55 protein-coding genes and 4 pseudogenes (1 of these 59 running past the window's edge) are annotated in these 55,237 nt (G+C 64.1%); 19 read left to right on the top strand and 40 right to left on the bottom strand.

Annotated elements, in window-relative coordinates:
* The 4 genes and pseudogenes from BIO17B3_RS08450 to BIO17B3_RS19455 all read left to right on the top strand — a co-directional run.
* Nucleotides 1-378, top strand: a 378-nt coding sequence (locus tag BIO17B3_RS08450) for a type II toxin-antitoxin system VapC family toxin (RefSeq protein WP_232054228.1), incomplete at its 5' end; no start/stop codon positions are given.
* A 219-nt stretch (nucleotides 379-597) separates the two neighbouring features.
* On the top strand, nucleotides 598-834 hold the full coding sequence (locus tag BIO17B3_RS08455; RefSeq protein ID WP_232054222.1) for an addiction module antitoxin: 237 nt from the start codon (nucleotides 598-600) through the stop codon (nucleotides 832-834).
* Nucleotides 835-838: 4 nt separating this feature from the next.
* Complete coding sequence (locus tag BIO17B3_RS08460; protein WP_156053697.1) at nucleotides 839-1,153, top strand: type II toxin-antitoxin system RelE/ParE family toxin; 315 nt, start codon at nucleotides 839-841, stop codon at nucleotides 1,151-1,153.
* 33 nt (nucleotides 1,154-1,186) lie between these two features.
* Nucleotides 1,187-1,600, top strand: a pseudogene (locus BIO17B3_RS19455) (hypothetical protein); the annotation flags it as partial.
* Between the two features lie 28 nt (nucleotides 1,601-1,628).
* On the opposite strand, the gene BIO17B3_RS08465 reads toward BIO17B3_RS19455, so the two are convergent.
* Genes BIO17B3_RS08465 through ureE form a run of 4 tightly spaced genes read right to left on the bottom strand, consistent with a single transcriptional unit; the run spans nucleotide 1,629 to nucleotide 4,556 of the window.
* Complete coding sequence (locus BIO17B3_RS08465) at nucleotides 1,629-2,645, bottom strand: HoxN/HupN/NixA family nickel/cobalt transporter (RefSeq protein WP_156053742.1); 1,017 nt, start codon at nucleotides 2,643-2,645, stop codon at nucleotides 1,629-1,631.
* A gap of 18 nt (nucleotides 2,646-2,663) precedes the next feature.
* Nucleotides 2,664-3,341 carry an urease accessory protein UreG gene (ureG, locus tag BIO17B3_RS08470; RefSeq protein ID WP_156053743.1) on the bottom strand — a complete coding sequence of 226 codons (678 nt, stop codon included), beginning with the start codon at nucleotides 3,339-3,341 and terminating at the stop codon, nucleotides 2,664-2,666.
* Nucleotides 3,338-4,042 carry an urease accessory protein UreF gene (locus BIO17B3_RS08475; protein ID WP_156055253.1) on the bottom strand — a complete coding sequence of 235 codons (705 nt, stop codon included), beginning with the start codon at nucleotides 4,040-4,042 and terminating at the stop codon, nucleotides 3,338-3,340. Before BIO17B3_RS08475 ends, ureG begins: the two co-directional genes overlap by 4 nt.
* Nucleotides 4,032-4,556 carry an urease accessory protein UreE gene (gene ureE / locus BIO17B3_RS08480; RefSeq protein WP_156053744.1) on the bottom strand — a complete coding sequence of 175 codons (525 nt, stop codon included), beginning with the start codon at nucleotides 4,554-4,556 and terminating at the stop codon, nucleotides 4,032-4,034. The genes BIO17B3_RS08475 and ureE overlap by 11 nt, the downstream gene beginning before the upstream one ends.
* 101 nt (nucleotides 4,557-4,657) lie before the next feature.
* Here ureE and BIO17B3_RS08485 point away from each other — a divergent pair, with 101 nt between their 5' ends.
* The gene (locus tag BIO17B3_RS08485; protein ID WP_156053745.1) at nucleotides 4,658-4,882 is read left to right on the top strand and encodes an AbrB/MazE/SpoVT family DNA-binding domain-containing protein; all 225 of its coding nucleotides are present in this window, start codon (nucleotides 4,658-4,660) and stop codon (nucleotides 4,880-4,882) included.
* Complete coding sequence (locus BIO17B3_RS08490; protein WP_156053746.1) at nucleotides 4,879-5,262, top strand: type II toxin-antitoxin system death-on-curing family toxin; 384 nt, start codon at nucleotides 4,879-4,881, stop codon at nucleotides 5,260-5,262. Before BIO17B3_RS08485 ends, BIO17B3_RS08490 begins: the two co-directional genes overlap by 4 nt.
* Nucleotides 5,263-5,356: 94 nt before the next feature.
* Here BIO17B3_RS08490 and BIO17B3_RS08495 read toward each other — a convergent pair whose 3' ends face one another.
* From BIO17B3_RS08495 to ureA, 4 genes are read right to left on the bottom strand one after another with little or no spacing between them, the layout of a single operon-like run.
* On the bottom strand, nucleotides 5,357-5,989 hold the full coding sequence (locus BIO17B3_RS08495) for a LysE family translocator (RefSeq protein ID WP_156053747.1): 633 nt from the start codon (nucleotides 5,987-5,989) through the stop codon (nucleotides 5,357-5,359).
* Nucleotides 5,990-6,012: 23 nt separating this feature from the next.
* Nucleotides 6,013-7,752 (bottom strand): urease subunit alpha, encoded by a 1,740-nt coding sequence (gene ureC / locus BIO17B3_RS08500; RefSeq protein ID WP_156053748.1) that lies wholly within the window; start codon nucleotides 7,750-7,752, stop codon nucleotides 6,013-6,015.
* Entirely contained in the window at nucleotides 7,752-8,057 is a 306-nt protein-coding gene (locus tag BIO17B3_RS08505) for an urease subunit beta (protein WP_013107406.1), read from the bottom strand. The genes ureC and BIO17B3_RS08505 overlap by 1 nt, the downstream gene beginning before the upstream one ends.
* A gap of 23 nt (nucleotides 8,058-8,080) precedes the next feature.
* Nucleotides 8,081-8,383: an urease subunit gamma gene (gene ureA / locus BIO17B3_RS08510; protein ID WP_013107407.1), complete on the bottom strand. Its 303-nt coding sequence runs from the start codon at nucleotides 8,381-8,383 to the stop codon at nucleotides 8,081-8,083.
* Nucleotides 8,384-8,727: 344 nt separating this feature from the next.
* Here ureA and urtA point away from each other — a divergent pair, with 344 nt between their 5' ends.
* The 8 genes from urtA (at nucleotide 8,728) to BIO17B3_RS08550 (ending at nucleotide 16,409) form a co-directional block, all read left to right on the top strand.
* Entirely contained in the window at nucleotides 8,728-9,969 is a 1,242-nt protein-coding gene (urtA, locus tag BIO17B3_RS08515; protein ID WP_156053749.1) for an urea ABC transporter substrate-binding protein, read from the top strand.
* Nucleotides 9,970-10,110: 141 nt separating this feature from the next.
* Nucleotides 10,111-11,751: an urea ABC transporter permease subunit UrtB gene (urtB, locus tag BIO17B3_RS08520; protein WP_232054229.1), complete on the top strand. Its 1,641-nt coding sequence runs from the start codon at nucleotides 10,111-10,113 to the stop codon at nucleotides 11,749-11,751.
* A gap of 6 nt (nucleotides 11,752-11,757) precedes the next feature.
* Complete coding sequence (gene urtC, locus BIO17B3_RS08525; protein ID WP_013107411.1) at nucleotides 11,758-12,891, top strand: urea ABC transporter permease subunit UrtC; 1,134 nt, start codon at nucleotides 11,758-11,760, stop codon at nucleotides 12,889-12,891.
* Nucleotides 12,884-13,732 (top strand): urea ABC transporter ATP-binding protein UrtD, encoded by an 849-nt coding sequence (gene urtD, locus BIO17B3_RS08530; RefSeq protein WP_156053750.1) that lies wholly within the window; start codon nucleotides 12,884-12,886, stop codon nucleotides 13,730-13,732. Before urtC ends, urtD begins: the two co-directional genes overlap by 8 nt.
* A 27-nt stretch (nucleotides 13,733-13,759) precedes the next feature.
* The gene (gene urtE / locus BIO17B3_RS08535; protein ID WP_156053751.1) at nucleotides 13,760-14,452 is read left to right on the top strand and encodes an urea ABC transporter ATP-binding subunit UrtE; all 693 of its coding nucleotides are present in this window, start codon (nucleotides 13,760-13,762) and stop codon (nucleotides 14,450-14,452) included.
* 306 nt (nucleotides 14,453-14,758) lie between these two features.
* A complete protein-coding gene (locus tag BIO17B3_RS08540) occupies nucleotides 14,759-15,595 on the top strand; it encodes an urease accessory protein UreD (protein ID WP_013107414.1) in 837 nt (278 codons plus the stop codon).
* A gap of 197 nt (nucleotides 15,596-15,792) precedes the next feature.
* Nucleotides 15,793-16,062, top strand: a complete 270-nt coding sequence (locus tag BIO17B3_RS08545) for a type II toxin-antitoxin system Phd/YefM family antitoxin (protein ID WP_013107415.1) — start codon at nucleotides 15,793-15,795, stop codon at nucleotides 16,060-16,062.
* A 5-nt stretch (nucleotides 16,063-16,067) separates the two neighbouring features.
* Entirely contained in the window at nucleotides 16,068-16,409 is a 342-nt protein-coding gene (locus BIO17B3_RS08550) for a type II toxin-antitoxin system RelE/ParE family toxin (RefSeq protein ID WP_156053752.1), read from the top strand.
* 72 nt (nucleotides 16,410-16,481) lie between these two features.
* On the opposite strand, the pseudogene BIO17B3_RS19460 reads toward BIO17B3_RS08550, so the two are convergent.
* From BIO17B3_RS19460 to BIO17B3_RS08625, 16 genes and pseudogenes are all read right to left on the bottom strand, one after another.
* Nucleotides 16,482-16,629, bottom strand: a pseudogene (locus BIO17B3_RS19460) (IS5/IS1182 family transposase); the annotation flags it as partial.
* Nucleotides 16,630-16,787: 158 nt separating this feature from the next.
* A complete protein-coding gene (locus BIO17B3_RS08555) occupies nucleotides 16,788-16,964 on the bottom strand; it encodes a hypothetical protein (RefSeq protein ID WP_156053753.1) in 177 nt (58 codons plus the stop codon).
* Nucleotides 16,961-18,064: a hypothetical protein gene (locus BIO17B3_RS08560; RefSeq protein ID WP_156053754.1), complete on the bottom strand. Its 1,104-nt coding sequence runs from the start codon at nucleotides 18,062-18,064 to the stop codon at nucleotides 16,961-16,963. Before BIO17B3_RS08560 ends, BIO17B3_RS08555 begins: the two co-directional genes overlap by 4 nt.
* 233 nt (nucleotides 18,065-18,297) lie before the next feature.
* On the bottom strand, nucleotides 18,298-18,642 hold the full coding sequence (locus BIO17B3_RS08565) for a hypothetical protein (protein WP_013107418.1): 345 nt from the start codon (nucleotides 18,640-18,642) through the stop codon (nucleotides 18,298-18,300).
* Nucleotides 18,643-18,716: 74 nt separating this feature from the next.
* Nucleotides 18,717-19,578 (bottom strand): annotated as a pseudogene (locus tag BIO17B3_RS08570) (IS5-like element ISThsp21 family transposase).
* 131 nt (nucleotides 19,579-19,709) lie between these two features.
* Nucleotides 19,710-20,534 carry a uroporphyrinogen-III C-methyltransferase gene (gene cobA, locus BIO17B3_RS08575; protein WP_156053755.1) on the bottom strand — a complete coding sequence of 275 codons (825 nt, stop codon included), beginning with the start codon at nucleotides 20,532-20,534 and terminating at the stop codon, nucleotides 19,710-19,712.
* Nucleotides 20,518-21,588 (bottom strand): DNA-binding protein YbiB, encoded by a 1,071-nt coding sequence (gene ybiB / locus BIO17B3_RS08580; protein ID WP_156053756.1) that lies wholly within the window; start codon nucleotides 21,586-21,588, stop codon nucleotides 20,518-20,520. Before ybiB ends, cobA begins: the two co-directional genes overlap by 17 nt.
* Nucleotides 21,589-21,621: 33 nt before the next feature.
* Nucleotides 21,622-24,477 carry a nitrate reductase gene (locus tag BIO17B3_RS08585; RefSeq protein WP_232054230.1) on the bottom strand — a complete coding sequence of 952 codons (2,856 nt, stop codon included), beginning with the start codon at nucleotides 24,475-24,477 and terminating at the stop codon, nucleotides 21,622-21,624.
* Nucleotides 24,477-24,866 carry a nitrite reductase small subunit NirD gene (gene nirD, locus BIO17B3_RS08590; protein WP_156053757.1) on the bottom strand — a complete coding sequence of 130 codons (390 nt, stop codon included), beginning with the start codon at nucleotides 24,864-24,866 and terminating at the stop codon, nucleotides 24,477-24,479. The genes BIO17B3_RS08585 and nirD overlap by 1 nt, the downstream gene beginning before the upstream one ends.
* Complete coding sequence (nirB, locus tag BIO17B3_RS08595; RefSeq protein WP_156053758.1) at nucleotides 24,863-27,322, bottom strand: nitrite reductase large subunit NirB; 2,460 nt, start codon at nucleotides 27,320-27,322, stop codon at nucleotides 24,863-24,865. The genes nirD and nirB overlap by 4 nt, the downstream gene beginning before the upstream one ends.
* Nucleotides 27,323-27,354: 32 nt before the next feature.
* Nucleotides 27,355-28,155 (bottom strand): ABC transporter ATP-binding protein, encoded by an 801-nt coding sequence (locus BIO17B3_RS08600; protein WP_013107426.1) that lies wholly within the window; start codon nucleotides 28,153-28,155, stop codon nucleotides 27,355-27,357.
* A gap of 35 nt (nucleotides 28,156-28,190) precedes the next feature.
* Nucleotides 28,191-29,105, bottom strand: coding sequence for a nitrate ABC transporter permease (ntrB, locus tag BIO17B3_RS08605; RefSeq protein WP_156053759.1), 915 nt, complete (start codon nucleotides 29,103-29,105; stop codon nucleotides 28,191-28,193).
* Between the two features lie 31 nt (nucleotides 29,106-29,136).
* The gene (locus BIO17B3_RS08610) at nucleotides 29,137-30,417 is read right to left on the bottom strand and encodes a CmpA/NrtA family ABC transporter substrate-binding protein (protein ID WP_013107428.1); all 1,281 of its coding nucleotides are present in this window, start codon (nucleotides 30,415-30,417) and stop codon (nucleotides 29,137-29,139) included.
* A 295-nt stretch (nucleotides 30,418-30,712) separates the two neighbouring features.
* Entirely contained in the window at nucleotides 30,713-31,348 is a 636-nt protein-coding gene (locus tag BIO17B3_RS08615) for an ANTAR domain-containing response regulator (RefSeq protein ID WP_013107429.1), read from the bottom strand.
* Nucleotides 31,349-31,424: 76 nt separating this feature from the next.
* Complete coding sequence (locus tag BIO17B3_RS08620) at nucleotides 31,425-31,835, bottom strand: sirohydrochlorin chelatase (RefSeq protein WP_013107430.1); 411 nt, start codon at nucleotides 31,833-31,835, stop codon at nucleotides 31,425-31,427.
* A 261-nt stretch (nucleotides 31,836-32,096) separates the two neighbouring features.
* Nucleotides 32,097-33,137, bottom strand: coding sequence for an IS630 family transposase (locus BIO17B3_RS08625; protein ID WP_156053760.1), 1,041 nt, complete (start codon nucleotides 33,135-33,137; stop codon nucleotides 32,097-32,099).
* Here BIO17B3_RS08625 and BIO17B3_RS08630 point away from each other — a divergent pair.
* Nucleotides 33,128-33,523: a type II toxin-antitoxin system VapC family toxin gene (locus BIO17B3_RS08630; protein ID WP_156053761.1), complete on the top strand. Its 396-nt coding sequence runs from the start codon at nucleotides 33,128-33,130 to the stop codon at nucleotides 33,521-33,523. The two genes, BIO17B3_RS08625 and BIO17B3_RS08630, sit on opposite strands and share 10 nt — an antisense overlap.
* Before the next feature lie 312 nt (nucleotides 33,524-33,835).
* Here the strand turns inward: BIO17B3_RS08630 and BIO17B3_RS08635 are convergent, their stop codons facing one another.
* From BIO17B3_RS08635 to BIO17B3_RS08655, 5 genes are all read right to left on the bottom strand, one after another.
* Nucleotides 33,836-34,702 carry a Nucleoside-binding outer membrane protein gene (locus BIO17B3_RS08635; RefSeq protein WP_013107433.1) on the bottom strand — a complete coding sequence of 289 codons (867 nt, stop codon included), beginning with the start codon at nucleotides 34,700-34,702 and terminating at the stop codon, nucleotides 33,836-33,838.
* Nucleotides 34,703-34,831: 129 nt separating this feature from the next.
* Nucleotides 34,832-35,737 (bottom strand): isopenicillin N synthase family oxygenase, encoded by a 906-nt coding sequence (locus BIO17B3_RS08640; RefSeq protein WP_156053762.1) that lies wholly within the window; start codon nucleotides 35,735-35,737, stop codon nucleotides 34,832-34,834.
* Between the two features lie 6 nt (nucleotides 35,738-35,743).
* Nucleotides 35,744-36,544 (bottom strand): ABC transporter permease, encoded by an 801-nt coding sequence (locus BIO17B3_RS08645; RefSeq protein WP_156053763.1) that lies wholly within the window; start codon nucleotides 36,542-36,544, stop codon nucleotides 35,744-35,746.
* Between the two features lie 48 nt (nucleotides 36,545-36,592).
* Entirely contained in the window at nucleotides 36,593-37,597 is a 1,005-nt protein-coding gene (locus tag BIO17B3_RS08650) for an ABC transporter substrate-binding protein (protein WP_156053764.1), read from the bottom strand.
* Nucleotides 37,598-37,630: 33 nt separating this feature from the next.
* Entirely contained in the window at nucleotides 37,631-38,638 is a 1,008-nt protein-coding gene (locus BIO17B3_RS08655) for an ABC transporter substrate-binding protein (protein ID WP_156053765.1), read from the bottom strand.
* 355 nt (nucleotides 38,639-38,993) lie between these two features.
* Between BIO17B3_RS08655 and BIO17B3_RS08660 the strand changes: the two genes are divergently transcribed.
* From BIO17B3_RS08660 to BIO17B3_RS08675, 4 genes are read left to right on the top strand one after another with little or no spacing between them, the layout of a single operon-like run.
* On the top strand, nucleotides 38,994-40,055 hold the full coding sequence (locus tag BIO17B3_RS08660; protein WP_156053766.1) for an aromatic ring-hydroxylating dioxygenase subunit alpha: 1,062 nt from the start codon (nucleotides 38,994-38,996) through the stop codon (nucleotides 40,053-40,055).
* A 14-nt stretch (nucleotides 40,056-40,069) separates the two neighbouring features.
* Nucleotides 40,070-40,909, top strand: a complete 840-nt coding sequence (locus BIO17B3_RS08665; protein WP_156053767.1) for an ABC transporter ATP-binding protein — start codon at nucleotides 40,070-40,072, stop codon at nucleotides 40,907-40,909.
* Between the two features lie 24 nt (nucleotides 40,910-40,933).
* Nucleotides 40,934-42,367: an amidohydrolase family protein gene (locus tag BIO17B3_RS08670; RefSeq protein ID WP_156053768.1), complete on the top strand. Its 1,434-nt coding sequence runs from the start codon at nucleotides 40,934-40,936 to the stop codon at nucleotides 42,365-42,367.
* A 6-nt stretch (nucleotides 42,368-42,373) separates the two neighbouring features.
* The gene (locus BIO17B3_RS08675) at nucleotides 42,374-42,901 is read left to right on the top strand and encodes an NAD(P)H-dependent oxidoreductase (protein WP_013107441.1); all 528 of its coding nucleotides are present in this window, start codon (nucleotides 42,374-42,376) and stop codon (nucleotides 42,899-42,901) included.
* A 126-nt stretch (nucleotides 42,902-43,027) separates the two neighbouring features.
* On the opposite strand, the pseudogene BIO17B3_RS08680 reads toward BIO17B3_RS08675, so the two are convergent.
* From BIO17B3_RS08680 to BIO17B3_RS08730, 11 genes and pseudogenes are all read right to left on the bottom strand, one after another.
* A pseudogene (locus BIO17B3_RS08680) lies at nucleotides 43,028-44,283 on the bottom strand (amidohydrolase family protein).
* A gap of 58 nt (nucleotides 44,284-44,341) precedes the next feature.
* Complete coding sequence (locus BIO17B3_RS08685; RefSeq protein WP_013107442.1) at nucleotides 44,342-45,037, bottom strand: TetR family transcriptional regulator C-terminal domain-containing protein; 696 nt, start codon at nucleotides 45,035-45,037, stop codon at nucleotides 44,342-44,344.
* 19 nt (nucleotides 45,038-45,056) lie between these two features.
* The gene (locus BIO17B3_RS08690; protein ID WP_013107443.1) at nucleotides 45,057-46,091 is read right to left on the bottom strand and encodes an ABC transporter substrate-binding protein; all 1,035 of its coding nucleotides are present in this window, start codon (nucleotides 46,089-46,091) and stop codon (nucleotides 45,057-45,059) included.
* Nucleotides 46,092-46,123: 32 nt separating this feature from the next.
* Complete coding sequence (locus BIO17B3_RS08695; RefSeq protein ID WP_231836254.1) at nucleotides 46,124-47,317, bottom strand: ABC transporter permease; 1,194 nt, start codon at nucleotides 47,315-47,317, stop codon at nucleotides 46,124-46,126.
* On the bottom strand, nucleotides 47,314-48,249 hold the full coding sequence (locus BIO17B3_RS08700) for an ABC transporter permease (protein WP_013107445.1): 936 nt from the start codon (nucleotides 48,247-48,249) through the stop codon (nucleotides 47,314-47,316). Before BIO17B3_RS08700 ends, BIO17B3_RS08695 begins: the two co-directional genes overlap by 4 nt.
* Before the next feature lie 7 nt (nucleotides 48,250-48,256).
* Nucleotides 48,257-49,075 (bottom strand): ABC transporter ATP-binding protein, encoded by an 819-nt coding sequence (locus tag BIO17B3_RS08705; RefSeq protein WP_013107446.1) that lies wholly within the window; start codon nucleotides 49,073-49,075, stop codon nucleotides 48,257-48,259.
* A 69-nt stretch (nucleotides 49,076-49,144) separates the two neighbouring features.
* Nucleotides 49,145-50,419, bottom strand: coding sequence for a Zn-dependent hydrolase (locus BIO17B3_RS08710; protein WP_013107447.1), 1,275 nt, complete (start codon nucleotides 50,417-50,419; stop codon nucleotides 49,145-49,147).
* A gap of 28 nt (nucleotides 50,420-50,447) precedes the next feature.
* Nucleotides 50,448-51,893, bottom strand: coding sequence for a dihydropyrimidinase (gene hydA / locus BIO17B3_RS08715; protein WP_156053769.1), 1,446 nt, complete (start codon nucleotides 51,891-51,893; stop codon nucleotides 50,448-50,450).
* 46 nt (nucleotides 51,894-51,939) lie between these two features.
* Nucleotides 51,940-53,256, bottom strand: coding sequence for an NAD-dependent dihydropyrimidine dehydrogenase subunit PreA (gene preA, locus BIO17B3_RS08720; protein ID WP_156053770.1), 1,317 nt, complete (start codon nucleotides 53,254-53,256; stop codon nucleotides 51,940-51,942).
* Nucleotides 53,249-54,619, bottom strand: a complete 1,371-nt coding sequence (locus tag BIO17B3_RS08725) for an NAD(P)-dependent oxidoreductase (protein WP_013107450.1) — start codon at nucleotides 54,617-54,619, stop codon at nucleotides 53,249-53,251. The genes preA and BIO17B3_RS08725 overlap by 8 nt, the downstream gene beginning before the upstream one ends.
* Nucleotides 54,620-55,004: 385 nt before the next feature.
* Nucleotides 55,005-55,237, bottom strand: the final stretch of a protein-coding gene (locus BIO17B3_RS08730) for an amidohydrolase family protein (protein ID WP_232054231.1). It continues 1,291 nt past the right edge of the window; only the last 233 of its 1,524 coding nucleotides appear in the window; its start codon lies beyond the right edge, outside the window; it ends in the stop codon at nucleotides 55,005-55,007.

Below are 55,237 nucleotides of genomic sequence, written 5' to 3' on the forward strand. Positions count from 1 at the left end.
GACACCAATATATGTATTTATCTGATGAAGGAACAGCCCGAGCCGGTCATTCGACGGTTTTCGGCTTGCAAGCCCGGCGAGGTTGGGGTCAGCTCGATTACTTGGGCTGAGTTGTGTTGCGGTTTGGAGGTGCATAACAGCCCGCCCGAGTTGACCGCGCTGTCTAACAGCTTGGTCATCAATGATTTCGACGTGCAAGCGGCGGCTTTTTTTGGAAATCTCTCCCGGCAGTTTCCAGCCAGAAAAAACAGCCTCAACCGGATGATCGCTGCTCATGCCATCTCCTTGGGGATCACGTTAGTGACCAACAACGTCGCCGATTTTGCGCTTTACGCCGATGCCGGGCTGGTCGTCGAGAACTGGACGACTTCCGCCTGACGCAGAAGACTTGTGTTGTCGTTCCACTGCAGGGCACCGAACCTCGGCTGGGTCTGCTGTTGCTTTCTTCGGCGGATCGTTGATAACCAGACGCTTCCAACCGACCGGCGCGGGGCCAGGAGTGGCTTGCGGCATTCTTGCCGCCGTATTCATATTCATTTATATTGAATACACCAAAAATGACAGGAGCCAAGCATGTCCCGAACAACGACCACGACCATGACGGTGCGTCTCAGCGGGCCACTCAGTGAATTCGTCGCCACCAATGTGGGCGAGCAAGGTGATTATGAGAACATCAGCGAATACATGCGCGACCTGATCCGCCGTGACAAAGCGCGAAAAGAGCAGGAGGCTTTTGACCGGCTGAAGGCCGAGCTGGCCCATGCCTTCGCCGCCCCGGAGAACTCTTACCGCCCCCTATCTGCCGCCGAGGTGATCGCGCGCAACCGGGGCTGACGGCGTGGCCCAAATACGGCTTCAGGAAGCGGCGTCCTGGAGGCTCGACGAGATCTACCGCTACACGCGCGATCGCTGGGGTACGGAACAAGCCGACCGCTACATCAACGGGCTGTTCGAGGCTTTCGACGGCATCGATTCCCACCAGACCCATTCCAAGCCTATTCCCGCCGACTTTGGCATTGAAGGTTATTTTTTCCGCTACGAACGGCATTTTGTCTATTGGCGCCGCCTCTCGAATGGGGACATTGGCATCGTGACCCTCCTGCATGAGCGGATGCACCAGATCGACCGGTTCCGAGACGATTTCGGCTTGTAGTTGGACTGGGCGACAGAAATCAGCATCACCACAATGTGCCGAAATTCAAACTTGACGCTGCGTGCATCTCGTTTGCCACGGCTTAGTTGCCTATCGGTATGTGGCTTAAATCAGCATCGGCGCCAAGACGCTGGTCTCTGCCGGGCTCCTCACCGTGATCGGGCTGGTGAATCTGGCCCTGTCCCCCGTCTGCTGCGACTACTGCTGCCCGCGCGTCGCGGCGGGATGAGCCGCCTGTTTCACGCGGTTTATGCCCGCATCCGTGCGAGCTGGCAGATGCTACCGCTGGGTTTTCTGTTCGACCTGGGCTTCGACACCGCGACCGAAGTAGCGGTGCTCGGGCTGTCTGCCGCGTTTGCCCAGCACAGCCATTTTCCGGTGTGGGGCGTGCTGGTGTTTCCCCTGCTGTTTGCCGCAGGTATGAGTCTGATGGATACCCTGGACGGTCTGGCCATGCGTTCGTCCTGGCGCCTTTTTAGCGCGTGCGATAGTGCCGCCAGGCGAACGCCCAGATCGCCAACAGCAGTGCCGCCACGGCCAGTCCGAGCGTGGAGAAGTCAAGCGACCCCACAGTGGCCCACACGCCGCCGGAGGCGCCCGCATGCTCGCCGAACCATTGCAGCCACTCCACCCCGCCGATGACCAACGCGACCAATACCGACAGCCCGGTGATGACCACGTTGAAGCCCAGTTTGCGAGCGGCGTCCTGCATGGCCCAGTCGTAAACCTTGAGCATGGCCAGGCCGTCCAAGGTGTCCATCAGGCTCATACCTGCGGCAAACAGCAGGGGAAACACCAGTACGCCCCACACCGGAAAGTGGCTGTGCTGGGCGAATGCGGCAGAGAGCCCGAGCACCGCTACTTCGGTCGCGGTGTCGAAGCCCAGGCCGAACAGAAAACCCAGCGGCAGCATCTGCCAACTCGCGCGGATGCGGGCATAAACCGCGTGAAACAGGCGGCTCATTCCGCCGCGCTGCGCGAGCAAACCCTCCACGGCGGCTTGACTCACGACTTCGCCGCGACGCGCGGCCAGCAGCAGTCGCAGCAGACGGCGGAACAGGGCCAGATTCACCAGTCCGATCAGGGTGAGGAACCCGGCGGAGACCAGCGTGCCGATCACCCCCCCGGCCACCCCTGCAGACTGGATCAGCGTATGGGCATCGCGCGCCAGCAGCGCCACGACGACTGACAGCAGCACGACCACGCCGCTATGTCCGAGCGAGAAAAACAGCCCCACCGCCACCGGGCGCTGGCCGTCCTGGCGCAGCTTGCGGGTGACGTTGTCGATGGCGGCGATGTGGTCTGCATCGAAGGCGTGGCGCAGACCGAGAAAGTAGGCCAGCGCACCGATGCCCAGCAGCGCCGGATGGCCGGGCAGCAGCGCCAGCAGCCAACCCCACGCCGCGACATGCAGCGCCAGCAGGGTGAGGCCCGTGGCGGTGAGGGCGCGTCGGTCGAGTCGGCCCAAGCCCGGTCGGTTGGAGGTCTGCATGGCTGGAAGATGCAAGAGTCAGCCTGCCCGCAGCAAGCCCTTGTTTTCGATGAACTGCACCACGACGTCCAGCCCGTCCAAGGTCTTGAGGTTGGTCATGGCGTAGGGTTTGTTCGGGCGCATGCGATCGGTGTCGGCGCGCATCACGTCGAGGTTGGCGCCCACATGCGGAGCGAGGTCGGTTTTGTTGATGACAAACAGGTCGCTCTTGGTGATGCCGGGGCCGCCTTTGCGCGGAATTTTTTCGCCGCCGGCCACGTCGATGACGTAGATCGTCAGGTCGCTGAGTTCCGGGCTGAAGGTGGCGGCCAGGTTGTCACCGCCGCTTTCGATGAACACGATGTCGGCATTCGGAAATTGCTCCAGCATGCGGTCGACCGCTTCGAGATTGATCGAGGCATCTTCGCGGATGGCGGTGTGCGGGCAGCCGCCGGTCTCCACGCCCAGAATGCGCTCAGGTTCGAGCGCCCCCGCCACGGTGAGCAGGCGCTGGTCTTCCTTGGTGTAGATGTCGTTGGTCACCACGACGAGGTCGTAGCGGGCGCGCATCGCCTTGCACAGCATTTCAAGCAGAGTGGTCTTGCCCGATCCCACCGGGCCGCCGATGCCCACGCGCAGCGGCGGCAAGCGCTTGGTGCGATGGGGAATGTGATGCAGCGGCGAGGCGTTGGCCGCGGTGGAGGGGTGTGCGTTCATGATCGGAACAGTCGGGAATATTGTGTTTCGTGACGGCTGCTGAGAATGGCCAGCAGCGGAGAAAAACTCTGCCAGTCCTCCATGCGGTCTTGCAGGTTTCGTGCCTGCTCGACCGAAGCGGGAATGTCGGGCAGGAGCGCGGCCAGCAGGCGCTGCCCGCTGCTCTGCCCCAGCGGCACCACGCGCATCGCCGCCTGCACCTGGTTCTCCAGCCAGGAGAAGGCCAGGGCGTGCGCCATTTGTTCGGCTTCCAGCCCCAGCGCCAAGCCGCCCAAGGCAAAGGCCAGCGGCCAAGCGGGCGCGGGTTCGAGTTGGGCGGCAATCGGCAGCGCGGGATGGTCTGGGCGCAGATTGCGCAGCCACTCCAGCATGGAGCGGCCCATCTGCTGGCTTTGCTGGCGCAGCTCAAAGGTTTCGCGCGTGGCCAGCACCCAGGTCTGCACGGCGCGCAGCGCTGCGAGGTCTGCTGCAGACCAGGCCGCATGCGCGGCGCAGGCAGCCGGCAGTTCGCTGCGCGCAAGCGTGAGCTGCAACTGACCGCGCAGCCAGGCGAGCGTTTGCGCTTCGTCGGTGACGAAGCCCGCGTCCACAGCCGCTTCCAGCCCTTCGGAATAGCTGAACCCGCCCACCGGCAAGGCGGGGGAGGACAGCCACATCATTGCGAGTTGTGGGGCGGGGATGGCTTGCGGCTCAATGCCCATGGGAATGATCGTGATCGTGGCCGTGTCCGTGATCGTGCCCATGTTGTCCATGCCCGCCGCCCTCGCCATACGCCCCGGCCTCGGGCTCGAACGGGGCGAGCACTTCGGTGACGATCAGGTGCATGCGGCGCAGCATGTCGGCCAGCACCGGGTCGGGCTCGAATTGCAGACAGTCGGCCTGCACTTCGAGCTGCACATGCCGGTTGCCCAGGTGATACGCAGCACGCGGCAGATCGGTGGCCGTGCCATGCGCCGGGCAGGCGCGCACTTGCAGCACGGTTTGCGGCGCGGCTTGCACACGGATCATTGAGCCGTCTTCAGCCACCAGCATGTCGCCGCCGCGCAGCACCGTGCCGCGCGGCAGGAACACGGCGAGGTGACGACCGGCGCTGTCGTGCGCGTCAAAGCGGCTTTTGCTGCGCGTGTCCCAGTCCAGGCTGACCGTGACTGCGCGCTGTACCAGCGCAGCGGCCAAGCCGCGCGCGGCGGGAAGATGTTTGTTAACGGTGAGCATGAGGATTCGGAAGGAGAGGTTTGCAGAAATTCGGGCTGCCGCCTAATATAACAACCGTTATAACTTCATTGTCCGGCTGCACCAGTCGTCAGGAGAACAGCATGTCCGCCCTCAAACTCACCCAGATCGGCAATTCCGTTGGCGTCATTCTGCCCAAGGAACTCCTCGCCCGCCTCAAACTGGAAAAGGGCGACACGGTGTTCGTCACCGAAGCGGCGAATGGCGTCACCCTCACCCCTTACGACCCCGCGCTGGATGAGCAACTGCAACTGGGCCGCGAATTCATGCGCGAGTACCGCGACACTTTCCACCAACTCGCTAAATGAGCTGGCGTTTCATCGACCGGCGTGCGCTGCTGCTGTTGCACGACGAAAGCCTGGCCGAACACGGCGGCGCACCCGGCCTGCGCGATGAAGGCCTGCTCGAATCGGCGCTGGCTCGGCCCTTGAATCTGGTGGCCTACGGCGAGCCGGATGTGGCCGCGCTTGCCGCCGCATATGGGGTGGGCCTGGCGAAAAATCATGCTTTTGTCGACGGCAACAAGCGCGCGGCTTTTCTCGCAGTGGGCTTGTTTCTCGCCTTGAATGGTCAGCGCCTCGCCACGACACAAGCCGACGCCACGCTCACCATGCTCGCCGTCGCTTCTGGCGAGATGAGCGAAGACGCGTTTGCCGCGTGGATACGTGCACATTTGCAACCGCGCTAGGCGAAGGGATTGAGCACATCCATGTGGATGTCGGCAGCTGGAGATGACGCACCAATGGGATCAGGATCAGTGGACGCAGCGTTCGCAAACAAGCCTACCGGCGCGCCTCAGTGGCCACGCGCACGGCCAATGCGGCCAGCACCGTCCCCATCAGCCATCGTTGCACGGCGATCCACATTGGCCGCTGCGCCAGAAAACTGGCAATCGAACCGGCCGTGAGAACAATCAGCGCGTTCACCGCAAGGCTGATCACGATTTGTGTCATGCCCAGCGCCAACGACTGGCCGAGCACGGAGCCGTGCGCGGGGTCGATGAACTGCGGCAGGAGCGACAGATACAAGACGGCAATCTTGGGGTTCAGCAGATTGGTGACAAAGCCCATCGCGAACAGTTTGCGCGGTCGGTCCAGGGGCAGATCGCGAACCTGAAACGGCGACTGGCCGCCAGGCTTGACCGCCTGCCAGGCGAGATAAAGCAAATACAGCGCACCGCCGAAACGCAGCGCGTCATACGCATAGGGCACAGCCAGCACGAGCGCCGTAATGCCGAATGCTGCGCACAGCATGTAGAACACGAAACCAAGAGCCACTCCGCCCAGTGAGACGAGTCCGGCGCTGCGGCCCTGGGAGATCGAACGCGACAGCAGATAAATCATGTTCGGCCCTGGGGTGAGAACCATACCGAGCGATACCACAGCAAATGTGGCGAGGTGCGTCAAGGTTGGCATTCCTGTCTCCGTGGTTTTGGCAGTCAAAACAAATAATAGCGCTGAGCCATCGGCAACACGGTCGCCGGTTCGCAGGTGAGCAGTTGCCCGTCGGCGCGGACCTCGTAGGTCTGTGCGTCCACGTCCATCTTCGGTGTGTAGGCGTTGTGCACCATGTGGGCCTTTTTCACGCTGCGGCAGCCGCGCACGGCGGCGAGCGACTTGTGCAAGCCCAGACGCTGGCGGATGTCGTTGTCCAGCGCGGCCTGGGACACAAAGGTCAGCGAGGTGGCGGTGCGCGCGCCGCCGAAGGCGCCGAACATGGGGCGGGTGTGCACCGGCTGCGGCGTGGGAATGGAGGCGTTGGCGTCGCCCATGAGTGCGGCGGCGATGAAGCCACCTTTGAGAATCACGCTGGGCTTCACACCGAACCACGCCGGGCGCCATAGCACCAGATCGGCCCATTTGCCCGCTTCCACCGAGCCCACTTCGTGCGCGATGCCGTGCGCCAAAGCGGGGTTGAGGGTGTATTTGGCGATATAGCGCTTGGCGCGGAAGTTATCGTTGCGGTCATTGCCCTGGGCGCCACCCGAAGCCGGAGGCGCCAGCCAGCCGCGCTGCGCCTTCATCTTGTGCGCGGTCTGCCAAGTGCGCAGCGCCACTTCGCCCACGCGGCCCATGGCCTGGCTGTCGCTGGACATGATGCTGATGGCGCCCAGATCGTGCAGCACGTCTTCGGCGGCGATGGTCTCGCGGCGGATGCGGCTCTCGGCGAACGCCAGGTCTTCGGCGATGCCCGCGTCGAGGTGGTGGCACACCATGAGCATGTCGAGGTGCTCGTCGATGGTGTTGACGGTAAAGGGCCGGGTCGGATTGGTGGAGGACGGCAGCACATTGGCTTCGCCCAGCACGCGCAGGATGTCGGGCGCATGGCCACCGCCCGCGCCTTCGGTATGAAAGGTATGGATGGTGCGGCCTTTGAACGCGGCAATGGTGTCTTCGACGAAACCGCTCTCGTTAAGCGTGTCGGTGTGGATGGCTACCTGCACATCGGTCTCTTCTGCCACCGAAAGGCAACAGTCGATCGCCGACGGCGTGGTGCCCCAGTCTTCGTGCAGCTTCAGGCCGATGGCGCCGGCCTCGATCTGCTCGCGCAGCGCCGCGGGCTGGCTGGCGTTGCCCTTGCCGAGAAAGCCGAGGTTCATCGGGAACGCATCGGCCGCCTGCAACATGCGGGCGATGTTTTCCGGCCCCGGCGTGCAGGTGGTGGCGTTGGTGCCAGTGGCCGGGCCGGTGCCGCCGCCCAGCATGGTGGTGACGCCGCTCATCAGCGCCTCTTCGATCTGCTGCGGGCAGATGAAGTGGATATGGCTGTCGATGCCGCCTGCGGTGAGGATCATGCCTTCGCCCGCGAGGATTTCGGTGCCCGGGCCGATGATGATGTCCACGCCCGGCTGCACGTCCGGATTGCCCGCCTTGCCGATGGCGGCGATGCGCTGGCCATGAATGCCGACGTCCGCCTTGACGATGCCCCAGTGGTCGAGGATGAGCGCATTGGTGATGACCAGATCCATCGCCCCTTCGGCGCGGGTGCGCTGGCTCTGGCCCATGCCGTCGCGGATGGTTTTGCCGCCGCCGAACTTCACTTCTTCGCCATAGCCTCCGGCGCGCAGGGTGTAGTCGTCTTCCACTTCGATGAGCAGGTCGGTGTCGGCCAGGCGCACGCGGTCGCCGGTGGTGGGGCCAAACATCTCGGCATAGGCGCGGCGTGAGATCGTGGCCATCACAGCGCTCCCATCACGTCTTGCCGGAAACCGATGACCACGCGCTCGCCCGCGAAGGCCACCAGCTCCACCGTGCGTTGCTGCCCCGGCTCGAAGCGCACCGCGGTACCGCTGGCGATGTGCAGCCGCATGCCGCGCGCGGCTGCGCGGTCAAAGCGCAGCGCCGGATTGGTTTCCGCAAAGTGATAGTGCGAGCCGACCTGAATGGGCCGGTCGCCCGCGTTTTCCACCACCACGCTCAAGGTGGCGCGGCCGGGGTTGAGAGCGAGGTCGCCCTCGGCACAAAGGATTTCTCCAGGAATCATTGAAACGCTCCAGATTGGGGGATTCACGCAATGGGCTGGTGCACGGTCACGAGCTTGGTGCCGTCGGGGAAGGTGGCTTCCACCTGAATGTCGGGGATGAGTTCGGCCACGCCGTCCATCACCTCGTCGCGGCTGAGCAGGGTGCGGCCAAAGCTCATCAGCTCGGCCACGGTGCGGCCGTCGCGCGCGCCTTCCATCACCGCGGCGGTGATGTAGGCAATGGCCTCGGGCACGTTGAGCTTGAGTCCGCGCGCCTTGCGGCGCTCGGCCAGCAGCGCGGCGGTGAAGATCAGCAGCTTGTCTTTTTCGCGGGGGGTGAGGTCCATGGGGCGGCGGATGGAATGGGAATCGTGAGGTGAGCTTAACGCGAGGCCACATCGAAAGCGCAGGCCGGTGCTGCAGCAAAAAGCAGACCTGCCGCCCCTGCTGGAACGGTGTGGGTCTCCGTTTGCCCCGGTTTGGTGCGAACGCACCAAAGACGATCGAGCTGATGCGCGCGGTGGTGCCTCAAAACAGATTGTGGGGCGCGTTCAGGCCCGCGCGGCGCAAGTTCGGGCCAAGTGTCATCGAACTGTCACCCCGTGCTGAGGGGGGCAGACAAAACCGTGGCACGCGACTTGCACAACACAGCGTGTCGCACCCCACCACAACCTCTGGAGGAATTTCCAACATGGATCGTCGTACCGCACTCAAGACCGTTGGCGGCGCAGTTGCCGCAGCGGCGGCCAGCACGCTGTCTTTCCCCGCCATTGCTGCGAGCAAGGCGCCGATCAAGGTCGGCATCCTGCATTCGCTCTCGGGCACCATGGCCATTTCCGAAACCGCGTTGAAGGACGTGGACCTGATGACCATTGCCGAGATCAATGCCGCAGGCGGCGTGGACGGCCACATGATCGAGCCCGTGGTGGTCGACCCCGCTTCGAACTGGCCGCTGTTCGCCGAGAAGGCGCGCCAGCTCATCAGCCAGGACAAGGTGGCGGCCATCTTCGGCTGCTGGACCTCGGTGTCGCGCAAGTCGGTGCTGCCGGTGCTCGACGAGCTCAACGGCCTGCTGTTCTACCCGGTGCAGTTTGAAGGCCAGGAGCAAAACAAGCATGTGGTCTACACGGGTGCTGCGCCCAACCAGCAAGCCATTCCAGCCACTGAATACCTCATGAGCAAGGACGGCGGCGGCGCCAAGCGCTTCTTCCTACTGGGCACCGACTATGTGTACCCCCGCACGACCAACGCCATCCTGCGCGGCTTCCTGCATTCCAAGGGCGTGAAGGATGTGGACATCGCCGAGGTCTATACGCCGTTTGGCTTCAGCAACTATCAGAACATCGTGGCCGACATCAAGAAGTTCGCCTCGGCCGGTCCGACCTGCGTGATCTCCACCGTGAATGGCGACTCCAACGTGCCGTTCTACAAGGAGCTGGGCAACCAGGGCATCAAGGCCACCGACATTCCGGTGGTCGGCTTCTCCATCGCTGAGCAGGAAATTGCGGGCATGGACATCAAGCCCCTGGTCGGCCAGCTCACCGCGTGGAACTACTTCGAGAGTCTGAAAAATCCGCGCAATGCCAAGTTCGTCAAGTCGTGGCAAGACTGGGTGAAAAAGGAAAAGCTGAAAGACTATCCGGTCACCGACGACCCGATGGAAGCCTCCTACATCGGCATCCATCTGTGGAAGCAGGCCGTCGAGAAGGCCAAGTCCACCAAGACCGATGAAGTGCGCAAGGCGCTGATCGGTCAGAAGTTCGCCGCCCCTGATGGCTATACCGTAGAAGTGCTGGAGAACCAGTATCTGAGCAAGCCGGTGTTCATCGGCCAGATTAACGACAAGGCGCAGTTCGACGTGGTGTGGAAGTCCAAGGGTCTGGTTCCGGGCGAGTCCTGGAGTCCCTACATCCCCAAACCGAAAAACGCCTGATCGTTCGGCAACGCAAACACTCCCCCTCCCAACCTCCCCCACGCCGTGGGGAAGGGGCGATCACTCCCTCTCCGCTCGCGGGGAGGGTTGGGGTGGGGAGTCTTTTGAACGCATCGATCCTTCTCTGTCAACTTCACGACCATGACCTCTACGCGCTCTTTGTGGGACCGACCCGGCGCATGGCTGCGCATGGCGCTCGGCCTGGTGTTGTTCGGTTTACTGCTCGGCCTGACGCCACCAGCCCATGCCCTGACCCCGCAGGAAGCGCTGGCCATTTCCAGCGGCGACACCGACGCCCGCATCGCCGCCCTGCACAAGGCCGTGGCCAAGCCCGATCCGCAACTCGCCGACTTCCTGCGCAAACTGCTCAACGGCGACGTGCAGATCGATGGCGACATGGTGCAGGTGCAAAAAGGCAATGAATGGATCGACCTGGCCACCGGCAAAGCCGTCACCCCCAGCGACAACGCGCAGGGCGTGGTCAACAACAACTATGTGCGCAAGGAGCTGCAGTCGGCCCGCGCCGCGCTCGATCTGTTTTCGCCGCAGCGCGCACAGCGGCTCAAGGCCGTGCAGCAACTGCAGGACGATCCCACCTCGGTCGATCGCGGCCTGGTGGACCAGGCGCTGAAAACCGAGAAAGACCCGGAGATCGTGCAGCGGCTGCAACTGCTGCACGCCGCCATTCTGCTCACCAGCGCCAGCGCCGCCGACCGTCTGGCCGCGGCCAAACAACTGGCGGCCAGCAACTACCCCGCGGTGCGCGCCCTGCTGCTCTCGCGGTTAGACAAGAAAGACGGCGCCTACATTGAATCGTCTCCGCTGGTTCGCTCGCAAATCGAAAAAAGCCTCTCCGAGATCGACAGCCGCCTGGCCTGGGGCGAGCGGCTGGGCACGCTGTTCTCGGGCATCAGCCTGGGCAGCATCCTGCTGCTGGCCGCGCTGGGCCTGGCCGTCACCTACGGCCTGATGGGCGTGATCAATATGGCGCAGGGCGAGTTCATCATGATCGGCGCCTACGCCACTTATGTGATGCAGAGCCTGTTCCAGCACTATTTGCCGGGCTATGTGCATTACGCGCTGATCGCTGCGGTGCCGTTCTCCTTCGTCGTGGCGGGGGGCATTGGCATGCTCATCGAGCGCACCATCATCCGCCGCCTGTACGGGCGGCCGCTCGAAACCCTGCTGGCCACCTGGGGCATCAGCCTAGTGCTGATCCAGGCGGTGCGCAGCCTGTTCGGGCCGCAGAACGTGCAGGTGGACAACCCGCCGTGGATGTCGGGCGGCTTCAACATCATGGCCAATCTCATCCTGCCCTACAACCGCATGGTGATCATCGCTTTCACCGTGGTGGTGCTGCTGGGCATGTGGCTGCTCATCAGCCGCACGCGCCTGGGCTTGTTCGTGCGCGCGGTCACGCAGAACCGGCCCATGGCCTCCTGCGTGGGGGTGCGCATCGCGCGGGTGGACATGCTGGCCTTCGGCCTCGGCACCGGCATCGCGGGTCTGGCGGGCTGCGCGCTCAGCCAGATCGGCAACGTCAGCCCGGAGATGGGCACGGGCTATATCGTCGACTGCTTCATGGTGGTGGTGCTGGGCGGCGTGGGCCAGCTCACCGGCACAGTGGCTGCGGCCATGAGCCTGGGCGTGGCCAACACCTTGCTCGAAGGCGTGGCCGGTGCGGTGCTGGCGAAGATCGCGGTGCTGGTCGCCATCATCCTGTTCATTCAGAAGCGCCCGCAGGGCATGTTCGCCCTCAAGGGCCGCAGCGTGGAAAGCTGATATCCAATGGCCGCCATCCTCAACGAATCCGGCACGCTGGTGCCGCCGCCGCGGGTGCAACTGCAGTCGCCCACGGCCTTTCTGCCGCTGTGGGGCTGGGCTGCGCTGATCGGCTTTCTGCTGATCGCCGCCGTGCTGGTGCCGCTGCTGGCGCTGGCTCTGCCGCAGGGCAGCAGCCTGCATCTATCGCAATACTGGGTCGGGCTGTCGGGCAAGATTCTTTGCTACGCCATGGTGGCGCTGGCGATGGATCTGGTCTGGGGCTACGCCGGCATTCTGTCGCTGGGCCACGGCCTGTTCTTCGCTCTGGGCGGCTATGCCATGGGCATGTACCTTAACCGGGCGATGAATGCGGCCAGCGGCAATCTGCCCGACTTCATGCAGTTCATGCAGTGGACGCATTTCCCCTGGTACTGGGTGGGCACCGAACATTTCGCCTGGGCGCTGTTTCTCGCGGTGGCAGCTCCTGGCCTGCTGGCCTTCATATTCGGCTTCTTCGCCTTCCGCTCGCGCATCAAGGGGGTGTATTTCTCCATCATCACCCAGGCGCTCACCTATGCGGCCATGCTGCTGTTCTTCCGCAACGAAACCGGCTTCGGCGGCAATAACGGCCTCACCGACTTCAAGGTGCTGCTGGGCTTTCCCATGGGCACGGCGGGCATGACGGTGTCGCTGTTCGTCGCCAGCAGCCTCACCCTGGTGTTGATGTTTCTCTTTTCGCGCTGGCTGGTGCGCAGCAAGTTCGGCCGCGTGCTCACCGCCGTGCGCGATGCGGAGAGTCGCGTGATGTTCTGCGGCTACAACCCGCTGTGGTTCAAGCTCGGAGTGTGGACGATTTCGGCCATGATGTGCGGCATTGCGGGCGCGCTGTATGCGCCGCAGGTGGGCATCATCAACCCCAGCGAAATGTCCACCTCCAACTCGATCGAGATCGCCATCTGGACGGCCATCGGCGGGCGCGGCACGCTCATCGGCCCCATCGTCGGCGCAGTGCTCGTGAACGTTGCCAAGAGCTGGCTGACCGTGGCCATGCCGCAAGTCTGGCTGTATGTGCTGGGCGGGCTGTTCATCGTGGTCACGCTGTATGCGCCATATGGCATCGTCGGCCTGCTCAAGCAGTGGAGGGCGCGCCGTGGCTAATCTTGACTGGCGGGAGATCGTGTACCAGGAGCCGCAGCCCGAACTCAGCGGTGATGCCACCGCGGGCTACGGCCACGTCATGCAGCCCGGCGTGGATCTGAGCCACGGCGTAGCCCTTTATCTCGACGACATCAGCGTGAGCTTCGACGGCTTTCGCGCCCTCAACAAACTCAGCCTCTCGCTCGACGTGGGCGAGCTGCGCTGCATCATCGGACCCAATGGCGCGGGCAAGACCACCATGATGGACGTCATCACCGGCAAGACGCGGCCCGACTCGGGCACCGCCTTTTTCGGCCAGACCATCGACCTGCTCAAGCTGCGCGAGGCCGAGGTGGTGGCCGCCGGGGTAGGCCGCAAGTTCCAGAAGCCCACCGTGTTTGAAGACCTCAGCGTGCAGGACAACCTGGAGCTGGCCCTCAAGTCGGACAAGCGCGCGCGCAACACCCTGTTCTTCCGCCTGAGCGCGGCGCAGCGCCAGCGGGTGGAAGAAGTGCTGGAACAAATTCGCCTGCACGACCAGGCTGCACGCCGCGCCGGTGACCTGTCGCACGGCCAAAAGCAATGGCTGGAAATCGGCATGCTGCTGATGCTTGAACCGCAACTGCTGCTGCTTGACGAGCCCGTGGCCGGCATGACCGACTTCGAGACCGACCGCACCGCCGAACTGTTCATCTCACTGGCGGGTAAGCACACCCTCATGGTGGTGGAGCACGACATGGAGTTCGTGCGCAAGATCGCCCACAAAGTCACCGTGCTGCACGAAGGCAGCGTGCTCGCCGAAGGCAGCCTGGAGCAGGTGCAGGCCGATGAGCGCGTGGTCGAGGTCTATCTTGGACGCTGAATCTGGACGCTGAACCAGCCACACACCATGCTCAACATCGACACGGTCAACCAGTACTACGGCGGCAGCCACATCCTGCGCAACGTCAGCCTGCGCCTTGAAAAAGGCCAGGTGCTCACCCTGCTCGGCCGCAATGGTGTGGGCAAGACCACGCTGCTCAAATCTCTCATGGGGTTGGTGCCGATCAAGAGCGGCAGCATCACCCTCGATGGCGCGCGCATCGACCCCCTGCGCCCGGACGCCCGCGCCCGGCTGGGTATCGGCTATGTGCCGCAGGGCCGAGAAATTTTCCCCCGCCTCAGCGTCGAAGAAAACCTGCACATGGGCCTGGCCTACAAGCCCGGTGCCGCCACCGTGCCGCAAGAACTGTTCGAACTGTTCCCCGTGCTCAAGCAGATGCTGCACCGCCGTGGCGGCGACCTTTCCGGCGGCCAGCAACAACAGCTCGCCATCGCCCGGGCGCTGGCCGCAGGCCCCAAGCTTCTCATCCTCGACGAACCCACCGAAGGCATCCAGCCCTCGATCATCAAGGACATCGAGCGCGTCATCCGCATGCTTGCCCAGCGCGGTGACATGGCCATTCTGCTCGTCGAGCAGTACTACGACTTCGCCAAATCACTGGCCGACACCTATTGCGTCATGTCGCGCGGCGAAATCATCAAGTCCGGCCAGGGCGCCGATATGGACGTTGACGGTGTCCGTGATCTGATCGCGGTTTGAGGGTGTGCGACAGCCCACCGCACTACACGCGCATCGACCGAGCTGTGGGCTGGCCTGTCCAGCTCGCGTCCACTTTCAGCACAAGGGTGTGGATTACCGTGGTGCAGACGTCCACATAGCTCACTCGGTCTGACCGAGACCATCCTGAACGCGGCCTACTCTCTCCAGCCCTCAACGAGTGGGCGAAGGAGAAATGGTCTTTGAATTTTGCAGGGCCGACCAAGACATATCGGGTCTCTGTTACAAAGCCAATCTGCATTGTGTGATGCTGCTAGACGATATTGTTCGACTTTCTCCTGTTCATACATGACGCCTTGGCACTCCCGCTTGCAATTGCGGTTCTCCGCCGAACCGGCGCGCACGGTGCTGCGCCACCAACACGAGGGCGGCCTGCGCGCGCTGGCCAGCCACTATCCCGAAGACCCTCAAATCTGCCATCAGGTGCTGGTGCACCCGCCGGGCGGGTTGGTGGGCGGCGACATTCTGGACATCGACCTGTCGGTGCAAGAAGGCGCGCATGCGTTGGTCACCACGCCGGGGGCAGGACGTTTCTATCGCAGCACCGGCGCGCCTGCGCGGCAGACCCTGGAAGCCCGGCTGGCGCCGGGCGCAAGGCTGGAATGGCTGCCGCTTGAGACCCTGGCCTACAACGACTGCCTGGGCGAGAACCGCAGCCGCTTTCACCTCGCGCCGGGCGCCGAGCTGATGGCCTGGGATCTGCTCGCGCTTGGTCTGCCTGCGGCAGACGCCGCGTTCCGCTCCGGCCGCTTCACCCAGCACATCGAGCTGCCCGGCATCTGGTTGGAGCGCGGTTGCATCGCGGGTGACGACGACGCGCTGCTGCATGGGCCGGGCGGTTTGCGCGGCCATACCGCGCTGGCCACCCTGTTCTTCGCCGCGGGCAGCCCGCTGGCCTCGCCACGCCGTGAGGCGCTGCTCGATGTGGCGCGGCAGGCGGCCGATGACGCGCAGCAGGCCAGCGTACTTTTTGGCGCTACCGCACCGCATGCGCAGATCGTTGCCTTGCGGGTGCTCGGGCATCGCATCGAGCCGGTGGCGGCGCTGTGCCGCGCGGTGTGGGCTGCTTGGCGGCAGACGGGGTGGGGTGTGGAAGACTGCGCGCCGCGCGTTTGGTCGACTTGACAACCCGTTCAAGGTTGGCGCCGCGCGCAGGTCGTTTGCCATGGATGGGACGTAGGGAAAGAGAAATGCCCCGCCCCCCGGCCTAGGATCACCACAGCGGAAAAGGACACCGGGATCGTTTGTCGCTTAACGCATCCACATCTCCATGGAACCATAAAAAGACTATATTAAGTCTTTTCCAAGTCTGGAGCATAGCCATGCGCTACTCGTCACAAATCAAGCCCATCAGCTATCTCAAAGCCAACGCGGCTGAGGTTTTAACGCGCCTCGCGCAGCAGCGTGAACCGATGGTCATCACCCAAAACGGCGAGGCCAAGGCGGTTCTGCAGGACGTCGCATCGTTCGAAGAAACGCAAGAAACGCTGGCCCTGTTAAAAATCCTGGCGCTTGGCAATCAGGATGTCGTTGCTGGCAAGGTCACACCTGTAGCTGACGTCGTTTCCCGCCTTCGCGCCAAACGCGCCTGAGTCTGATGGCCGACACGCCGACCCAGTTTGAAGTCCTGCTCACTGAGGGCGCGGAACAGGATTTGGAGGCCATCCTCGATTACATCTCCGTACTGGATTGCGTCGCCAACGCCAATCAGGTGTTGGATGACTTGATGGGTGTTGTGCAGAGCCTGTCGAGATTCCCCGAACGCGGCAGCTATCCGAAAGAGCTACTCGGTCTTGGAATCAAGGAATACCGTCAGACCTTTCTCAAGCCGTACCGCGTGGTCTATCGTGTCACAGGCCGCCAAGTCATCATTTACTTGATAGCGGACGGACGCCGTGACCTGCAAACCGTGCTTGCTCGCCGCCTGTTGGGCGCTTGACCCGAAGATAGCAAACCGAGCCGACGCCCGTAAGCTCGACAGGCCAGTCCAAGCGGATTTCCGCTAATTTTGGCGTTGAAGTGAGGGCTGCCGCCTTAAGCTGCTCGCACCTGCTTGGGCGGGCAAGCGCATGCCGTCGTGGTTCACCCGGTCATGCTGACCAAAGACCCTGCGACAACAACGCCGCCACGGTGCGGGTGAGTTGATCGTCCGCCAACTGGCCTGTTAGCCGCTTTGGAGGCGGCAGCCAATGTCATGACCGTGTCCATTCTGGTGAAGAGTGGGCCAAAGACGGCAATGACGCTGTGAGTCGCCGGGGATTTGGACGGTCGCCTCCGCTGTCGCGCTCTCGTGGACTGCCTGCCGTCCGCGCCCCGGTCAACGGCTGCCCACCAGATCCACAGCGCCCATGATCGAAGCGGACTTCCTGTTCGTTGATGCCTGTTTCACCGCCGTCTCACGACGATGGCAGTATCTTCCTCTGCGCAGCTCGCCGTAAAAGGTGAAGCGTTCAAAGGCCCCAGGCACCCGTTCAGCTTGCGCAGGGGTGTTCATCGACGTCGGCGGCGGGGACTCAGCTCCTGGGCGAGGAAGTCTTCGAGCGCAGCCAATGCCTCATCCCAGCTCTCCTCGGCCAGTGCTTGGCTGGAACGCTCTTGCTCACGCAGCCAGGATTTCATGAAGCGCACCTCGGCTTTGCGCGAAAGCACCGATTTCAGTTCGCCCTCGACCATCTCCAGGGCGTCGAGTTCCTGTTCGATCAGAGTGTCGATCGCGCGGGGATCAAGCTTTCCAGCGGATGCGGCGAAGGGCATGTTGATCCGCAGATCCTGCTCGATCAGGGTGATCTCATCCTCCAGGTCGGCAAGCTGGGCTTTGAGCGCCCGGACATAGTCCTTGACCTGCGCGTCGGCCAGAGACGAAAGGTGGGCGGCGTCGACCATGGCGATTTCAAGTTGCAGGCCGAGCAAGGCAAGGAGATCGCCGTTTTTGTAGGACTGATTGGCGCGCTGCAGCAGGGCGGTCTTGCGCGCACGCTCTTCGGGGTCAGACTCGCGGTCAGGATGCAGCGCGCTGGCGAGTTTTCGGTAGATGATGCGCAGGGACGGGGTTTGGGCGTCTCGCGGCCGCTTCTCCACGTCGATCTGATGCCGTCGGTGAAATCCGGCGCTGTCGTCAGCCTCCGCATCGAAGCCATCGACCTCAGGCGCGTCGGCATCCTGAGCTTCAGCTTGACTGAACTCGTCGAAGCCAAACAGGTCACCCATCCCAGATTCGCGTTCCTCACGCGCCGGTGCACGCTGCCGGTTCAGGATCGCCTCGATATCCGCGTCGTGCTGAATGCTCAGGCAGGCATGCGCAAGTACCTCGATCATGGCGCGCAGGCGCTTGTGGTCAGTTTTGTTGTACCAGGGATCAGCTTGCATGACGTCCAGGGCCAGCAAGAGTTCTTTGCGCATCGCGTTGAGATTGCGCATCTTGGGGTCGATCTGCGCAGCCTGTGCCTGGGCCGCACGCTGCATCGCATCGTGCCATTGCTGAAGACGATTGCGGGCGCGGTGAATCTTGCCGACCAGGGTGTTGAAAGCCTTTTGCTGTTTGCTCAGCGGCTTGCCAGAAACAAGGGGCTGCAGGGTGATCGCGGGGACGGACATGGGAACAATCGATTATGGCTGGGTGGCGTCGGCGGTCGTTCAAGGCGGTGGGCGACTTATCCAGAGCGTTGTCGACGCTTGCGGCGAACCGAGCAAGGCGGCGGACAAAGCGGCCTGATACTACCCGATGGCCTGCATGAACCGATGCGCATGGGTCGAACGATGGAATGGCCAGAGCCGCCAACCCCGCATAACTTTCAGAAGTGGGGCAATTTTCCTTCGGCACGAACACTTCAAACCGCTCCGGCTTCGGCCTGAATAGGTTGCGGCGGCTGTGCGGAGTCGTCGTCTGCCCGCAGGAAAGTGAGTAGCCCGAATGACGCCAAGGCCAGACCCGGCAGCACCAGAACCAGCAGTGCTTCTCGCAAGGCAAGCCGTTCGGCCAGCCACCCTGCACCCAGCGCCAGGGTGGACTGCACGAGCAGCACCAACTGCGCGCCCCTCACACTGATCGCCGCGGTCTCCTCGGGGCTGAATCGGCGAAGCCGCGCGGTGTAAGCGATGTTGAACACCATGCTCGAACAGGTGTGCGCTAGTGCAACCGCCGCAAGCACTAGCGCGAAGCTGTGCGTGGACATGACAAGCACGTAGTGTGAACAGACGCACATCAACCCGCGTTTCGCAGTGGGTTGTGCAGATCTTTCCTAAGAATCTATCCGTAAATAATATTGACCTGGAGCGGCACCTTCCGGAACGCAATGATCGCTGCGGCGAGGTGGTTGAGCGCGACGAAACTGCGCTCGAGCTTCTCGTAACGCACCAGCAGCTTGCGCAACCGGTTGAACCAGCTATGGCAGACCTCGACGACCCAACGTCGCGCCTTCTTCGTCGGGTCACGCCGCTTGATGTCTGCCTCTTTGCGGCGGCTGACGACGTGGGCGATGTTGTCATGCTTTTCGATGGTGCGAGCGTTGTCGGCACCGCGATAGCCGGCGTCTGCGCACAGGTGCATGTGGCGCCGCGACGGTGGGCTCTCGCGCTTGACCATGATCGCGCTCAGCACCTCGTCCAGGCGCTTGCAGTCATTGACGTTCGCCCCGGTCACGATGAGCAACAACGGGACGCCACGGCCGTCCACCAGCAGGTGACGCTTGCTCCCATTTTTTCCCCCGATCCGTCGGGTTTGGCCCGACGGATTGCTGTGCCAGCGGCGCACGCGTCATCGCGCCGTCCACGCTCTGCCATCGCCACGCAATGCCTTGCATGTCGTCGTACTCGGCCAAGCCGGCCTTCCACAGCGCCTCGAAGAAACCTGCCTTTTCCCACTCCAGGAAGCGCTTGTGCACGGCGCTGGCACTGCCAAATCGCTCCTTGGGCAACGCCTTCCACTGACAGCCCGTGCGCAGCACGTACACAATCGCCTCAAACACCTGCCGCGCTGGCTTCGGCGGTCGCCCCGCCCCGGGCCTGCGCTAATACACCCTGTCGACCGGCGCGACCCGCTGTGGAACCAAAGGCTCCGCCCGTTGCCAGAATGCATCCGTCACGACCCACGACTCCGCTCGCTTGGCCAATGCATTGCTCCGACGCCGCGAATCTCGCGACTCGGAGTGCCATTTTATCTATTTACGGATAAGTTCTAAGTCGAACAGGGGTAAGGTTAATTCCCAAATAGCATTGGCCCGTTGCTGGTTCTGCCTTACGTTCAAGCGGCCACATGTTGACGCACATGTTCTTCAGCATGCACGGCATTCTCAGACCAGGACGAGTTTTTGGGCGTGTGCAATAGCTGCACAGCTTCCCGCATGGCTTGCCCAATGAGCATCACGCAGGGGGAGCCTACTTCCTTGGTTTGAATGGTGTTGCAGAGGTCGGCTAGACGGGTAGCGACGAGGCGCTCCTCTGTGCAACTGACAGCATGAACCAGCATCGCAGGTGTTTCGGGTGGAAGCCCCCCCTGCAGCAGTCCCGCTTCGATGGATGAGGCTTCGGCGACTCCCATGTAGATGGCTAGGGTCAGACCTGATTGGGCAAGTGCCGCCCAGCGCAGTGGGCTGCCATCCGGTTGACGGTGGCCGGTGATGAATGCCACACCCGGTGCATGGTGTCGATGGGTAAGGGATGTGCGCGCTGCCGCTGCTGCCGCCACGCCGGCCGTGATGCCAGGAACGACCTCAACTTGGAGACCGACTGCGTGCAAGGCTGCAATTTCTTCTCCTGCCCGACCAAAAACCAGTGGATCACCTCCTTTGAGGCGTACGACACGCTCGCCACGAAGGGCCTCATACACCATGAGCCGTTCGATGAAGCTTTGCGGTGTGCTGGCACACCCGCCACGCTTGCCTACTGAAACGATGCGGCAGTCCGCCGCGAGATGTTTCAGACAGCCGGGATTGACCAGATCGTCGACCAGGGCCACTGTGGCCTGCTGCAGCACGCGTGCTGCCTTGAGGGTGAGCAACTCCGGATCGCCCGGACCTGCGCCGACGAGGTGGACTGTGAATCGAGAAGGGTCAGCGGGCTTGAGCATGAGGGGCCTCCGCGCGTGAGCAGGTCAGTGGAGTGGCAATCGCTAACGCGTTGGCACGCGTGCTAGCGTCGGCCATGATGGCCTCGCACATGTTGAGGATGCTGGCTATCTGTCGCGCCAAGGGCTCAGGCGGCAGCAAATAGCCGTCGAGCACGGCATGTGTCCAGTCCGCGCTGGCGTTCAGATCGAGTCCATCGGGCATATGCGGGCAAGGAGTGAACGGCGCACCGGCAGGCCACTTTTGCACTGCGCCATCGGCATACAGGCTCAGACGCTCCGTGTCACGGTTGGGATGGCCCACGGCCTCGCCCTCGCAGCCTCGAAGCAGCAAGGCGGGCTGCCGCAAGGCAAGCAAAACCTCTTGCATTAGCTGCGCATACTCCGGATGGGTGTAGGCCGTCACGAGCAGGCTGGGTGACTGCAAAGGATTGAGCATCTTGACTACGGAGTGACCGCCGTTGCGCACGCCGAGCACGTTGCGCCATTGCAGCAATCGGTGCAGCTCTGGGCTGAGGGTGTTCAGCGGCAGCAGCACGGCTTCGTTTTGTTCGAGCCACTGTTGCGCCTGCTCGACACCCGAGGCGACATGCATACCCAGCGCTTTCCACAGGGGTTCGGTGGGCAGGCGTCCGTGCTCAGTGGAGGGGGCGTCAATCACCAGAACGGGAAAATCTTGTTCGCGCAGGAGTGCGGCGAGCAAGGGGACCTGGTTGGGCAAACGGCGAGCGCCGTTCGCGCTGGGAATGACCACGACGGGACGCGCGGTGCGCACCACCATGGGGGCGATGGTCTGCTGCACGGCCCGGGTGAAACCTTCAAGTTCTTCGGCGCTCTCGCCCTTCATGCGCAAGGCCAGCAGGAGGCCGCCAATCTGGGCGTCAGAGACTTCACGCCGCAGCAGCCAGCCCATCAGAACGCGGGCTTGTTCGCGGCTCAGATTGTGGCTGCCGTCCGCGCCGCGACCGATGGTGCGAAGCATTGACAAAGCCTCGGGATTGAATCGGCCCGGGCCGGTCTCAAGTGCTATGGGAAGCTGGGAAGCGGGGTTGAACATGGCGAGAACCTCCTGAAATGGATACTGCAAGAATCAGGCCGTGACCGGGCTGCCGCCGCGCACGATGCGGCGCAGCTCAGGGAGGCAGGAGCCGCAGTTCGTGCCGCACTTGAGTTGCTGCTGCAGCGTGGCAAGCTGCGCCTCGGCGTCGCCCTCCAGCGTGGGCAGCAGGGCGTCGATCTGGCTTTGCCAAACATCGAAACAGTTGCACACCTGGTGGCCGGGGCTGGGTAGATTGGCCGGAGGCGTGGTGGAGGGCAGCAGCAGCCAGCGGCCATAGGGCTTGGCACTGGCTTCGCTTTGCAGCAATTCGCGCAGCCAGCCTTGCGCCACCACGCTGTCGACCGGGCCGCTGAGCAGCGCGGCGTCGATGCGCTCGCCCGCCAGTCGCACGGCACGGTGCACGCTGCGGCCAGGGTCGGCATAGTGCAGCGCGGCGCTTCCCTGCACGCCGAAATGGGCTTCGATGCGCGCCAGCAACGCGGCAGCAGGCGCACCGCGTGCGGCGGCGCGCAGCAGCAGGCCAGTGCGTTCGCGGCCGAAGGGCACGCACATGACGAAGGGCAGTTCGGCCAGCTCCTGCATCAGCGTGGCGCGCAGCGCCTGGGCGCTGTGTTCGGGCATCCAGCCGAAGGCGGCGAGGTGCCAGGTGAGATTGGCGGCCTCCACCCGCACGGCGCTGTGCTTGAGTTCGGGCTGGAAGGAATAGGGGTCGATGACGGGCAGGGTGAGGCCGTTGACGCCCAGCCGCGCCACGCCTTCGGCATTGCGCCCGCCAAGGTATTCCGCGCCCCAGTGCATGGCGATGAAGGCCTGGCCGGGGCGTACCGTGTCGGTGGCGCGTGCGGGCAGCACGATGTCGCCGCGGCGCGAGGCCACGCGCAGCAACTCGCCGTCGCTCAGGCCGCGCCGGGCGAGATCGCTGGGGTGCAGGTCGATGCAGGGCTCGGGTGCATGGTTGAACAGGCGTGGCACCGAGCCGGTGCGGCTCATGCCATGCCACTGGTCGCGCAGGCGGCCGGTGGTCAGCGCCACGGGGTAGCGCGCGTCGCAGGGTTCGGCCACGGGTTTGAAGGCTTCGGCGAAGAATCTGGCGCGGCCATCTGCCGTGGGGAACTGGCCGTCGTCGTACAGCCGCGCTTTGCCGACGCTCGCACCGGCGGGGTAGGGCCACTGCTGCGGGCCGTCGCGTTCCAGCGTGGTCCACGACAGGCCGGTGATGTCGAGGTCGCGGCCTCGGGTGCTTTCGCGGTGCTCGTTCCAGACGGCTTCGGGCGTGGCGTAGGGGAAGAGCGTGAGCCTGCCGTTCAGCCGTGCAGGCAAGAGGGCTTCGAGCCGACGGGCGAAGTCCACCGCAATCTCCCAGTCGTCGCGCGCCTCGCCGGGGGCTTTGGTTGCGGCGCGCACGCGGCTGATGCGGCGCTCGGAGTTGGTCACCGTCCCAATCTTCTCGCCCCAGGTGGTGGCGGGCAGCAGTACGTCGGCATAAGGCACGGTGGCGGCTGTGGTGTAGGCCTCCTGCACCACGACGAGTTCGGCGGTCTCCAGCGCGCGACGCACCAGCGCCTGGTCGGGCAGCGACTGGGCAGGGTTGGTACAGGCGATCCACAGCGCCTTCACCTTGCCGTCGGCCGCGGCCTGGAACAGCTCGACGGCGGTCTTGCCGCGCTGCGCCGGCACGTCGGCCACACCCCAGAGTTTGGCCACTTCGGCGCGGTGCGCCGGGTTAGCCAGATCACGATGCGCCGAAAGCAGATTGGCCATGCCGCCCACTTCGCGCCCGCCCATGGCGTTGGGCTGGCCGGTGAGCGAAAACGGCCCTGCTCCGGGTTTGCCGATCTGGCCGCAGGCGAGGTGAAGGTTGATGAGCCCGGCGTTCTTCGCCGTGCCGCTGCTCGACTGGTTCAGCCCTTGGCAATACATGGAAAGCGTGGGCTGGCGCGTCTGCAGTGTCGCGTCAGGCGCGCCCAGCGCGAACCAGCGCGCGGCGGTGACGATATCCTGCTCCTTCAGCCCGCACAGATTGGCCGCAACCGCCGGGCTCATCTCCCTCACCCGCTCGCGCAGGGCCGCGTAGCCGCTGGTGTGGGCGGTGATATAGGTGGGGTCGACCAGGTCTTCCCACACCATCACATGCAGCATGGCGTGGAACAGCGCGACGTCGGTTCCGGGCAGCAGTTGCAGGTGCAGATCGGCGAGTTCGGCGGTTTCGGTACGGCGCGGGTCGATGACGATGATGCGCATCTCGGGCCGCCTGGCCTTGGCCTTTTCGATACGGCGAAAGGTGATGGGATGCGACCACGCCGCATTGCTGCCCGCCAGCACCAGACAGGAGGCGTGGTCAATGTCGTCGTAGTTGCACGGCGGCGCGTCAGCCCCCAGCGTGACCTTGTAGCCGGCTACCGCGCTGCTCATGCACACGCGGGAATTGGTGTCCACATTGTTGGTGCCGACCAGCCCCTTGGCCAGCTTGTTGAAAACGTAGTAGTCCTCGGTCAGCATCTGGCCGGAGATGTAGAAACCCACGCTGTCGGGCCCATGCTCGGCGATGATGGCTGCGAAGCGCTGCGCCACATGGTCCAGCGCCTCGTCCCAACGCACCGCACGGCGTGGCGCATCGCGCTGCGTGCGCAGTTCGGGCCGTAGCGCGCGCACCTGCGGCAGCAACTCCGGCTTGGCGCTCAGGTGCAGCGCGCCGCCCTTGGTGCACAGCTTGCCGAAGTTGGCCGGATGATCTGGGTCGCCGCGCACACCCGTGATGCGCCCGCCCTCGGTCTTGATGAGCACACCACAGCCCACGCCGCAATACGGGCAGGTCGAGCGCACCTCGCGCAGCGCGCCCTCGGGCACGATGGCGATGGAGCCTGCGGGCAGGTCGGCGGAGTTCATCAGTCCGCGTTCGCGCAGGCTGCGCCGTCACAGTGCGCCGCGTGCATCTCGGTAATAGACGCGTGCAACTGGTCGCTGCGCAGATAGACCTGTTCGCCCTCCACCTTCACCGCGAAGGCCGGAGTGCAGCCCTCGTCTGGCGCTTGCGCACGACCATCGTCGAGCCGGATGGTCCAGTTGTGTAGCGGGCAGTCGACCGATTCGCCGAACACGATGCCCTGGCTCAGCGGTCCGCCCTTGTGCGGGCAGCGGTCGAGCAGGGCGTAGATGCGGTCGCTGGCGGTGCGGAACAGGGCGATGTCCACGCCGTCCGGGCGGCGCACGCGGCGTGCGCCCAGTGCGGGAATCTCGGACTGGGTGCAGACAGGAGTCCAGTGGCTGGTGCTCATGCCGGTTCTCCTTGTGCTGCGGCAACCGGCACGATGGGAATGAACTGCCGCGTATCCACTTGCGCCTTGTCGAACTCGAACCACGGATCAGGCTCTCCCTGCAGCGCGAATTGCAGCCGCTCCCACAGGGCTTTGCGGCCCTCGGCGTCGGCCAGGATGCGCTGTTTCACAACGTCCAGGCCGACACGGGCGATGTAATGCACGGTGCGCTCCAGATACCAGCCTTCCTCGCGGTAAAGCTGGATGAAGGCGCCGGTGTATTCCAGCACTTCCTCCTGCGTCTTGAGCTTGACCAGGAACTGTGCGACTTCGGTCTTGATGCCGCCGTTGCCGCCCACATACATTTCCCAGCCGGAATCGACGCCGATGATGCCCACGTCCTTGATGCCGCTTTCGGCGCAGTTGCGTGGGCAGCCGCTGACCGCGAACTTCACCTTGTGCGGCGCGTACATGCGCCAGGTGGCGCGCTCAAGCAGCTTGCCCAGTGCCGTGCTGTCCTGCGTGCCGAAGCGGCACCATTCGCTGCCGACGCAGGTCTTCACCGTGCGCAGCGCCTTGGCGTAAGCGTGGCCGCTGGGCATGCCGATGTCGGTCCACACGGCTTGCAGGTCTTCCTTTTTCACGCCCAGCAGGTCGATGCGCTGGCCGCCGGTCACTTTCACCGTAGGGATGTTGTACTTGTCCACGGCGTCGGCGATGCGGCGCAACTCGGCGGCCGAAGTCTCGCCGCCCCACATGCGCGGAATCACCGAATAAGTGCCGTTCTTCTGGATGTTGGCGTGGCTGCGCTCGTTGATGAAACGGCTTTGCGGGTCATCCTTGGCCTCGTGCGGCCAGGTGGAAATGAGGTAGTAGTTCACCGCCGGGCGGCAGCTCGAACAACCGTTGGGCGTGCGCCAGCCGAGATTGGCATACACGTCGGCAATGGTGAGCAAATGCTCGTTCTTGATCGCGTCGCGCACCTCCTGGTGGGTGGAGTCGGTGCATCCGCACAGCGCCTTTTTCTTCGGTGCGGCGGAGAAGTCGCCTCCCGCAGTGAACATCAGGATCTGCTCGACGAGCCCGGTGCAGGAGCCGCACGAGGCGCTGGCCTTGGTGTGCTTGCGCACTTCTTCCAGCGTGAACAGTCCCCTGTCCTTGATCGCCTTGACAATCGTGCCCTTGCACACGCCGTTGCAACCGCAGACCTCGTCGGTGTCGGCCATCAGCATGGCCTTGCTCTGGCCCTGATGGCCGGCATCACCCAGAGCGCCTTCGCCGAACATCAGCTTGTCGCGGATGTCATGCACCTTGCGGCCTTCGCGCAGCAGCTTGAAGTACCACGAGCCATCCACGGTGTCGCCGTACAGGCAGGCGCCGACCAGCTTGTCGCCCTGAATCACCAGGCGCTTGTAAACGCCGGAAAACGGGTCGGACAGGACGATGTCTTCGCAGCCCTCGCCGCCCATGAAGCTACCGGCCGAGAACAGGTCGATACCCGTGACCTTGAGTTTGGTGCTGATCTGGCTGCCGGTGTATCGACCTATGCCCATCTGCGCCAGGTGGTTGGCTGCCACCTTGGCCTGCTCGAACAGCGGCGCCACCAGGCCGTAGGCAATGCCGCGATGCGCGGCACATTCGCCCACGGCGTAAATGCGCGGGTCGGTGATGGTCTGCAGCGTGTCGCTCACGACGATGCCGCGATTGCAGTGAATGCCGGCCTTCTCCGCCAGCGCGGTGTTGGGGCGGATGCCTGCGGTCATCACCACCAGATCGGCGGGAATCTCGCTGCCGTCCTTGAACCGCACGGCGCGCACCCGGCCTGATTCATTGCCCAGCAAGGCTTGCGTCTGCGCGCCGATGAGGAACTTGAGACCGCGATCTTCAAGCGACTTCTGCAGCAGCTTGCCCGCCACATCGTCGAGTTGTCGCTCCATCAGCCACGGCATGATGTGCACCACGGTCACGTCCATGCCGCGCAGCATCAGACCGTTGGCCGCTTCCAGCCCCAGCAGGCCGCCGCCAATGACCACCGCGTGCCTGTGCGTCTTCGCGGTCTCGATCATGGTTTCGGTGTCCTTGATGTCGCGGTAGGCGATCACCCCGTCCAACTCCTTGCCCGGCACCGGCAGGATGAACGGCAGCGAGCCTGTGCCCAGCAGCAGCCGGTCGTAGGGGGCTTCGAGGCCTTCATCGGTGCGTACCACGCGCTTGATGCGATCGATTTGCACCACCGTCTTGCCGGTGTGCAGGGCGATGCCGTTGTCGGCATACCAGTCCAGCGGATTGAGGATGATCTGCTCGATGGTCTGCTCCCCGGCCAGCACGGGCGACAGCAGGATGCGGTTGTAGTTCGGGTGCGGCTCGCTGCCGAACACGGTGATGTCGTAGAGATCGGGCGCGAGCTTGAGCAGTTCTTCGAGCGCCCGCACCCCGGCCATGCCATTGCCGACGAGAACGAGTTTGGGTTTGTTCATGATGCGGAGTCCATTGGGTTGCGCGCTGCGTCTCAGGCTGCCTTGGCCTGCGGGTGCGCCTGGCGCTTGTAGAGAAACTCCAGCACCTGGGCGCGCAGATGGGCGTAGTGCGGGTCTTCGCTCAGAGCCAGACGTTCGCGCGGGCGCGGCAGATCGACCGTGAGAATTTCGCCGATGGTCGCGGCAGGGCCATTGGTCAGCATGACGATGCGGTCGGACAGCAGCACCGCCTCGTCCACGTCGTGCGTCACCATCACCACAGTGGCGCCGCTTTTCGCCACGATGCCTTGCAGCTCGTCCTGCAGCCGGGCACGGGTGAGGGCGTCGAGCGCGCCGAAAGGCTCGTCCATCAGCAGCAACTTGGGCTCCATCGCCAGAGCCCGGGCGATGCCGACGCGCTGCTTCATACCGCCGGAAATTTCGTGTGGATGTTTGTGTGCCGCGTGCGGCAGGCCAACGAGTTCCAAAGCAGACTGGGTGCGGGCCTTGAGTTGCGACTTGGTTTCGCTTGCGCCGAACACGCGCTCCACGCCGAGGTAGATGTTGCCGTAGCAGGTCATCCAAGGCAGCAGCGAGTGGTTTTGGAACACCACGGCGCGGTCAGGGCCTGGCGCGTGAATTTCGCGGCCGTCGCACACCATCACGCCCGAGGATGGCAGCGTGAGTCCGGCGATGAGGTTGAGCAGGGTGCTCTTGCCGCAGCCGGAATGGCCGATCAGGCTGATGAACTCGCCCTTGGCGATGTCGAGGTTGATGCCCTTGAGCGCGTGGAAAGGACCGCGCGCGGTGTCGAACACCATTTCGACGTGTTGGATGATGATGAAATGTTCCATGATGATGGCCTTTTGTGTTTTGCGTGATGGGAAGATCAGCGCGCTTCGTCGTAGCTGAATCGCCGCGCAATCAGCATCAGCGCGCCTTCGAGCACCATGCCGGTGACGCCGATGACCAGAATGGCGATGATGATGTGGGCGAGGTTGAGGTTGTTCCACTCGTTCCACAGCCAGAAGCCGATGCCGGTGCCGCCTGTCAGCATTTCAGCGGCGACGATCACCAGCCAGGCGGTGCCGACCGACAGCCGCACGCCGGTCATCATGTAGGGCATGACCGAGGGCAGCAGAATCTTGGTGAACACCTTCCAGGTGGAGAGGTCGAGCACGCGGGCCACGTTCAAATAATCCGCCGGAATGCGCTGCACGCCGATGGCGGTGTTGATCATCATCGGCCAGATGGAGCAGATGAAAATGGTGTAGATGGCCGCCGCCGGCGCATTGCTGAACACATACAGCCCGATGGGCAGCCAGGCCAGCGGCGACACCGGACGCAGCAGGCTGATGAGAGGCGAGAGCATGCGGTTCAAGAACTGCACGCGGCCAATGGCGAAACCCAGCGGAATGCCTACCAGCGCCGCCAGACCAAAGCCGTAGGCCACTCGCTGCAGCGAGGCCAGCAGGTTCCAGCCGATGCCCACATCGTTCGGTCCGTTGTCATAAAAGGGATGCGCAAACACCTTCTGCGCCGACTGCCAGGTGACCAGCGGCGAGGGGAATTGCGCGCTGTGCTCGGCCGCCAGTTCCCACACCAGCAGCAGGAGTGCGAAGCCCATCAGCGGGGCGATGAGGCGCAGCGCGATTTGGCGGTTCTTCGCGCGTTGCCGCTCTGCCGGGCTCACGGTGCGTATGGCAGTTTGCTTTGTAGCGGCCGGGGGAGTTTCGGGTGAGGCGTCCTCCGTCGCAGAGGCTTGAAACGATCCGCCCGGGGCGGAAAAGACGGCAGTGTTCATGCTGGACTCCTGGTTCATTGCGTCGGCAAGGTCAAACGGCGAGATCGTTGACTTTGAAGCCGTGGGCATAGGCCTTGGGGTCCTTGCCGTCCCAGGTCACGCCGTCGATCAGCTTGGAGGTGCGCAGCGTGGTGGCGGGCACCGGCACCTTCAGTTCGGTGGCGACTTCCTTGTACAGATCGACGCGGTTCACCGCCTTGGCCACGGCGAGATAGTCGGGGTCGGTCTTGATCAGTCCCCAGCGGCGGAACTGGGTGAGGAACCACATGCCGTCGGACAACCACGGGAAGTTGACCTGCCCGTCTTCATAGAACGTCATCGGGTGCGCGTCGTGCCAGCTTTTGCCCAGGCCGTTGGTGTAGTTGCCAAGGATGCGCGGCAGGATGGTTGCCACCTGGGTGTTGACATAGCCCGGCGCGGCGATGGTCTCGGCCATCTTGGTGCGGTTGGCATCCGAGGCGTCGATCCAGCGGCAGGTTTCGAGCACGGCGGCCATCACCGCCTTGGTGGTGTTGGGGTACTTTTCGACGAACTCGGCGGTGGTGCCCAGCACCTTCTCTGGATGGTCCACCCAGATTTCCTGCGAAGTCACCGCAGTGAAGCCGATCTTCTGGTTGATAGCCACCGCGTTCCACGGCTCGCCTACGCAGAAGCCGTCCATGCTGCCCACCCGCATATTCGCCACCATCTGCGGCGGCGGCACGGTAATCACCTTGTCGTCCTTCAGCGGGTTGATGCCGTAGGTCGCCAGCCAGTAATAAAGCCACATCGCATGCGTGCTGGTGGGGAAGGTCTGGGCGAAGGTGTAGGTGCGCTTTTTCTGCGCAATGGCCTTGGCCAGCGCCGGGCCGGTGGTGATGCCTTCCTTGGCCAGCGCGTCAGCCAGGGTGATGGCCTGGCCGTTGCGGTTCAGGCCCATGAGTATGGCCATGTCCTTCTTCGGCCCGCCGACGCCGAGCTGCACGCCATACGGCAGGCCGTAGAGCACATGCGCCATCTGGATGCCGCCGGTCACCAGGTTGTCGCGCACTGCGGCCCACGAGGCCTGCTTGCTTGGAATGATCTTGACGCCGTACTTCTTGTCGAAACCCAGCACCGCGGCCATGACGATGGGCGCGCAATCAGTGAGGGGAATGAATCCGATCTTGACTTCTTCCATTTCAGGTTTTCCCAGAGTGGCGGCGCGCGCCGTGGGCTGCAGGCTGGGAAGAAGACCGGCAACAGCCACGGCGGCGCCTGACTTGATGAGGGTGCGGCGCAAGGGTTGTGCCGGGTCGTTGCTCGGAGGGGGGGCGTCTTGCTGTTTGCGCATGGCAGTTCCTGAAATAGCGGGCGAAAAAAAGCCTTCGGGCGCTTCACACAAGGCGAAGCACACGAAGGCATCATTGCCGAGCTGAGCGGGGGAGACTCCCGTTCAGTGGGTTCAACATAGACCGCCGTTGGCCTACAGCGCTATTTAAGCAATCAGCGTGCCAACCCTCCACTCGGGAGAGATCAGAGGGAAGCTCCCCGCTGTATCAAATTAGGCTGGTCTTCGATGACGCAAAACTGTGCGTAACGGTTCCAGTCTGGTGCGTGTGAGCACACAAAGCGCGCAGCCGCAAGGCTCAGATCAATCCGACGGTATCGAGAATGCGCTGGGCAACCTCGGAGAGCTTCAAGCCTTTTTCCATCGCCAGCTTGCGCATGCGGCTGAAGGCTTCTTCCTCGGTGCAGCCCTGGCGCTGCATCACAATGCCCTTGGCCCGCTCGATCAGCTTGCGCTCGGTGAGATGGGTGCGCGCCTGGCTCAGTTCCGCGCGCAAACCCTGTTCGCGCTCGAACCGCGCCAGCGCCACCTCAATCACCGGCCTCACCCGGTTGGGCTTGAGGCCGTCCACGATATAGGCCGTCACCCCCGCCGTGATGGCTAGTTGCGCAGTCTCGGTGTCGTCGTCATCGGTGAACAGCACGATGGGTCGGGGCGTGTCGCGCGAGGCCAGCACGACGTGCTCCAGCAGATCGCGCACGCCAGACTCTGCATCCACAATCACCAGATCGGGCTTGAGCGCGGCAATGCGGTCGTCCAGGTCGGGTTTGGCCGGCAGAACGGCCACTACCTGGTAGCCCGCATCCAACAAGGCCTTTTCCAGCATCGCGCAACGCCCTGCCTGGCGCTCATGATTCGCCTGATCGTTCTCCGTCGCCAATGCGGGATCGGGGGAGATGACAGCAACCGTCAGAGTGCTTAGTGGGTTGGGCATATCTCGATTCGAGCAAATTCCATGCCCCAAAGAGTTAGTTCGTTTTCCTGCGATTGATGACAAATCTTGAGGCCATTCAAGAATCAAGGGATGTCATGCTTTGCGTGGCATACGCAGCAAGTGCCGCAATCACTCCAGCATCTTCGCCCGCTGGCTGTGCGAGCACGATTCGCAGCTTCGGATATCGCGCCCGCGCGGCTTGCACCACTTCTGGAATGTCGCGCCGGAGGTGGCCGCCTGCACCAAGGAAGAGGGGCGCGATGTGCACATACTCCGTGCCGTTTTGGCCCGCTTCCTCCAAGGCTTGTTGCAGGGAGGGTTGCATCGACTCCAGAAAAGCAAGGCGGACGGTCAGTTCGGGGTGGCGGGACTGCACCATGCCACAAACGGCCTCAAAGGGCAGAGCCCATTCGGCTAACCGGGAGCCATGGGCCAGCAAGACAAGTAACCTAGGTTCACTGTTCATCGGTATGTAAGTTTGGGTCATGATTAGGGTGCTGGTGGTGCACCCCGGTATTGATCGGCCTGAGATTGTTCGACGCGATTTCGGGATGCGACGAGGCGAACTGCATATAACCGTTCGCTCTGCGGTCGCTGGGTACGTGCTTCAGAAGTGGAATGTAGATTGCAGTCTGGATAGGCGACTGGATCCGATGATCCATCGCTTGAGCTTGAAGAACATTGAATCACTGAAGGACTGCAAGAATGCGGCGATTGCGCCGGGATTTAGCAATCCGGTGGCCACTGGCTAGTGCCCTGTCCCGCTGATACGTGAGCAAAGTCGATGCAGCTTTTCGAGGATGGAGTCGGCAGTAGCGGTCCACTTGAATGGCTGGCAGTTCATGTTGTGGGCGGCGACGAAGTGGTCGATGCGTTGCACGAGTTGTTTGACGCTGGTGAACGAGCCGCGGCGAATGGCCTTGTCGGTGATCAGCGCGAAGAAGCGCTCGACCTGATTGAGCCAGGAGCTGTAGGTGGGGATGAAGTGCAGGTGCCAACGCGGTCGTGCTGCCAACCAGGCTTTGATCTTGGGATGGCTGTGGGTGGCGTAGTGGTCGCAGATGCATTGGATGTCCAGTTCGGCGGGCACGGCCTGGTCAATCTCGCGCAGGAAGGACAGGTATTCCTGGTGTCGGTGGCGCGGTTTGCACGCCGCCAGCACCGCGCCGTTGATCACGTTGAGCGCCGCAAACAACGTGGTTGTGCCATGGCGCTTGTAGTCGTGGGTGACCCCTTCGGCATAGCCGAACCCCATGGGCAGCATCGGCTGGGTGCGCTCCAGCGCCTGACACTGGCTCTTTTCGTCCACGCAGATCACCAGCGCGTTGTCCGGCGGGCTCAGGTACAGGCCGACCACGTCGCGCAACTTCTCGATGAAGAAGGGGTCGTTGGACAACTTGAAGCTCTCGGTGCGATGGGGCTGCAGACCGAAGAGTTGGAAGTAGCGCGCGACGCTGCTCTTGGAGATGCCGGTCTCGGCGGCCACCGAGCGCACGCTCCAATGCGTCGAGCCGTTGACCGGTTTGGTGTGCAGCGTGGTCTTGATCAGGTGCGCAACGCGTTCATCGTCGATCGAGCGCGGCTTGCCCGGCCGCACGTCGTCGTACAGCCCGGCGATGCGCCGCTCGATGAACCGCTTGCGCCATTTGCCCACTGTGGCCTGGGTCAGCTTCAAGCGCTCGGCAATGGCGCTGTTCGGTTCACCGTCCGCACTGCTCAGAGCCGCGGGCAGCAAGCGGCTGCGCGTCCGGAGTTTGTCGAGGCCGAAAGAGCTTGGTGATGCTGCGATTTTTGCTGGACACCAACATCTGTATTTATCTGATGAAGGAACAGCCCGAGCCGGTCATTCGACGGTTTTCGGCTTGCAAGCCCGGCGAGGTTGGGGTCAGCTCGATTACTTGGGCTGAGTTGTGTTGCGGTTTGGAGGTGCATAACAGCCCGCCCGAGTTGACCGCGCTGTCGAACAGCTTGGTCATCAAAGATTTCGACGTGCAAGCGGCGGCTTTTTTTGGAAAACTCTCCCGGCAGTTTCCTGCCAGAAAAAACAGCTTCGACCGCATGATCGCTGCGCATGCCATCTCATTGGGGATCACGTTAGTGACCAACAACGTCGCCGATTTTGCGCTTTACGCCGATGCCGGGCTGGTCGTCGAGAACTGGACGACTTCCGCCTGACGAAAATATGGCTTCTTGTTGGTCGGCCCGCAAACCAAGATGCGATGTCCCTATCTACGCGTTGCGGACCGGGAAGCGCAAAGCAACATCAGCGCTGCTGACTGCAACTGTATGACTGCGGCCGTCTGGGAGACGATCGCGCTCATCCGCGAGAAGTCGCGGTGGATTCCGGTTCATACGAGCACTTGCCGACGTCGATCCGCAAGGGCGCCGGCACGAAGTCCGGCGTTTGCTTTCCAGGCATCTCTCCTCGACTTGCGCTACGCCACGGGTGAGCGCAATCACCAGCGCCAACGCAGTCACGCCGAAAAATCAAAAGTGATATTCCACACGCACCATGGGGGTACTGGCCTTGGCGCCCGGCACGGTAGATGCCGGGTTGCCAAACTTGTTGCGCCAATATTGATATTGCACCCCGGCCCAGAGTTTGTTGGGCACGCTGTAGAGCGCCTTGCCCACGTCATACATGATCTCGGTGGAGAGCAGCGTTTCCGGCGCGGTGCCGTAGCCTTTGGCGCCGATATGGTCGAAATAACCGCTCCACTTCCAGCTGCCGCCGGCAAACGGAATGCCCCAGTCCGCGGCCAGCACGTAGGTGGTCTTGAAGCTCACATCGCCGCCTTGCGGATAAGGGTTAAAACCGTTGTGGTTGCTCTCCTTGTAAAGCTCCAGGCCGACCTTGGCGTAGCCCGGCACGTTCAGACCGAGCATGGGGCCGATACGGAATTTGCGCACGCGCGGCGCAAAGGTGGTGTTTTTGCTGGAATAGTCGAAGCCCATGCCGAGCAGGACATCGTTGATCGGCCCCCAATTGATCTTGTTGCCGCTGATTTGGGAGTAGGAGAAGGTGCGACGGTAGACCGCGTAGATCTCCTGCGCCCCCGCTGCAGCACAACTCGTGCCTGCCGCACAGGCTTCCGGGTCGGAAGAGTCGGACATCAGCACGTCCATATTGAAAAAGTTGGTGCCGAGCGAATCGCCGCTGGCATAGGAAAAGCCGAGGATGCGCTTGGCGATGTCCTTGGGGTTTCCGGGCTCGGCAAATTGCGTGCCGTACTGGCCGTGAACCCAGGCATCGCTCCAGGTGGCGGCCTGGGCCGAAGTGCCTGCGGCACCCAAGCTCGCTGCGAGGATGGACGCGGCTGCGATGGTTTTTCCGGTGTTTCGACCTGTTTTCATGTTGTGTTCTCCCTGTCAAAAAGTTGTCAATCTGAGTGAACTGGAGCGATGTCCAGACGAGTTCCCCGGGTTGAAAAGCGGGTGGCGGATACCGCGCTGCAGAGGCGCGGTGAAAGTGGGGGCGCTGGATCAGCCATAACTGGTGGCGAGCTTGTGCAGGATGTGGTCACGCGCGGTAATGGGCGCATACGCGGGTGGCTGTCCGACAGGCACGCAACCTGCCAGCGGAGACACCAGCACGGCGTCATCCGGATCGGAGAAAAAGGCGATGGAATAGCGGCTGCGCCACGGCTGCAGGGGACGCACGCGGTGCAAGGTGGAGCGAAAGCGGCCATTGCTCCAGCGCTCCAGCAAGTCGCCGGTGTTCACCACCACGGCGTCGGCGTCGGCCGGCACAGGCACCCAGGCCCCATCTGCCGCGCGCACTTCCAGTCCAGGATTGCCATCCTGCCACAGCAGGGTGAGGCTGCCGTAGTCGGTGTGCGCACCGGCGCCCGCGGCAAGATCTCCGCCATGCTGCGGCGGATAGTGCAGAAAGCGCAGGGTCTGGTTCTCTCCCCGGTGACGCTGCGCGAAATAGCCCGGCTGCAGTCCGAGCGCGAGGCCGATGGCGTCGAGCAGACCTTCCGCCAAGGCGCGTGCCGCGGCGAACAAGGCCAGGGCATCGTTGCGAAATGCAGAGCCGGGCCAGGCGGTGACATCGCTTGCTGAACGCAGCGCGTCACGCATGGTGAAGCTCTCCTTGCGATCAGCCGAGGCCAGCGGATCAAGCGCCTCTTGGCCTAGGGCAACATAGCCGTGGTTACGCTGGATGTCGCGGTAGCGCAGCGTCTCCTTGTCTGCATCGGCCAAGGCGAAAAATCGCTTGCTGGAGGTGAAGGCGTTTTGCAGCAGGGCAGCATCCAAGCCGGTGTTGCGCAGGCACATGAAACCGCTGTCCTGCGCCGCGGCGCACAGCGCCTGGCCAAGCGCGCCGCGGTCGGCACCTGGGCGCATGCCGCCGCAATCAATCAGGGGAATGGACGGGCCGGGCATGTCTGCTCAACGATCCATTGCACTCTCGTGCCAGTTCTTCAGCGCCAGCTTGGACAGCAGCACCATCAGCACGAACAGCGCCACGCCGGCAAGGGTCAGCAGGATGAGCGCGGCAAACATCTCAGGAATCTGCAGGTTGTAGCCCGACTGCAGGATTTGATAAGCCAACCCCGAACCCTGGCCGCCCGTACCCGCGACAAACTCGGCAACCACGGCGCCAATCAGCGCCAGGCCGCTGCTGATGCGCAGGCCGCCGAAAAAGTAGGGCAAGGCACCAGGAATGCGCAACCGCACCAACCGCTGCCAACGCGAGGCGCGGTACAGGGTGAACAGGTTGTTGAGATTGCCGCTGACGCTGTTGAGACCCAGGGTGGTGTTGGAGATGATGGGAAAGATGGCGATGATGGTGGCGCACACCACTAGCGCCAGTTCAGTGTTCTTGATCCAGATGATGATCAACGGAGCAATCGCCACAATGGGGGTGACCTGCAACATCACCGCATAAGGAAACAGGCTCATTTCCAGCCAGCGGCTCTGGGCGAACAGCAGTGCCGCCAGCGTGCCCAGCAGCGTGGCAGCAAGAAAGGCGAAGAAGGTGACTTTGAGGGTCATCAGCAGCGCGAAAAACAACGTGGGCGCATGCACCACCAGCGCCTGCGCGATGAGCAGCGGGCCCGGCAGCAGGTAAGAGGGAATGTGGCCGACTTCGACCACCAGTTGCCAAATCAGCAGAAACAGCACGCCCACCCCCAGGGGAGCGGCGACGCGGAGAACGCGCGGTTGTTGAAGCAAGGCAGCTGGGGTCATGGCGTTGCGGTGCAGGAGGTTGGCAGACAAGGCGCTCGATCGCGGGCTTCAGGAGCCGTCGGGTTTGCTGGGCAGGATGCGCAGTTCCTTGATGAACTGCATGTCGTAGGCCTTGCGGTAGTCGAAGTCGGCGGGCAGCATTTTGTTCTGCACCATGTAATCGAACATGGCTTTCCAGCGCGCGTTCGTCATGGCACCAATGCCGAGCGTCTGCGCTTCGTCCCCTGTGACGATCTGGTACTTCTTCATCATGCGGATGGAGAAGTCGATCTGCTCTGTGCTCTGCTTGGGGTTGGCCTCGGTGATGAGCTTGTCACCCGCGGCGGGGTCGGCCAGATACAACTTCCAGCCTTCGAGTGATGCCTTGACGAAGGCGGCCACCCACTGCGGATGCTCCTTGATCAGCGCGGTGCGGGTGTCGATGGTTTTGCCGTAGGCCATCCAGCCGTCATCGGCCAGCAGGAAGACCACGGGCTTCTCGCCACCTTTCTCGATGGCCAGCGGCTCGTTGCCGACATAGCCCTGCATGGACATGTCCTTGTCGTGCAGGAAGGGGGCGACACTGGCGTTGTAAGGCCGCTGCTGCGCCTTGGTGTAGCCAAACTTGCCCTCCAGCCACGGCCACCAGGTGGCGTTGGCGTACTGCGCCACCATGATGGGCTTGCCCTTGAGTTCGGCCAGCGACTTGATGCCCTGGTGCGCAATCAGCGCCTGGGGATCTCTCTGGAAGAACGCGGCCACTGTGGCGACCGGCGCACCGCGCTCGACGGCCTGCATGGTCTGCATCGGATAGCCGGTGTAAAAGTCGCACGAACCGCTGGCGAGCAATTGCTGGCCGTTGATCTGCGGCCCGCCGGGCTGAATGCTCACATCCAGCCCGGCCTTTTTGTAGAGGCCAAGCGCGAACGCCTGATAGAAGCCGCCCTGCTCGGCTTGCGGAAACCAACTGGTGCAGAGTTTGAGCTTGGGCAACGCCTGAGCGCTGGCCGCAGTCAGGGATGCCAGCGCACCCAGGGAAATCAATGCGGCAGAGACGATATGACGAATAGACATGATCGTGGAGACAAGGACAGAAAAAAAGCGGGGTTACTTGAGATCGGCCGCGTCGGGCAAGACCTTGATCGTCTTGATGAACTGGAGGTCGTAAACCTTGCGATAGTCGAAGCTGGCGGGCACCATCTTGTTGTGCACCATGAAGTCGAACATCTCTTTCCAGCGCGCATCGGTCATGGCGCCGATGCCGAGTTTGGACGCCTCCCCGCCGGTGACGAGCTGGTACTTCTTCATCATGCTCAGGCCGAATGCGAGTTGTTCCGGCGTCTGTTTGGGGTCGGCTTCGACGATCAGCTTGTTACCTGCTGCGGGGTCGGCGAGATAGGACTTCCAGCCCTCGGCTGAAGCCTTGATGAAGGCCGCCACGACCTGGGGCTTCTTGTCGATCAAGCTGCGCGTGGTGTCGATGGTTTCGGCGTAGGCCGGCCACCCGTAGTCGGACAGCAGGAACACCACCGGCTTCTCCCCGCCTTTCTCGATCATCAGCGGCTCGGAGCCGACATAGCCCTGCTGCGAGAGATTCTTGTCCTGCAGGAACTGGGCGACGTTGAAGGTGTAGGGGCGCTGCTGCGACTGGGTGAAGCCGTACTTGTTTTCCAGCCAAGGCCACCAGGTGGTGTTGACGTAGGAGGCGACAAGGATGGGTTTTCCCTTGAGATCGGCCAGAGTCTTCACCCCCTGATGCGCGATGATCACGCTGGGATCTTTCTGGAACACCGCGGCAACCGTGACCACCGGCACGCCGCGCGAGGCGGCCACGATGTCCTGCACCGGATAGCCCATGTAGAAATCGCATGTGCCGCCCGCGAGCAGTTGGAGACCATTGACCTGAGGCCCGCCCATCTTGATGGTCACGTCCAGACCGGCTTTCTTGTAAAGCCCGGTGGCAAGCGCCTGGTAGAAGCCGCCGTGCTCAGCCTGCGCGAACCAGTTGGTGCAAAACGTGATTTTTTGTGGCGTCTGGGCCTGCGCAACTGCAAGACCGGACATTGCCAGGGCGACGCCCAAGACCCAGCGCTGCCAACCGTGACCTGTTTCCATTGCATCGATCCTTTTTTTGAGAATTGCAAAATGTTGTATGCAATGAAAATGCAAAACGTATGCCAGCTAATTTCTGCAACCCGCAGAACTGGTACGCAGATGTAACTTCCTGCTTGATATCGGCGGCATGCACCATGGGCGGGGGCATCCTGCATGGATTCAGTGCGCTGCGCACCAGCGTTGTTCAACGGACCCGGCGTCAACCTGATCCGCCATGGCATCCGAATTGCTAGACGCTATGCAGGAGTAGAAGCGGTCAGCGGCGATGCTGCGGGACATTGCTCCCCTGAGACCTCTGCCGCAAGACCCTTTGCAGGCCGGGCCTCATTTCCCGCAACCTTTAAGAGGAGCCGCCATGCTCGTTACACAACAACCCGTCCTGCGCCGTTTTTGGTATGCAATCATGCCTCTACATGATCTCGACTCGGGACCAAAACCATTCACCCTGCTCGGCGAAAGACTGGTGCTGTGGAAGACGCCCGACGGACAGCCTGCGGCATTGCGCGACCGCTGCTGCCACCGCACCGCGCAACTCTCCAAAGGGTTTGTCGATGCCGCAGGGCACATCGTCTGCGGCTACCACGGCTGGACCTACGACTGCAGGGGCAACTGCGTACGCATCCCCCAGAACCCGGACATGGCCATACCCGCCGGAGCGCGGGTGGAGTCGTTTCGCTGTGCGGCGCGCTATGGCTATGCCTGGGTGGCATTAGAGGAGCCGCTGGCGCCCATCCCCGACTTTCCCGAAGAGGGCGCAGAAGGGTTTCGGCGCGTCTTCCAGTTTTACGAGCGTTGGGCCACCAGCCCGCTGCGCTTCATGGAGAACGCATTCGACAACTCGCACTTCAGCTATGTGCACAAGGCGAATTTCGGCATCTTTGAGCAGCCCAAGCCATCGAGTTACCGCATCGAGGCCACCGAAGACGGTTTTGAGGCCGAAACCCTGGTACCCATCCGCAATCCGGCAAGCGGTCACCGCATTACCGGCAGTACCGGAGAATTCACCCAGCGTCACCTGCTCAACCGCTGGTGGCTGCCGTTCGTGCGGCGCTTCGGTTGCGTCTACCCGGAAAGCGGCCTTCATCACATCATCTACAACTGCGCCACACCGATTGATGACGACCACATCATGCTGGCGCAATGGCTCTACCGCAACGACACCGAGGCGGACTGCAGCACACAGGAGCTGATTGCCTGGGATCGGCCCATCGTCGATGAAGACCGCGACATCCTGGAAGCCACCGACCCGGACGCCTGCGTCGATACGCGTCGTCGCATGGAGTTCCACATGGAATCCGACAAGCCGGGCCTGATGATGCGCAAGCGCCTGCTCGAACTCTTGCATGCGCACGGCGAGGAAGAAATTTTCAGGCCCGCCGTGGTGAAGCGCATTCCCATCCAGCCCACTATCTCCTGAACAGGGAAACCCACATGGACATGACCCTCACGTCAACGCCCCCTGACTCGCAAGCCAGCGCACCGCTGGACCAACCCGACGCGCAAACCGCGTTGTTCGCCAACCGGGTGGAGAAGACCTACCCCAACGGTACCCATGCCCTCGATGAGGTGCGCCTGCGCATCCAGCAGGGCGAGTTCGTTTCGCTGCTCGGACCTTCCGGCTGCGGCAAGAGCACACTGCTGCGCATGTTCGCCGGGCTGGATACGCCCTCAGCCGGGCGCATTCTGTGGTGGGGTTCCGAAAAAATGGAAGGCGCCGACGGCAAGCAGTCATTGTCCATGGTGTTCCAGGAGCCGACGCTGATGCCCTGGGCGCGGGTGCGCGCCAACACCCGGCTACCGCTCGACCTGCGCGGCACGCCGCGCGCTGAGGCCGATGCCCGCGTGACCGAGGCGTTGCAGATGGTGGGACTGGACAAATTTGCCGATTCCTGGCCGCGCGAGCTGTCCGGCGGTATGCAGATGCGCGTGTCGCTGGCGCGGGCGCTGGTCACCCACCCCAGCCTGCTGCTGCTCGACGAACCCTTCGGCGCGCTCGACGAGTTCACCCGCAACAAGCTCGACAGCGATGTGCGCAAGCTGTGGGCGCAGCAGGCCATGACCGTCGCCTTCGTCACGCACAGCATCTATGAGGCGGTCTTTCTCTCCACCCGCGTGGCGGTCATGGCCGCCCGGCCGGGCCGGGTGATTGCCGATGTGGCCATCGACGGCCCGGAGGTGCGCGACGACGAATGGCGGGTCAGCGCGCCGTTTCTCGCCTACTGCCGACAACTCTCCGAGCTGCTCACTGCGGCGGCGCAGGGTAGAGTCTGAATGACCCCCGACTGGACCTCTCCCATGCAGCCACCCACTTCCCCTGATCTGCTCATCCGCGGTGCGCTGGCACTCCTGACCGGCCTGCCAGGCGGCGCTGCGCGCAGCGCAGGTGCAGACATGCGTGTTCGAAACGGCATCATCAGCACCATCGGCACGCTCACGCCGGAACCGGGTGAACGCGTGCTCGACGCCAGCGGCTGCGTGATCTACCCCGCCTGGGTCAACACCCACCATCATCTGTTCCAGTCCTTGCTCAAGGGCGATCCGAAGGGCATCGACTGCACCCTCACCCCCTGGCTCGCCGCCGTGCCCTACCGCTACCGCGCCGCGTTCGATGCGCAGCGGTTCCGCCTGGCCGTGCGCATCGGCCTGGTGGAGCTTGCACTCTCGGGCTGCGGCACCGTGGCCGATCACAACTATCTGTACTGGCCCGACATGCCTTTCGACGGCTCGGCCATCGTGTTCGATGAGGCGGAGCAACTCGGGCTGCGCATGGTCTTGTGCCGCGGCGGACAGACCCGCACCCGGCAACTCGAAACCAGCCTGCCCAAGGTGCTGCAACCCGAAACACTGCAGGCCTATCTGGATGATCTGTCACGGCTCCAAAAACGCTATCACGACCCCGCGCCGCAGGCCATGCGCCGCGTCGTGGCCGCGCCCACCACGCCGCTGTTCTCCATGCTGCCGCAGGAATTGCGCGACACCGCGGCGCACGCGCGCAGCCTGGGTCTGCGACTGCATTCGCATCTGTCGGAGACCGTCATCTATCAGCAGACCGCACAAACGCAGCACCAGCGCAGCCCCATCGATTTTGCCGCCAGCGTGGACTGGCTGGGCCCGGACGTGTGGTTCGCCCACCTGGTCAAGCTCGACCCTGAGGAGATCGACTTGCTCGGCCGCACCGGCACCGGCATCGCCCACTGCCCGCAGAGCAATGGGCGGCTGGGCAGCGGCATTTCCCCCATCCGTGCGCTCGAAAATGCTGGCACACCCATTTCGTTAGCGGTGGATGGCGCCGCGTCAAATGAGGCTGCCGACATGCTCAACGAAGCGCATGTCGCCTGGCTGATGGCCCGCGCCCGGGGCGGCCACGCGGCACGGCCCGAATACGCCGGAGGGCGTGGTGAAACCGGCGCGGCGGATGCCACTGTGGAAGACGTGGTGCGCTGGGGTACGGCAGGCGGCGCACGCGTGCTGGGCCTGGACAGCGTGGGCACCCTACAACCGGGCATGGCCGCAGACATTGCCATCTACGTCCTGGATCAACCGCGTCACTTCGGCCTGCACGATCCTGCCATTGCCCCCGTGGCCAGCGGGGGCGCCAGCCTGCGCGCCCTGCTGGTCGGCGGCAAGGAGGTGGTGCGCAACGGCGTCATTCCCGGCCTGGACTTGGCCGAACTCGCCGCGCAGGCGCGCGCCGCCGTGCGCACCCTGCAGAGTCTGGCAACGCCTTGAGCCACCATGCGCGTTCTCTTGCTGTATGCCCATCCGGTGGAGACTAGCTTCCATGCGGCGCTGCATGCCCGCATGGTGCAGGCGCTGCGCGCAGCAGGCCACGAAGTCGATGACTTCGACCTCTACGCCGAAGACTTCAACCCGGTGCTGTCGCGCGAGGAACGCTTGAATTACCGCGACACCACCCGCAACACCGCAGCCGTGGCCAGCTATGTGCAGCGCCTGCAACGGGCCGAAGCCCTCGTGCTGTGCTTCCCTACTTGGTGCTTCGGCCTGCCCGCCATCCTCAAGGGGTTTTTCGACCGGGTTCTGGTGCCTGGCGTGGCCTTCGACATCACCAACCCGGCAAAGGTGCGCCCCGGATTGACGCATCTCCGCCACATCGCCGCCATATCGCCGCCGTCGTCACCTACGGCCGCCCCCGGTGGATGGCCTGGGCCATGGGCGATCCTCCGCGCAAAGTCGTCACCCGCTATTTACGCGCGCTGTGCGGGCGCGGCGTGCGCATCCGCTACCACGCGCGCTATCACATGAATGTTGCCACCCGCGACCAGCTCGAACGGTTCGCGCTGCGCGTGGAAGACGCCATGCACAGGCTGCCGCGGTAGCGAAAACCCCCTCCGGGGCGCAGATGCAGACGCGGCAGGCCTGGGGGCGCTCTCAGGCCGTGCGCCAATGCACCGCAGCCGGTCGTCCTGGCAACTGCAGCTCGGCCACGGCGGGCTGCGTGCTGGCGATGATCTGGCCTGCGCGCAGCACCAGCAGGCGGGTGGCGCGCAGGCGGATGGCCTCGACTGGGTCACCTGCCTGCAGCAGCACCAGATCGGCGCGGCAGCCCACGTCCAGGCCGTAGCCCTCCAGCCCGAGAATGCGCGCCGGGGTGGTGGTCACTGCGTCGAAGCACTGGCGCATCGCCGCCTGCCCCGTCATCTGCGCCACATGCAGGCCCATGTGGGCGATTTCTAGCATGTCGCCGCTGCCGCCCGCGTACCACGGGTCCATCACGCAATCCTAGCCGAAGGCCACGGGCACACCCGCGGCCAGCAGCTCGGGCACGCGGGTCATGCCGCGGCGCTTGGGATAGGTGTCGTGGCGGCCTTGCAGGGTGATGTTGATCAGCGGGTTGGCGATGGCCGCCACGCCGCTCTCGGCCATCAGCGGCAGCAGCTTGCTGACGTAATAGTTGTCCATGCTGTGCATGGAGGTGAGGTGCGAGCCGACCACCCGTCCTTGCAGCCCAAGGCGCTGGGTGTGGAAGGCCAGGGTTTCGATGTGGCGACTCATCGGGTCGTCGGACTCGTCGCAATGCATGTCCACCGGCAGGCCGCGCGCGGCGGCGAGTTCGCACAGCAGCTTCACGCTCTCTGCGCAGTCTGCCATGGTGCGCTCGAAATGCGGAATGCCGCCCACCACGTCCACGCCCAGGTCAAGCGCGCGCTGCAGGTTGCGCAGCGCGGTCGGTGAGCGCAGCACGCCGTCCTGCGGGAAGGCGACGAGCTGCAGGTCGAGGTAGGGCCTGACGTGCTCGCGCACTTGCAACAGGGCTTCGACCGCCAGCAGACGGTCGTCGCATACATCGACATGCGAGCGGATGGCGAGCAGGCCTTTGGCCACCGCCCAGTCGCAATAGGCCAGGGCGCGCTCGATGAGAGCGTCTTGTGTGAGCTGCGGCTTCAACTCGCCCCACAGCGTAATGCCTTCGAGCAGGGTGCCGCTCTGATTGACGCGCGGCAGGCCGTAGCTCAGCGTGGAATCCATGTGGAAATGCGCGTCGACGAAGGGCGGGCTCAGCAGCTGCCCGGCGCAGTCGATCTCGCGTGCGGCTGGACCGCGACGATGCGCCCGGCTTCAATGCCGAGGTCGATGTCGGTGCGGCCATCGGGCAGAGTGCCGCGGCGAAGAATGAGATCGAGCATCAGGCGTGTTCCTGCGGCAAGGGCTGCATGAGCGCCGCAGAGTAGCGGCAGCGCGCGCTCATCGTAAGCCGCTGCCGCGCAGCACCATGTCGAGCACATGGCGGGTGGCGCGTTGTTGTTGCGCTGCGTCCATCTCGGGAGCGCCCAGCACGGCCTGCACCTGCACGGCGAAATCCGCATAGGTCTGGGTGGCGGCCCAGATGGTGAAGAACAGGTGGGTGCTGTCCACCGCGTGCATGCGGCCCTGGGCGATCCATTGATCGATCACCGCAGCCTTCTCGCGCACCAGCGGGTTGAGGGTGGTGGCGAGCATGTCGCCAATTTCAGGGGCGCCGTGCAGCAATTCGTTGGCGAACACCTTGGAGGCCAATGGACGCGCGAAGGCCATGCGCATTTTGTCGCGGATATAGGTCTCCAGCGCGGCGCGCGGGTCAGCCTCCAGAACGATGCCATGCACTGGAATCAGCCAGTCGTCTAGGATGCGCGCCAGCACCCTACGGTACAGGGCGCGCTTGTTGCCGAAGTAGTAGTGCAGATTGGCCTTGGGCAGGGCCGCCGCCTCGGCAATCGCAGCCATGGTGGCGCCGCCGAACCCAGCGCCCGCAAAAACGCGCTCGGCGGCGTCGAGGATCAGCGCCTCGTTGGCTTCACGCATGAGCCCGCGCATCCGCTTCTTCCCGCTGGATGAGCCGCGCCCCGGCACCGAGCGCGCTACTGTCTCTGCGGTGCTGGCGGGTGCCAGGGCGGCGCTCATGGGTGCAATGCCCGAGGGGTTACTTCGCCGGTGGCCAGGGCAGTTTGGCAGCGATGTCCCAGATCGCGTGGCTGTACCCTGCCCTGCCGGGATCGGTCTTGATCACCGGATCGCTGCCGCCTGACAGCAGCACTTTGACCGTGCGCGCGTAGTCAGCCGGGTAGAGATAGCCGATCTTGGGGGTGTTGGCGTCGGTGATGAGTTCGGCCATGCTCTTCATCTGGCGCTCCTGCACGGCCACCGTGGCGCTGCCGCTGGCGTCCTGCGCCACCACGATCTTGGCGGCTTCTTCAGGGTGCTTCACCGCGTAGTTCCACCCGGCGAAGGAGGCCTTGAGGAACTTGGCCATCTTCTCGTCGAAGGCCTTGTCCTTGAGCTTGGGGCCCATGACATAGAGCCCGTCTTCCAGCGTGGACACGCCTTCCTTCTGATAGGAGAACACCACCAGATCGCTGGGCTTCACCCCGGCGTCGATGATCTGCCAGTACTCGTTGTAATTCATCGCCGAGATGCAGGCGGCCTGGTTCTGCAACAGCGGATCGACGTTGAAACCCTGCTTGAGCACGGTGATGTCCTTGCCCGGCTTGTAACCCAGTTTGCTCATCCAGTTGAAGAAGGGGTATTCATTGCCGCCGAACCAGACGCCCAGCGTCTTGCCTTTGAAGTCTTTCGGGCTGGTGACGCCGCTGGACTTCTTGCACACCAGCAGCAAGCCGGAATGGTTGAACACCTGGGCGATGTTGACCAGCGGTACGCCCTTCTCGCGCGAAGCCAGCGCGTCGGGCATCCAGTCCACCACCACGTCGGCGCCACCGCCAGCGATGACCTGTACTGGCGACACGTCCGGCCCGCCCGGCTTGATGGTCACGTCCAGACCTTCGTCCTTGTAATAGCCCTTGGCCGCAGCCACGTAATACCCGGCGAACTGCGCCTGCGGCACCCACTTGAGCTGCAGCGTGACCTTGTTGTCCGCGGCGAGCGCGGCGTGGCTTGTGCCAAGGCCGATGAGGGCGGCGGCAGCCCAGTGGCGGATGTATCCAGACAGCAATTTCATGATGCGCTCCTTGCGAGGTGGGTGAAATGGGATTAAGAAATTCCGGCAGCGCTGCGCACCGACGGATGCCAGAACGCGGCGCGGCGCTCCAGCAGTACCAGCGCGGCATATGCAACTGAGCCAGCCACCGAGGCGGCGGTGATCGCGGCCCAGACCAAGCCCATATTCATGCGCGCCGCCTCGGTAGAAATTCGAAAGCCCAGCCCGACCGTAGGCGAGCCGAAAAACTCGGCGACGATGGCGCCTATCAGCGCCAGGGTGGCGTTGATTTTGAGCGCCGTGATCATCTGCGGCACGGCAGACGGCAGCTTGAGCAGCCATAGGGTCTGGCGGTGGCTGGCGCCGTAGGTCTGCATCAGCTCGGCCTCCAGCGTGCCCGCTGCGCGAAGCCCGGCCAGGGTGGAAACCAGCATGGGGAAAAAGGTCATCAGCGCCACTACGGCGGCCTTGGATTCCCAGCCGAAGCCGAACCACATCACGGCAATAGGGGCGACGCCCACCAGCGGCACGGCGCTGGTCATGGAAGCGATAGGCAGCAGGCCGCGCTGCAGAAAACTGTGGCGGTCGATGGCGAGCGCCACGCCAAAGCCCAGGCCGCAGCCGATGAGCCATCCGGTCAGCGCCTCGCGCACCAGGGTCTGCATGGCATCTTGCACGAGCGTGCCCGCGCGCTCCACCAGCGAGGCCAGCACCCACTGCGGCGCGGGAAGAATGACGCGCGGCACATCGAATGCCGTCACGCCCAGTTGCCAGAACAGCAAGGCCCACAGGCCGAGGACTGCGGCGGCGGACTGTGCGTCCAGGCGCGAGCCGTCGAGATGCGCGCAGCGATGCACCGTGAGCAAACCGATCAGCCCCAGTGCGACGCAGCCCAGCCAGAAACCGCTGCCTGCCTGGACATCGCCCAGAGCCGGCGGCACGCCCAGCCACAGCAGCCCGGCAGAGAGCGCCAGCAGGGTGAGGCCATAGGTCATCCAGCGCCCGCTGGGCCAGAGCAGGCGCACGGCGGCGAGCAGCAACAGGCCCAGCGCAGCCAGCGCGCGCGGCTGCTGCGCGGCGTCGAGCACCAGAGCGCCTGGTGCATCGGCCAATAAGGGCATGGCGGCGCTCAGCGCAATGGCCAGCAGGGCGCACAGCGCCAGCACGCCGCCGGGGGCGCGGCGGCGCGGCGCCACTGCGCCACCCGCCAGCGAAGAAGGGCTAGCGGCCATGGCGATTGCGCTCATTGCACCCTCCCGCCGCGTTTGCGCAGCACCACACGCTCCAGCACCGCCACCGCCGCAGTCAGTCCCAGTCCCAACAGCGCGGCCATGACCAGCGCGGCCCACATCTGCAGGATGTTGCCGTAGTAAGACGCGGTGAGCAGGCGCGCGCCCAGGCCGCCCTGCGCGCCGGTGGACACCTCCGCCACCATCGCCCCCACCAGCCCCGCGGCCACGGCGACTTTCAGCGCCGGAAACACATAGGGCAGCGCCGAGGGCATGCGCAGTAGCCAGAACGTCTGCCAGCGCGAGGCGGCATAGGTCTGCAGCAATTCGGTTTCAATGCGCTGCGGCGCGCGCAGGCCCTGCACCATGGCCACCGTCACCGGAAAGAAACAGAGATACATGGCGATGACCGCCTTGGGCAGCAGCCCGCTCAGCCCCAAGCTGCCAAGGATAATGAGCACGATAGGCGCTAACGCCAGCACCGGCACCGTCTGCGAGGCCACAACCCAGGGCATCAGCGCCCGCTCGGGCGTGCGGGCATGCACCATCAGCGCCGCGAGCACCCAACCAAACAGGCCGCCGAGCACGAAGCCCAGCAGCGTGGCCTGCGCAGTGATCCAGGTCTGCAGCAGCAGGCTGCGCGGCGAGTCGACGGGCCAGTCGAACACGCCCTGCCACAGGGTGATGGCGATCTGGTGCGGCGCAGGCAGCACCGGGCGCGGCGTCGACCAGGTGGCCAGCAGCCAGTCGCTCCAGGTCCACGGCTTGTTCAGCGGCGCGAGCACTTGCTGCTCGGCACTGTGGCCGTTGAGCAGCACAGCCAGGCCATACCAGAGCAGCACCAGCACGGCGCCTACCGCCAGCACTGGCAAGGTCCTGCCCTGGGACGCGGGGCGTGCGCGCGCTGCGGGTTCATGCGGCGCCAATCGGATCACGGGGATGGAGGCCATGTGTCGGTCAATGGTGGCCGTCGCTGAGCGCCTTGCGCACGGCCTGCACCAGCGCGGCATATTCCGGCGTGTCGCGCAGTTCCAGGGTGCGCTCGTCGGGCAGGGTGGACTCGATCACCTCGACGATGCGCCCGGGCCGAGGCGACATGACCACAATGCGGGTGGACAGGTACACCGCCTCGGCGATGGAGTGGGTGACGAACACCACGGTGCGGCGCTCGCGCTGCCACAGCGCCTGCAACTGGGCGTTGAGATCATCGCGGGTGATTTCGTCGAGCGCGCCGAAAGGCTCGTCCATCATCAGGATGCGCGGCTCGAAGGCCAGAGCGCGGGCGATGGACACGCGCTGCTGCATACCGCCGGACAACTGCCAGGGATACTTGTTCTCGAAGGCGGCCAAGCCCACGCGCGCCAGGTGCTCACGCGCCACGCCGACAGCCTGCTCCTTGCGCATGCCCTGGATGCGCAGCGGCAGCATCACGTTAGCCAGCACCGTGCGCCAAGCGAACAGCGCCGGTGCCTGGAACACATAGCCGTAGGCGCGCGATTGCCGCGCGTCCCGGGGGCTCAGGCCGTTGACCCACACCTCGCCAGCGCTGATGGACTCCAGATCGGCAATGACCCGCAGCAGCGTGGTCTTGCCGCAGCCCGACGGACCGATGAGCGAGACGAACTCGCCCTGGCCGATGCGCAGATCAATGTCCTTGAGCGCCTGCACCGGCGCGTCGGCCGCGGCATACACCACGCTGGCGCCGCGCACCTCGACGGCAGGTTTGATGGAGGCGGCGAGGCGCGATTTGGCGAACGGATCAATCAGGGCAGACATGCGGAGGCGGCGAGAAGAACAAATGGACCAAATGGTCAGAACAGTTGCAAGGAGTGTGCCCGTGCCGCATCACTGCACCACGCCCGCACGCTCGAGCATGGCGTGCAGCAGCACATTGGCCCCGGCGGTGATGTGCTCGGGCTTGGCGTCCTCGATCTCGTTGTGGCTGATACCGTCTTTGCAGGGGATGAAAATCATCCCGGCGGGGGCCAGGCGCGCGGCGTACACCGCGTCATGCCCGGCGCCGGAAACTGCAGGCATGTGCGAGTAGCCCAGTTGCGCGGCGGCACGCTGCACCGCGTTAATGCAGTCTGCGTGAAAGGCCTGTGCTGGATAGCTCGACACCAGGTCGATCTGGATGGACAGGCCGCTGTCATCGGCCAGCTTGCGGGCGTAGGCCTTGACCTCGTCGGCCATCTGGTTGACGGCGGCGTCGCTGCCGTTGCGCAGGTCGATGCTGAACTTCACTCGCCCCGGAATCACGTTGCGGCTGTTGGGATGAACCTGCACCATGCCCACGGTGCCGCGTCCGTGCGGCGCGTGGCGCAGGGCGCAGGCCACGACCTCCTGCATCAAGTGCGTGGCCACTTGCAACGCGTCCTTGCGCAGGGCCATCGGTGTCGGCCCGGCATGCGCCTCCATGCCAGTGACGGTGCAGTCGAACCAGCGGATGCCGAGCACGCCTTGCACTACGCCGATGGTCACCTCGGCATCTTCGAGCACCGGACCTTGTTCGATGTGAGTCTCGAAGTAGGCGCCCAGGGGATGATCGCCCGGCTCCTGCTCACCGATATAGCCAATGCGCTCCAGTTCGCCCCGCACCGTCTTGCCCTCGGTGTCGGTGGCGGCGTAGGCGTGCTCCAGGGTGAAGGCCTTGGCGAACACGCCAGAGCCCATCATCACCGGCACGAAGCGCGAACCTTCCTCGTTGGTCCAGAACGCCACCTCGATGGGCGCTTCGGTTTGAATGCCGTGGTCATTGAGCGTGCGCACCACCTCCAGCCCGGCGAGCACGCCGTAGTTGCCATCGAACTTGCCGCCTGTCGGCTGGGTGTCGATGTGGCTGCCGGTCATGATGGGCGGCAGCGCGTTGTTGCGGCCGGCGCGGCGCATGAAGCCGTTGCCGATCTTGTCGATGGTCACGCTCATGCCGGCCTCGCGCGCCCAGGCCAGCACCAGATCGCGGCCCTGTTTGTCGAGATCGGTCAGGGTGAGACGGCACACGCCGCCCTTGGGCGTGGCGCCAATCTGCGCCAGTTCCATGAGCGATTGCCACAGGCGCTCGCCATTGACGCGCAATACGGCGGCAGCGGTCTGCGACGGAAGATCAGTGCGGGTGTTCATCAGGTCATCCTCCAGAGAAAGCGGAGCATCAGCGTTGCACGGCCACCGGCGCGTGCTGCTTGCCCCAACGGGCCATGGCGTCGAACTGCGGGCTGAACGCCGGGCGTTGCACATAGCGGCCGGCGCCACGCTCGGCGCGCAGGTCGCCGTCGACATAGACCACCTTGCCTTGGCTGATGGTGGTGGTGGGCGCGCCGGTGACGGTGCGACCCTCGAACACATTGAAGTCGCCCAGCGACTTCTGCGTCTTGACGGACAGAGTGCGGGTCGCGGCGGGATCCCATAGCACCAGATCGGCGTCGGCCTCGGGGGTGATGCAGCCCTTGCGCGGGTAGATGTTGAACAGCTTGGCGGCATTGGCCGAGGAGATGGCGACAAACTCGCTGGGAGTCAGCCTCCCGCTGTTTACCCCGGCATCCCAGATCACCATCATGCGTTCTTCCACCCCGCCGCAGCCGTTGGGAATGCGGGTGAAGTCGTCTTTCCCCGCCGCCTTTTGCGCGGCGCAGAAAGTGCAATGGTCAGTAGCCGTGGTGTGCAGGTGCCCGGCCTGCAGGCCGCGCCACAGCGCCTCCTGATGCGATTTTTCGCGGTAGGGCGGGCTCATCACATGGCCTGCGGCGGTGGCGAAGTCGGGGTTGCGGTAGGCGCTGTCGTCGACCGTCAGATGTCCGGCGAGCACCTCGCCAAACACCCGTTGGCCGCGGGCGCGGGCGCGGGCGATGGCTTCTGCCGCCTCAGCGCACGACACATGCACGATATAGATCGGCACGCCCAGCACGTCGGCGATGGCGATGGCGCGTTGCGCCGCTTCGGCCTCCACCGCAGGCGGACGGCTCAGCGGGTGGCCTTCCGGCCCGGTGATGCCCAGCGCCTTCATCTCCTGCTGCAGCAGGAACACCAGTTCGCCGTTCTCGGCGTGCACCGTGGGCATGGCGCCGAGCTCCAGTGCGCGGCGGAAGCTGCGCACCAGGGTTTCGTCGTCGCACATGATGGCGTTCTTGTAAGCCATGAAATGCTTGAAGCTGTTGATGCCTTCCTCGCGCACCAGCGTGCCCATGTCGCGGTGCACGCTGTCGTCCCACCAGGTCACGGCGACGTGAAAGCTGTAGTCGCTGGCGGCTTTTTCGGCCCAGCCGCGCCACTTGCGGTAGGCGTCCATCAGCGGCTCTTTGGGGTCGGGGATGACGAAGTCGATGATGGTCGTCGTGCCCCCGGCCAGCCCCGCTGCGGTGCCGCTGTAGAAGTCGTCCATGGTGACCGTGCCCATGAAGGGAAGCTGCATATGGGTGTGCGGATCGATGCCGCCGGGCATGAGGTACTGGCCGCCGCCATCGATGACCGTGGCGCCGGCCGACACGCCCAGATCGGCGCCCACTGCGACGATGCGGCCGTCGTGGCAGAGCACGTCGGCACGTTCGGCGCGGTCGGCGTTGACCACGGTCGCGCCACGGATGAGCAGGGATGAGGGCATGGGGTATCTCCTTGAAACGGCGGGGCTGTAGATCGGGCGGCTGCGTTCAGGCTGCACTCAGGCAGGCGCAGGCGGCGTTGTTGGGATGCTCGGTCCAGTTCAGCGGCTGGGCGCTGACCGCCTGGCCGGTGCGCAGGTCCACCTCGCCCACCGCTAGGTCGCGCAGGGTGATGCAGTCGGGCACCGGGCAGACGTTGACGCAGAGGTTGCAACCCACGCAGTCCTCCTCTTTCACCACGAAGCGGCGCTGGCCGTCCACCGTGGCGGTGATGGCCTGATGCGAAGTGTCTTCGCAGGCGATGTGGCAGCGTCCGCACTGGATACACAGCGCCTGGTCGATCACCGCCTTGGATATGTGATTGAGGTTGAGGTATCTCCAGTCGGTCACGCTCGGCAGCGCCTTACCGGTGAGCTGCGCCACGCTGGAAAAGCCCATCTCGTCCATATAGTTGGACAGGCCGTCCGTCATCTCCTGCACGATCTTGAAGCCATACACCATGGCGGCGGTGCAGACCTGCACACTACCCGCACCCAGGGCGATGAAGTCCAGCGCGTCGCGCCAGTTGCCGATGCCGCCGATGCCGGAAATGGGCAGCCCGGCGGTCTTGGGGTCGCGCGCAATGTCGGCCACCATGTTCAGCGCGATGGGCTTGACCGCAGGCCCGCAATATCCGCCGTGCGAACCCCGACCGCCGGTCGACGGCGTCATGGTGAGCGTGGCCGGATCGACGCCGATGATGGAGTTGATGGTATTGATCAGCGAAACCGCGTCGGCCCCGCCCGCCCGGGCCGCGCGCGCCGGTTGGCGCACGTCGGTGATGTTGGGCGTGAGCTTGACGATGACTGGCAGACGGCTGTAGCGCTTGCACCAGGCGGTGACCATCTCGATGTATTCGGGCACCTGCCCCACCGCGGCGCCCATGCCGCGCTCGCTCATGCCGTGCGGACAGCCGAAGTTGAGTTCGATGCCATCGCAGCCGGTGTCTTCCACCCGGGGCAGGATGGCTTTCCACGCTGCCTCCTCGCACGGCACCATGAGCGACACCACCATGGCGCGGTCGGGCCAGTCGCGCTTGACCTGGGTGATTTCGCTCAGGTTCAGCTCCAGATCGCGGTCCGTGATGAGTTCGATATTGTTGAAACCCAGCAGCCTGCGGTCGGGCGTGAGCAAGGCGCCGTAGCGCGGGCCATTGACGTTGACCACGGGCGGACCAGCTTCACCGAGCGTCTTCCACACCACCCCGCCCCAGCCGGCCTCGAAGGCGCGGTTGACATTGACGGCCTTGTCGGTGGGCGGCGCGGACGCCAGCCAGAACGGATTGGGGCTGCGGATGCCCGCAAAGTCGATGCGCAGATCAGCCATGGGAAAGTCCTCGATGTTGGACGGCGGCAGCTCCCGCAGCGCTCAGTTGCGCGTGAATGGAGTGCGCCGCGCGCTTGCCGTGTTCCACCGCCTCGACGGTAAGTTCCAGACCGCCAATGCAGTCTCCCCCCGCCCATACGCCGGGCAACGCCGTGCGGCCCTGCTCATCGGCAACGATGCGGCCCTGCGCCAGTTCCAGCCCGGCGTCGCGCAGCCAGGGGTTGCCCAGCGTCTGGCCGATGGCCTTGAGCACCATATCGGCCTGCAGCATCTCGGTCTCACCCGTGGATGCCAGACGACCCTCGCGCAGCGTCTGGCGCGCGAGGCGCACCGCCTGCACCTTGCCCTGCGCGCCCAGAACTTCTTCCGGCGCCAGCCAGTGGCGGATGGTCACACCATGCGTCTGCGCCCAATCCTGCTCCTCCTTCGACGCGGACATGCTGGACGCGCCCCGGCGGTAGACAATGGTCACCTGCTCCGCCCCGAGCAGGCTGGCCTGCACGGCGGCGTCAACCGCCGTCATGCCGCCGCCGATGACCACCACGCGGCGGCCGATCGGGATCTGCTCCAGATGCCTGGCCTGCCGCAGCGCGGCGATGAAGTCCACCGCGTCGTCCACGCCATACAGCGTCTCGCCAGGAATGCCGAGCGTGTGCGTGTCGGCCAGGCCGATGGCGAGGAATACGGCGTCGAACTCCGCGCGCAAGGCCTGAAGTTGCAGCGCCGATTCAAGGCGCCAGCCGTTGTGCAGCGTGATGCCGCCAATGCTCAGCAGCCAGGCCACCTCTTTCTGTGCGAAATCGCCTGTGGTCTTGTAGGCCGCCAGACCATATTCATTCAGGCCGCCGGGTTTGGCGCGCGCATCGAACATCTCCACGTCATAGCCCTGGCGCGCCAGCGTGTGGGCGCAGGCCAGGCCAGCAGGCCCGGCGCCAATCACGGCAACGCGCCGACCCACAGGTGCCGCGCGTTGGAACACCTGCGGCCGCGGACTGCGCATCAAGGCATCGACCGCGTGGCGCTGCAGTCGGCCAATGGCCACGGGCACGCCCTGCTGGGTATTGCGCACGCAGACCTTTTCACAGAGGTCTTCGGTCGGACAGACTCGCGCGCACATGCCGCCCAGCGGGTTGGCGTCGAGTATGGCTTGCGCCGCGCCACGCAAATTGGCATCCGCAATGCGGCGGATGAAGGAGGGGATGTCAATCTGCGTCGGGCAGGCGCGGGCGCAGGGCGCATCAAAGCAATACAGGCAGCGCTCGGCTTCGAGCAGCGCCTGCGTCGCGGTCAGCGGCGGAACGGCATCGGCAAAGCGCGCGGCAAGTTCGGCGGCTTGCTCGGCGGGCAAAAGAAGAGAGGACACGCTGACGACTCCGGCTGGCTTCAAGTTCAAACCTGATCAAACGGTCAGGATATTGAGCTTGATGCAATCTGCGTGCCAATGCGTACGCAATGTCCAGCCCTCGGCGGAACTCTGCCGGGTTGATCGCAGCAAGCCAGCACCTCACATCCATACGCTCGATTGCGGTGCGTGCATGCTGCCTGCCGGTGCAGGCGCACCAGCACATGACGCCCCATCAGGGCCAAGATGAGTCAGCTACTTGGCTCAAGTCGCCGGATGACCGGTTTGCGCTAATTCATGAACGACCTCGACGGCGTTGAACCCGGGTTGCCGTTCTGGAGACGCCGTGAAAGTTTCCAATGCGTATCGTGATTCGCACCTGCGGCACCTTTTGGCAAAGCAGCCATCAGCAGCAACCCAGAAAGGCCCTGCTCTCGTAGAACGGCCCTAAGTCTTCTGCCATCATCATGACAACTTCGCGCCAGCGTCCGCATTCGGCATGACTTCCAAGGCGCGAGCGCGCCTGCGCAAGAAGTTCGGCATAAAGAGCCGGCTCGTCGAGACTGAGAACCTTGCCCCGATGGACGATGGTCCGCCCATCAATGATGACCTGCTCGATGTGGCGCCCCTTGGCGCGTG

The sequence above is a fragment of the Thiomonas sp. OC7 genome (assembly GCF_900634595.1).
GTDB lineage: Bacteria > Pseudomonadota > Gammaproteobacteria > Burkholderiales > Burkholderiaceae_C > Thiomonas > Thiomonas arsenitoxydans.

Coding starts and splice junctions, on each gene's coding strand:
- BIO17B3_RS08455 (WP_232054222.1), top strand. CDS start 598: ATGACGGTGCGTCTCAGCGGGCCACTCAGTGAATTCGTCGCCACCAAT.
- BIO17B3_RS08465 (WP_156053742.1), bottom strand. CDS start 2,645: ATGCAGACCTCCAACCGACCGGGCTTGGGCCGACTCGACCGACGCGCC.
- ureG (WP_156053743.1), bottom strand. CDS start 3,341: ATGAACGCACACCCCTCCACCGCGGCCAACGCCTCGCCGCTGCATCAC.
- BIO17B3_RS08475 (WP_156055253.1), bottom strand. CDS start 4,042: ATGGGCATTGAGCCGCAAGCCATCCCCGCCCCACAACTCGCAATGATG.
- ureE (WP_156053744.1), bottom strand. CDS start 4,556: ATGCTCACCGTTAACAAACATCTTCCCGCCGCGCGCGGCTTGGCCGCT.
- BIO17B3_RS08485 (WP_156053745.1), top strand. CDS start 4,658: ATGTCCGCCCTCAAACTCACCCAGATCGGCAATTCCGTTGGCGTCATT.
- BIO17B3_RS08490 (WP_156053746.1), top strand. CDS start 4,879: ATGAGCTGGCGTTTCATCGACCGGCGTGCGCTGCTGCTGTTGCACGAC.
- BIO17B3_RS08495 (WP_156053747.1), bottom strand. CDS start 5,989: ATGCCAACCTTGACGCACCTCGCCACATTTGCTGTGGTATCGCTCGGT.
- ureC (WP_156053748.1), bottom strand. CDS start 7,752: ATGGCCACGATCTCACGCCGCGCCTATGCCGAGATGTTTGGCCCCACC.
- BIO17B3_RS08505 (WP_013107406.1), bottom strand. CDS start 8,057: ATGATTCCTGGAGAAATCCTTTGTGCCGAGGGCGACCTCGCTCTCAAC.
- ureA (WP_013107407.1), bottom strand. CDS start 8,383: ATGGACCTCACCCCCCGCGAAAAAGACAAGCTGCTGATCTTCACCGCC.
- urtA (WP_156053749.1), top strand. CDS start 8,728: ATGGATCGTCGTACCGCACTCAAGACCGTTGGCGGCGCAGTTGCCGCA.
- urtB (WP_232054229.1), top strand. CDS start 10,111: ATGACCTCTACGCGCTCTTTGTGGGACCGACCCGGCGCATGGCTGCGC.
- urtC (WP_013107411.1), top strand. CDS start 11,758: ATGGCCGCCATCCTCAACGAATCCGGCACGCTGGTGCCGCCGCCGCGG.
- urtE (WP_156053751.1), top strand. CDS start 13,760: ATGCTCAACATCGACACGGTCAACCAGTACTACGGCGGCAGCCACATC.
- BIO17B3_RS08540 (WP_013107414.1), top strand. CDS start 14,759: ATGACGCCTTGGCACTCCCGCTTGCAATTGCGGTTCTCCGCCGAACCG.
- BIO17B3_RS08545 (WP_013107415.1), top strand. CDS start 15,793: ATGCGCTACTCGTCACAAATCAAGCCCATCAGCTATCTCAAAGCCAAC.
- BIO17B3_RS08550 (WP_156053752.1), top strand. CDS start 16,068: ATGGCCGACACGCCGACCCAGTTTGAAGTCCTGCTCACTGAGGGCGCG.
- BIO17B3_RS08555 (WP_156053753.1), bottom strand. CDS start 16,964: ATGAACACCCCTGCGCAAGCTGAACGGGTGCCTGGGGCCTTTGAACGC.
- BIO17B3_RS08560 (WP_156053754.1), bottom strand. CDS start 18,064: ATGTCCGTCCCCGCGATCACCCTGCAGCCCCTTGTTTCTGGCAAGCCG.
- BIO17B3_RS08565 (WP_013107418.1), bottom strand. CDS start 18,642: ATGTCCACGCACAGCTTCGCGCTAGTGCTTGCGGCGGTTGCACTAGCG.
- cobA (WP_156053755.1), bottom strand. CDS start 20,534: ATGCTCAAGCCCGCTGACCCTTCTCGATTCACAGTCCACCTCGTCGGC.
- ybiB (WP_156053756.1), bottom strand. CDS start 21,588: ATGTTCAACCCCGCTTCCCAGCTTCCCATAGCACTTGAGACCGGCCCG.
- BIO17B3_RS08585 (WP_232054230.1), bottom strand. CDS start 24,477: ATGAACTCCGCCGACCTGCCCGCAGGCTCCATCGCCATCGTGCCCGAG.
- nirD (WP_156053757.1), bottom strand. CDS start 24,866: ATGAGCACCAGCCACTGGACTCCTGTCTGCACCCAGTCCGAGATTCCC.
- nirB (WP_156053758.1), bottom strand. CDS start 27,322: ATGAACAAACCCAAACTCGTTCTCGTCGGCAATGGCATGGCCGGGGTG.
- BIO17B3_RS08600 (WP_013107426.1), bottom strand. CDS start 28,155: ATGGAACATTTCATCATCATCCAACACGTCGAAATGGTGTTCGACACC.
- ntrB (WP_156053759.1), bottom strand. CDS start 29,105: ATGAACACTGCCGTCTTTTCCGCCCCGGGCGGATCGTTTCAAGCCTCT.
- BIO17B3_RS08610 (WP_013107428.1), bottom strand. CDS start 30,417: ATGCGCAAACAGCAAGACGCCCCCCCTCCGAGCAACGACCCGGCACAA.
- BIO17B3_RS08615 (WP_013107429.1), bottom strand. CDS start 31,348: ATGCCCAACCCACTAAGCACTCTGACGGTTGCTGTCATCTCCCCCGAT.
- BIO17B3_RS08620 (WP_013107430.1), bottom strand. CDS start 31,835: ATGACCCAAACTTACATACCGATGAACAGTGAACCTAGGTTACTTGTC.
- BIO17B3_RS08630 (WP_156053761.1), top strand. CDS start 33,128: ATGCTGCGATTTTTGCTGGACACCAACATCTGTATTTATCTGATGAAG.
- BIO17B3_RS08635 (WP_013107433.1), bottom strand. CDS start 34,702: ATGAAAACAGGTCGAAACACCGGAAAAACCATCGCAGCCGCGTCCATC.
- BIO17B3_RS08640 (WP_156053762.1), bottom strand. CDS start 35,737: ATGCCCGGCCCGTCCATTCCCCTGATTGATTGCGGCGGCATGCGCCCA.
- BIO17B3_RS08645 (WP_156053763.1), bottom strand. CDS start 36,544: ATGACCCCAGCTGCCTTGCTTCAACAACCGCGCGTTCTCCGCGTCGCC.
- BIO17B3_RS08650 (WP_156053764.1), bottom strand. CDS start 37,597: ATGTCTATTCGTCATATCGTCTCTGCCGCATTGATTTCCCTGGGTGCG.
- BIO17B3_RS08655 (WP_156053765.1), bottom strand. CDS start 38,638: ATGGAAACAGGTCACGGTTGGCAGCGCTGGGTCTTGGGCGTCGCCCTG.
- BIO17B3_RS08660 (WP_156053766.1), top strand. CDS start 38,994: ATGCTCGTTACACAACAACCCGTCCTGCGCCGTTTTTGGTATGCAATC.
- BIO17B3_RS08665 (WP_156053767.1), top strand. CDS start 40,070: ATGGACATGACCCTCACGTCAACGCCCCCTGACTCGCAAGCCAGCGCA.
- BIO17B3_RS08670 (WP_156053768.1), top strand. CDS start 40,934: ATGCAGCCACCCACTTCCCCTGATCTGCTCATCCGCGGTGCGCTGGCA.
- BIO17B3_RS08675 (WP_013107441.1), top strand. CDS start 42,374: ATGCGCGTTCTCTTGCTGTATGCCCATCCGGTGGAGACTAGCTTCCAT.
- BIO17B3_RS08685 (WP_013107442.1), bottom strand. CDS start 45,037: ATGAGCGCCGCCCTGGCACCCGCCAGCACCGCAGAGACAGTAGCGCGC.
- BIO17B3_RS08690 (WP_013107443.1), bottom strand. CDS start 46,091: ATGAAATTGCTGTCTGGATACATCCGCCACTGGGCTGCCGCCGCCCTC.
- BIO17B3_RS08695 (WP_231836254.1), bottom strand. CDS start 47,317: ATGAGCGCAATCGCCATGGCCGCTAGCCCTTCTTCGCTGGCGGGTGGC.
- BIO17B3_RS08700 (WP_013107445.1), bottom strand. CDS start 48,249: ATGGCCTCCATCCCCGTGATCCGATTGGCGCCGCATGAACCCGCAGCG.
- BIO17B3_RS08705 (WP_013107446.1), bottom strand. CDS start 49,075: ATGTCTGCCCTGATTGATCCGTTCGCCAAATCGCGCCTCGCCGCCTCC.
- BIO17B3_RS08710 (WP_013107447.1), bottom strand. CDS start 50,419: ATGAACACCCGCACTGATCTTCCGTCGCAGACCGCTGCCGCCGTATTG.
- hydA (WP_156053769.1), bottom strand. CDS start 51,893: ATGCCCTCATCCCTGCTCATCCGTGGCGCGACCGTGGTCAACGCCGAC.
- preA (WP_156053770.1), bottom strand. CDS start 53,256: ATGGCTGATCTGCGCATCGACTTTGCGGGCATCCGCAGCCCCAATCCG.